The organism is Leclercia sp. EC_58 (assembly GCF_019584355.1).
Taxonomy (GTDB): Bacteria; Pseudomonadota; Gammaproteobacteria; order Enterobacterales; family Enterobacteriaceae; genus Enterobacter.
Map to the genome: position 1 here is coordinate 3,580,309 of NZ_VDAM01000001.1, position 41,196 is coordinate 3,621,504.

Below are 41,196 nucleotides of genomic sequence, written 5' to 3' on the forward strand. Positions count from 1 at the left end.
CTCCGCTACTGAAGGCGTGGTGCGTAACGGCAAAAGCACTGCCGGACATCAGCGCTATCTCTGCTCTCATTGCCGTAAAACATGGCAACTACAGTTCACTTACACCGCCTCTCAGCCCGGTACGCACCAGAAAATCATTGATATGGCCATGAATGGCGTCGGATGTCGCGCCAGTGCACGCATTATGGGCGTTGGCCTCAACACGGTTTTACGTCACTTAAAAAACTCAGGCCGCAGTCGGTAACCTCGCGCATACAACCGGGCAGTGATGTGATTGTCTGCGCTGAAATGGACGAACAGTGGGGCTACGTCGGTGCTAAATCACGTCAGCGCTGGCTGTTTTACGCGTATGACAGGATACGGAGGACGGTTGTGGCGCACGTCTTCGGTGAACGCACTCTGGCCACACTGGAGCGTCTTCTGAGCCTGCTGTCGGCCTTTGAGGTCGTGGTATGGATGACGGATGGCTGGCCGCTGTACGAATCACGCCTGAAGGGAAAGCTGCACGTTATCAGCAAGCGTTACACTCAGCGCATTGAGCGACATAACCTGAATCTGAGACAACATCTGGCAAGGCTGGGACGGAAGTCACTGTCGTTCTCAAAATCGGTGGAGCTGCATGACAAGGTCATCGGGCATTATCTGAACATAAAACACTATCAGTAAGTTGGAGTCATTACCTACGCACCACGCCTTCAGTAGCGGAGCAGGAAGGACATCTGATGGAAATGGAAGCCACGCAAGCACCTTAAAATCACCATCATACACTAAATCAGTAAGTTGGCAGCATTACCGAAATTGCCGATGTCAAAGCGATCAGAGAGCAGCTCAACGTCTCCCAGGCAGAAATGGCAAAAGCGCTGGGCACCAGCGTGGATACCATCAAAAGCTGGGAATCCAGAAGACGTAACCCCACCGGCCTGGCAGCCAAAGTGCTGGCCACGATCCAGGCGAACCCGGCATTCTTTTACGAACTGGCCGCGCATTAACAGGTCGTGTTGGGGATGCCAACAGCGACAGGTAAAATAAAAAGCCCCAGCGACAACGTGCCGGGGCTTTTAGGGTGCCACTAAATTAACCCTTAACATCCTTCAATCTACACAAAGATGGCCTCACGCAGGATTAGGGAGTTTGCCGCTCAGCGGGCCGACTTCGGCCGCAGATTCTCGTCAAACACCAGCCGCTTGCGATCCGGTTCCACCTCGTGCAACGGCTCCACCTGATGCATCGTCTGTTTGCAGCGCTCCACCAGCGTCTGGTACTCGCGGGTGCCCTGCTTTTTCCACGCCATCTCCTGCTCGCTCAACACGCGGATCGCTTTGGCCGGGCTGCCGATAATCAGATGGTCGGCTGGCATTTCCGCTTTCGCTTTCACAAATGCCGCCGCGCCGACGATGCTGTTCTCGCCAATCACAGCGCCATCCATGATCACCGCATTCATCCCCACCAGCGCATTGCGGCGGATCACGCAGCCGTGCAGAATGGCGCCGTGCCCGATATGTCCCTCTTCTTCAACCACCGTGTCCTGCTCGGGGAAGCCGTGCATGATGCAGTTATCCTGAATATTGGCCCCATCTTTCACCACGATACGGCCAAAATCCCCACGCAGGCTGGCGTTGGGGCCCACGTAGACGCCCTTACCGAGGATCACGTCGCCAATCAGGACCGCTGTGGGGTGGACATAACTCTCCTGTGGAACAACCGGTGTCAGACCATCAATTTGATATACAGGCACATAACCTCCGTTACGCGGGCGTCAGGCCGCCGAAGCGCTGCCAGTAGGAGGAGCCGGGCGACGGCAGTTCGCCGACCGAGGTCTCCCCTTTCTCACTGACAAACGCCAGCGCACCCGGCGCGACGCGCTGATAAATGTTAATGCACAGCTGGCGGGCCGTCTGGCCTGCCCAGTGCGACGGGAGTAACTCTTCCGGCAGGAGCGGATCCTTAAGCACCACCCGGCGATAAAAATGGATCAGCAAGAGCTGGATATGGAAACAGCGCGCCGGCGTCAGCTCCTCCGGCGTGGCCTCCCGCAGCAGGGGCAGCAGTGGCCGGAACGAGTCGATAAAGGTTTCATACATCAGGTTCTGCTCGCTGAGCTGCCAGCACTCCTCCACCCGGGCGCGCAGCGCGGCGCGGGAGAGCGCCAGCGGCGAATGCGCCTCAAAGCAGATGACGTTTTCCGCCACGCCCGCTTCATGCAACAGGGTCTGTACGTCTGCCAGCTGTTGCGACGGCGAGGCCATCAGGCTCGGCGCCAGGGTGCCGAAGCCCTGCCAGATCAGCTGCTTTTTCACATCCGCCAGCGTGGTTTTGTCCATCCCTTCAGAGAGCAGCAGCAGCCATTTGCCGTCCCAGGCCGGTAGCTCTGCGCGATAAATTTTGGTTTCGGCCCGGCGGGTTAAACGCAGCCCTTTATCGCTCAGGCGGTAGAAGCTGCGCCTGCCGATGCGAACCACATCCAGCCAGCCCTCTTTATTAAGACGAAACAGCGCGGTACGCACGAAGCGCTCGCCGAATCCCATCCCCTCCAGCAGGGCCGCCAGGCTTCCCAGCCAGACTTCACCGCCGCGATGGGACAGGGCATCACCGTACAGGGAGGAGATCAGCGAGGTGCCGCTGACGGGAACGGAGCTGACAGCGTGCTGGATAAAGGCGTCGAGTTTACTCATGTGATTCATTCTGTTGTGATTATTTTCGCGGATGAATCATAGCATAGCGCTAAAAGCGCGACCCTCCCTAATACGCAGAGGGTCGCGGACAGCCTTAGCTGTTGGCAGCGGCCTTACGCAGATCGAAGACGCGACAGGCTTTGCCTTCGGAACGTGGAATGCTGCCGCAGTTGACGATCGTCACGTCGGTAGAGATCCCCACCATCGACTTAATGCGGTGGCGCAGCTGGTGGCAGACGTTGCAACGCTGCTCGTGGGTCAGGGTTAAGCTGATTTCTCTCAGCTCCACCTTCACCGAAAGTGAATCAAGATGGCCCCGACGGTTCACCTCCAGCTGATAGTGCGGCGACAGGTGCTCAAACTTGACGATCTCCTCTTCCAGCTGGGACGGGAAAACGTTGACGCCGCGGATAATCAGCATATCGTCGCTGCGGCCGCTGATCCTGTCCATGCGGCGCATGGTGCGGGCGGTGCCCGGCAGCAGGCGGGTCAGGTCGCGGGTGCGGTAGCGGATCACCGGCAGCGCCTCTTTGGTGAGGGTAGTGAAGAGCAGTTCCCCCTGCTCGCCATCGGCCAGCGGCGTGCCGTCGTTCGGGTTGACGATCTCCGGGTAGAAGTGATCTTCCCAGATGGTCGGGCCGTCGGCGGTTTCGATGCACTCCATCGCCACCCCCGGCCCCATCACTTCGGAGAGCCCATAGATATCCAGAGCGGTAATGCCGAGGCGTTTTTCAATTTCCCGGCGCATCGCCAGGGTCCAGGGCTCGGCGCCAAAAACGCCCACGCGCAGGGAGCACTGGCTGGCATCGCCGCCCATCTGGCGCTCAAGCTCTTCGATCAGGTTGAGGCAGTAAGAGGGGGTCACCATGATCATGTCCGGCTGAAAATCGCGGATCAGCTGGGCCTGTTTCTCGGTCTGGCCGCCGGACATCGGGATCACCGTGGCGCCTAAACGCTCGGCACCGTAGTGGGCGCCCAGCCCGCCGGTAAACAGGCCATAGCCGTAGGCGACATGAATTTTGTCCCTGGCACTGCCCCCCGCGGCGCGCAGGGAGCGGGCCACAATGTTGGCCCAGTTATCAATGTCGTTTTGCGTGTAGCCGACCACGGTGGGTTTACCGGTGGTACCGGAGGAGGCATGAATACGCACTACCTGCTCCATCGGCACCGCAAAGGTGTCGAACGGATAGTTATCGCGCAGATCCTGCTTGGTGGTACAGGGGAACTTGCGGATATCCGCTAACTCTTTGAAATCGTCAGGATGCACGCCTGCCGCATCAAACTTGCGTTTGTACATCGGCACATTTTCATAGGCGTGCTTTAAGGTCCACTTCATGCGCTCGGTTTGCAGGGCCTGCAGCTCATCAAGGGAGGCGGTTTCGATGGGTTCAAGATGCGTTGCCGTCGAGGTTGCAGTTGACGTTGCGGTTGTCGCTGTATTTGTCATTGTCGTTGTCATCGTAGGGTACTCGCATTTTATAATTGTTCAGACACGCTCAAGGATCATGGCAATGCCCTGACCGACACCAATACACATCGTACAAAGCGCATAGCGCCCTTTACGACGATGCAGCTCATTGCTGGCGGCCAGCGCCAGGCGGGCCCCGCTCATACCCAGCGGATGGCCTAAGGCAATTGCCCCGCCGTTGGGGTTAACGTGCGGCGCATCGTCCGGCAGCCCCAGCTCGCGCAGCACGCCCAGCGCCTGGGAGGCGAAGGCTTCATTCAGTTCGATCACGTCCATGTCGTTGATGCTCAGCCCGGCGCGCTCCAGCACACGACGGGTGGCAGGCACCGGGCCCAGCCCCATCAGACGCGGCTCAACGCCGGCGGTGGCCATCGCCACGATGCGGGTACGCGGGGTCAGGCCCTGGGCTGCCGCCATCTTCTCGCTGGCGACAATCAGCGCCGCAGCACCATCGTTGACGCCGGAAGCGTTGCCTGCGGTGACCACGCCGCCCGCCCGGAAGGGGGCTTTCAGCCCGGCCAGCATTTCGAGGGTGGTGTCCGGGCGCAGATGCTCGTCATGGACCACTTCGGTGACCGCCCCTTTTTTGCCTTTAATAACGACCGGCACGATCTCCTGGGCCAGAATGCCGCTGGCCTGGGCCTGAGCGGTGCGCTGCTGGCTGCGCAGGGCGAAGGCATCCTGATCCTCACGGGAAATCTTTAACAATTCCGCTACATTCTCTGCCGTTTCCGGCATGCTGTCAGAACCAAATTGCTGCGCCATGAGCGGGTTCACAAAACGCCAGCCGATGGTGGTATCGAAAATTTCATTCTGGCGCTGGAAGGCGCTGGTCGCTTTGCCCATCACGAAAGGCGCACGGGACATCGACTCCACACCACCGGCGATCATCAGGTCGCCATCACCAGCGCGGATGGCGCGGGCGGCAAAGCCCAGCGCATCCAGACCGGAACCACAAAGGCGGTTCAGGGTGGTGCCGGATACCGTCTGCGGCAGCCCGGCCAGCAGCAGGGACATGCGCGCCACGTTACGGTTGTCTTCCCCCGCCTGGTTCGCGCAGCCAAAGATCACATCGTCGATGCGCTCCGCATCCAGACCCGGGTTACGCGCCAGCAGTTCACGCAAGGGGATGGCGCCCAGGTCGTCCGCGCGCACACCGGACAGCGCACCGGCATAGCGACCGATTGGGGTTCTGATCCCGTCACAGATAAAGGCGTCACGCATCATGCTTCTCCTGTCACAGTGCCGCCGATGCGGTGGGATTTCCCACGGAACAGGGCAACCGTTTTCTGTTGTTGATTAACGATTTCAATGTCATATACGCCGGTCTGTTTCCCCTGATGACGCACCTGCGCCGTGGCGGTGAGCTTATCGTGGGCAAAGGCCGGACGGACAAAATCGATGGTGCAGCCCGAGGCCACCGCCGCCAGCCCCTGGCTGTTGCAGGCGTAGGCGAAAGCGGTGTCGGCGAGGGTGAATAGCTGTCCGCCATGGCAGCTCTTGTGGCCGTTGAGCATCTGCGGCGTGACGGTCATGGTCAACACGGCGACGCCGTCATCCATCTCAATAATGTCGATGCCATAGGCCTGGGCGCAGGCATCGTTTTCATACATGGCGCGGGCGTTGCGCCAGGCGTTATGACTCATAGCTACTCTCCAGAAGCGCGCGCTGGCGCAGCAGGGATGAAGGACGGTAACGCTCTTCGCCGTAATGGCGTTGCAGGTTTTCCAGCAGGCACAGCAGACGCTGCCAGCCAAGCTGTTCTCCCCAGGCCAGCGGGCCGCGCGGGTAGTTCACCCCGAGGCGCATGGCGGTATCGATATCCTGTTCGCTGGCGACCCCTTTTTGCAGGGCGTCGAGGGCTTCGTTGACGATCATCGCCACCGTGCGCCAGATGAGCAGGCCGGGATAATCCGCCACCTGCAATACGCGCTTGCCCTGCTGCTGGAAGTGGCGCACCGCTTTCAGTGTCGCGGCTGTCGGGTTGCTGGCCGCAGCGGCAATCACCGCCACGTCGCGCTCCTGTCTGTCGAACACCACCACCGGCTGGCCGTAACGGTTCGCCAGCGCCTGGGCGGTCTCGCCCTGGGTTTCAATCAGCAGTACGCCGTCGATTTCAGTGACACCGTCACTTTTTTTCTGCTGATGCGTGACACTGTAACTATCGTCCACCTCTGCCAGCCAGTTAACGGCAGGCTTTTCGTTACGCCAGTTGTAGACCCCCTGCCCGCTCTTCTTGCCAAGGCGTCCGCCCAGCACCAGCTCCTGCTGCACCAGCGACGGCAGGAACCGGCGCTCCTGCCAGAAAGCGTTAAATACCGAGCAGGTCACGGCGAAGTTGACGTCCTGGCCGATCATGTCGGTCAGCTCCAGCGGCCCCATTGGGAACCCGGCCCCCTCACGCAGCGCCGCATCGATGACTTCCGGGGCGGCCACCTGCTCTTCCAGCGCCCGCCAGGCTTCGGCATAGTACGGACGCGCCACGCGGTTAACGATAAAGCCCGGCGTGGACTGGCAGCGCACCGGCTGTTTGCCCCAGCGCGTCGCCAGCTCGCTCAGCTGTTCGACCACTTCCCCGGAAGTCGCCAGGCCGCTTACCACTTCCACCAGCTTCATCACCGGGGCCGGGTTAAAGAAGTGCAGCCCCGCCACGCGCTCAGGATGGTGCAGGTCGGCGGCAATCGCCGTAATGGAAATGGACGAGGTGTTGCTGGTCAACAGCGTGTTAGCCGGGCAGATCTCCGCCAGCTCGGCAAAGAGCGCCTTTTTAACGGCCATTTGCTCAGAGGCGGCTTCAATCACCAGGTCGGCCTTCGCCAGTGCGTGGATGTCGGTAACGGGCACCAGGCGCTGGAGCGTCTGTTCGGCGTCATGGGCGGCGAGCTTGCCGCGCGCCACGCGAGATTCGAGACGGCTGCGAATGGCGTCAATGGCGCGGGAGATGGCGTCGGCATTGATGTCATACACCAGCACCGGGTGGCCGTGGCTCGCCGCCACTTCGGCGATCCCGGCTCCCATGATGCCGCTGCCAATCACCGCCACGGTATGAATTGTCGTCATCTTATTTCCCCGTAAACTGCGGCGCGCGTTTGTTGAGGAAGGCGCTGACCCCTTCCCGGTAGTCGGCGCTGCGCCCGGCCAGGCGCTGATAGTCGCGCTCCAGATCCAGTTGCGCGTCCAGGGTGTTGGTTTCGGCGGCATTGATCGCCTGCTTGATCAGCCCCAGGCCAAAGGTCGGCTGGGAGGCGAGATGCACGGCCAGCTGGCGGGCGGTGTCGGTCAGTTCCGCGTCATCCACGACCTGCCAGATCATGCCCCAGGCGTGTGCCTGCTCAGCGCTGATCTTCTCCCCCAGCAGCGCCAGGCCCATCGCCCGGGCGCGCCCGGTCAGACGCGGCAGCAGCCAGGTGCCGCCGGAATCCGGCACCAGACCGAGCTTGCTGAAGGCCATCACAAAGTTCACCGAACGGGCGGCGATAACGATGTCGCAGCCCAGCGCCAGGGTCGCCCCCGCTCCGGCGGCCACGCCGTTCACCGCGCAGATCACCGGCTTGGGCAGTTTTGCCAGACGGCGTACCAGCGGGTTGTAAAATTTCTCTACCGACATACCGAGATCCGGCGCGGGGCTGTTCGGGTCAACGTTACGGTCGTTGAGATCCTGTCCGGCACAGAAACCGCGTCCGGCACCGGTAATCAGCAGACAACGCACGCTCTCATCGCGCTCGGCCTGGGTCAGACATGCCGCCAGCTGCTGATGCATCTCCTCATTGAAGCTGTTGAGCCGATCCGGGCGGTTCAGGGTAAGGGTCATGACCCCCTGCTCAACGTGACTCAGAATAAAATCCATGGTTAGCGTCCTTTAAATTCAGGGGTGCGTTTTTGCAGGAAGGCGTCGATCCCTTCCCGGCGATCCTCGGTGGCGGCCAGCAGGGTGAAGAGCTGACGCTCCTGGGCCAGCCCGGCGGTGAGGGCCACCTCCTGAGACTGCCGTAACGCCTGCTTCGCCGCCTGCAACGCCAGCGGGGAGTGACGCGCCATCAGTGCCGCCTGTTTGAGAGCATATTCCAGGGTCAGGGCTTCGGGATGTACATCGCTCACCAACCCGGCCGCCAGCGCCTGACGGGCGGTGATGCTTTCCCCGGTCAGCACCATTTTGCTGGCAAGGGATTTGCCGACGCTGCGGATCAGCCTTTGCGTGCCGCCCGCGCCCGGCATAATGCCTAAGGTGATTTCCGGCAGGCCGAAGCGGGCGTTTTCCCCGGCGATCGTCACATCGCACAGCAGTGCCAGCTCGCAGCCAGCGCCCAGCGCATAGCCATTGACGGCGGCGATAAGCGGCTTATTAAAGGCGTTGATGCGCGCCCACAGCTGCGGGCGTATGTCGTTGAGGGTGGCGGCCAGATCTTTTTCCGCCATCTCATTCAGATCGGCTCCGGCGGCAAAGAAGCGTTCGTTGCCGGTAATCACGCACACCGAAATCTCGCTATCTGCGGCAGCGGCTTCCAGGGTGGACGCCAGTTCGCTCAGCAGGCCATTGTTCAGGGCGTTACGGGCCGCCGGGCGATTGAGGGTCAGGAGCAATACCCGACCGTGACGGGTGACAATCAGGTCGCTCATGCCATCCCCTTCGCATCAAAGTCCACCACCACCTCGCTGGTCAGCGGCAGGGCCTGGCAGCTCAGCACGTAGCCTGCCGCCAGTTCATCCGGCTCCAGGCTGTAGTTGGTCACCATATCCACCTTGCCGCGCACCACCTTGCATTTGCAGGTGGCGCAGACCCCGCCTTTACAGGCGTAAGGCAGGTCCGCCCCCTGGCGCAGCGCGGCATCGAGAATGCTTTCGTCTTCAGCGGTGAGGGTGATCTCGCGGTCGCGCCCATCCTGGCGTACCGTCACTTTTTGCCCCCCGGTCTGTACCGTATGGGTGCGTTTGATGGTTGTGCCCGGCGTGTTGAAGCGCTCAAGATGCAGCGCTTTCTCCGGCATCCCCAGCGCCTTAAGCGTCTGTTCGGCCTGGTCCATCATCGCCGCCGGGCCGCAGATAAAGGCTTCATCAAACTGGCTGAAGTCGATGAGGTGTTTGGCCAGCGCCTGCAGTTTTTCGCCGTCGATGCGCCCGTGCAGCAGCTCGCTGTCCAGGGTCTCCTGGCTGAAGATGTTGACCACCTGCAGGCGGGTCGGATAGCTGTCTTTCAGATCGGCCAGCGCCTGGCGAAACATCATGCTCTGGCTGCTGCGGTTGCCGTAGATGAGGGTGAACTGGCTTTTCGGTTCGGTTTTAAGGGTGCTGGAGATGATCGCCAGCATCGGGGTGATGCCGGAACCGGCGGCAATCGCCAGATAGCAGCCTTCACGTTCGGCCAGCGGCTGATAGCCAAAATGCCCCTGCGGCACCATCACTTCCAGCGCCATCCCCTGCTTGATCTCATCCCGGGCATAGCGCGAGAAGCGCCCGCCGTCGATGGCTTTTACCGCCACGCTGATTTCGCCCGGCTGAACGCTGCGGCAGATGGAGTAGCAGCGGCGCAGCTCTTCGCCCGCTAAATGGGCTTTCAGCGTCAGATGCTGGCCCGGACGGAAGCGATACGCCTCCTGCAAAGCCTGGGGAACCGCGAAGGTAATGGTCACCGCATCGCGGGTTTCGGGTTCCACTTTTGCCACCGTTAAGGAATGAAACGTTGTCATGGCGACCTCAGATACATTTGAAATAGTCGAAGGGTTCGCGGCAGCTGTCGCAGCGCCAGAGCGCTTTGCAGGCCGTGGAACCAAATTCACTGATAAGCGTAGTGCGGGTACTGGCGCAGCGCGGACAGGTCACTTCAGCCGGCAGATGCGCATGGCAGCTGTGACCGGTCGGAGGGCTGATGCCGTACTGGCGCAGGCGCTCCCGGGCGTCCGGGGTCATCCAGTCGGTGGTCCATGCCGGGTCGAGCTGGATGGTGATCTGCACCGGGCCATAGCCGTGGGCGGTCAGGGTGTCGCGGATCGCCCCCATCAGATGATCGGTGGCCGGACAGCCGGAATAGGTCGGCGTAAAACCGATGGCCCAGCCCTCATCCTGCGGCGTCACGCTGCGCACCATCCCTAAGTCGGTAATGGTCAGCACCGGGATCTCCGGGTCCGGGATCTGGCTTAACAGAGACCAGATCTGCGGGACGGCGGCGGGGGTGAGTTCGACGGCGTGTTGCATGGCGCTCTCCTGCGTTACCACTGCTGGCCGGGATAGACGCGCTGCAGATACTGCATCTCTGCCAGCATCGGCCCCAGATGTTCGGTGTGCAGCCCTTTACGGCCACCGGTGCGGTAGGCGGACTCGCCCGGCACGCTCAGCGTCGCCTCGTTCAGCCCGGCGAAGACTTCCGCTTCCCACGCGTCGCGCAGGCTGCGCGGATCGACGGCGATACCTTCGGCAGCCAACGTCAGGTCAATTTCGTCCGCCTCGAACAGCTCAGCGGTGAAACGCCACAGGTCATTGACCGCCTGCTGCATTTTTTGCGCAGAGATCTCCGTGCCGTTGCCCAGGCGTTCCAGCCAGCCGCGGCTGAAGCGCAGGTGGTAGCGGGCTTCTTTGATGGATTTGGCGGCGATGGCGGCAAGCTGCCCGTCGCGGCTCTGGGTCAAACGGGTAAAGAGCGCCACGTGCCAGGCGTCGATAAAGTACTGACGGGCGATGGTGTCGGCGAAGTTGCCGTTGGGCTGCTCCACCAGCAGCAGGTTGCTGAACTGGCGCTCGTCGCGCTGGAAGGCCAGCGTGTCTTCGTCGCCCTCGCCTTCCAGCTCGGCGGCGTAGGTTAAGAAGTTGCGCGCCTGGCCCAGCAGGTCAAGACCGATATTGGCCAGCGCGAGGTCAATCTCCAGCTCCGGGGCGTGACCACACCACGCCCCCAGACGCTGGGAGAGCACCAGCCCGTTATCACCCAGGCGCAGAACATATTGCGTTAACGTTTTCATCCCCAACCTCACATGTGCTCAATGCCATCAGGGATGGTGTATAAGGTCGGATGGCGGTAGACCTTGCTCTCCGCCGGGTCGAAAAACTCACCACGCTCTTCCGGCTGAGAGGCGACAATTTCGCTCGCCTTCACCACCCAGATGGAACAGCCTTCATTACGGCGGGTGTAGGCGTCGCGCGCGTTTTCCAGCGCCATACGGTCATCGGCGGCATGCAGGCTGCCCACGTGACGGTGGGATAACCCCTGCTTGCTGCGGACAAAGACTTCGTACAACGGCCAGTATGTTTTGCTCATCTTGATTCCCCTTATGCGACCTTGCGGGCGTGTTGTTTTTCTGCGTGCGCCAGTGCGGCTTCGCGCACCCACGCCCCCTCTTCCCAGGCTCTGTTTTTTGCAGCCAGACGTTCGTGATTGCAGACGCCGCGGCCGTTGATGACGTCGTCAAACTCCTGCCAGTCGATCTCGCCAAAACGGTAGTGGCCGGTTTCGGCATCGAACTGCAGATCCGCATCCGGGACGGTCATTCCCAGCATTTCCACCTGCGGCACGGTGTTGTCGACAAAGCGCTGGCGCAGCTCGTCATTGCCAAAACGTTTGATCTTCCAGGCCAGGCTGCGGGCGCTGTTCGGCGAGTTGTCGTCGTTCGGGCCAAACATCATTAGCGCTGGCCACCAGAAGCGGTTGATGGCGTCCTGCAACATCTGGCGCTGGGCTTCGCTGCCCTGGGCCAGGGCCATGCAGGCCTCAAAGCCCTGACGCTGGTGGAAGCTCTCTTCTTTACAGATTTTCACCATCGCCCGGGCATAAGGGCCGTAGGAGGTCCGGCACAGCGCCACCTGGTTAACGATGGCCGCGCCATCCACCAGCCAGCCGATCACGCCGATATCCGCCCAGCTCAGGGTCGGGTAGTTGAAGATGGAGGAGTATTTCATCTTGCCGTCGAGCATCTTCTGGTAGATGTCTTCCCGGGCGCAGCCCAACGTTTCCGCCGCGCTATAGAGGTAGAGCCCGTGCCCGGCTTCGTCCTGCACTTTCGCCAGCAGGATGGCCTTACGGCGCAGCGTCGGGGCGCGGGTGATCCAGTTCCCTTCCGGCAGCATGCCGACAATTTCGGAGTGCGCATGCTGACCAATCTGGCGGATCAGCGTTTTACGGTACGCGTCAGGCATCCAGTCCTGCGGCTCGATGGCCGTCTCTTGCGCGATGCGCTGCTCAAAGCGTTGTTCTTCCGTCACGTCATCACCCTTTCGATTCGTTTAACTGCTAAATATCATTCAATGATGAATCACTTTGTTTTATAAAAGTTACACAAAGGTTAATGAATAACCCAAGAATCGTTTATTCGTTTTGTGATGAGGTTCGCAAGAGATTTCCACACCCCAGATACGACGCGGCCTGCGTAAGTTAAGAAGATTAAGCGAGATCACAATGTTAATAAAACATTAACAAGTCGCTTGCTTTTTATGATTCACAAACGAACTATTTATAGTGAAATCACGAACCATCTGGAGAGAAAGATGCAGCAGTTAGCCAGCTTCTTGTCCGGTACCTGGCAGTCTGGCCGGGGCCGTGAGCGCACCATTCAACACGCCATCAGCGGTGAATCCCTCTGGTCCGTTACCAGCGAAGGGCTGGATATGGCCGCCGCACGTCGCTACGCCATTGAGAAAGGCGGCGAAGCGCTTCATGCCATGACCTTTATCGAACGCGCCGCCATGCTGAAAGCGGTGGCAAAACATCTGCTGAGCCAGAAAGAGACCTTTTATGCGCTGTCGGCGCAAACCGGGGCGACCCGCGCCGATAGCTGGGTGGATATCGAGGGCGGGATCGGCACGCTGTTCACCTTCGCCAGTCTGGGCAGCCGCGAGCTGCCGGACGATACCCTGTGGCTGGAAGATGAGCTGATCCCGCTCTCAAAAGAAGGCGGTTTTGCCGCGCGTCACGTCCTGACCTCGAAGTCCGGCGTCGCCGTGCACATCAATGCGTTCAACTTCCCCTGCTGGGGAATGCTGGAAAAGCTGGCCCCGACCTGGCTGGCTGGGATGCCTGCTATTATTAAACCGGCCACCGCCACCGCCCAGGTGACTCAGGCGATGGTAAAAGCGATCGTCGACAGCGGCCTGGTGCCGGAGGGCGCCATCAGCCTGATCTGCGGCGGCGCGGGAAATCTGCTCGACCAGCTCGACAGCCAGGACGTGGTGACCTTTACCGGCTCCGCCGACACTGGCCAGAAGCTGCGCGTCCATCCGAACATTGTCGCAAAATCGATTCCCTTCACCATGGAAGCGGACTCCCTGAACTGCTGCGTGCTGGGGGATGACGTCACCCCGGAGCAGCCGGAGTTTGCGCTGTTTATCCGCGAAGTGGTGCGGGAGATGACCGCTAAAGCCGGGCAGAAATGTACAGCGATCCGCCGCATCATCGTTCCGCAGGCGCAGGTGAAGGCCGTCAGCCAGGCGCTGATCGCCCGGCTGGAAAAAGTGGCTGTCGGCGACCCGGCTCAGGAAGGGATCAAAATGGGCTCGCTGGTCAACGCCGAGCAGCGTGCTGACGTGCAGGAGAAAGTGGATGCTTTAGTCACGGCAGGCTGCCAGATTCGTCTGGGCGGGAAAGCCGACCTGAACGCTGCCGGGGCCTTCTTCCCGCCGACGCTGCTGTTTTGCCCGCAGCCGGATGAAACCCCTGCCGTACACGCCACCGAAGCCTTTGGCCCGGTGGCGACCCTGATGCCGTATCAGGATCGCGAGCACGCGATGGCCCTCGCCCGCGCCGGGGAAGGCAGTCTCGCCGGGACGCTGGTCACCGCCGATCTGCGCCTGGCGCGTCAGTTTATCGCTGGCGCCGCCCGCGCCCACGGCCGTATCCAGATCCTCAACGAAGAGTCGGCCAAAGAGTCCACCGGCCACGGCTCCCCGCTGCCGCAGCTGGTGCATGGCGGCCCGGGCCGCGCCGGGGGTGGTGAGGAGCTGGGCGGTCTGCGGGCGGTAAAACACTACCTGCAACGCACCGCCATCCAGGGCAGTCCGAGCATGCTGGCCGCCATCAGCCAACAGTGGGTTCGCGGTGCCCAGGTTCAGGAGGATCGCATTCATCCGTTCCGCAAATACTTCGAGGAGCTGCAGCCTGGCGATAGCTTGCTGACCCCACGCCGCACCCTGACCGAGACCGACATCGTCAACTTTGCCTGCCTGAGCGGGGATCATTTCTACGCCCACATGGACAAGATTGGTGCGGCGGAGTCGATTTTTGGCGAACGCGTGGTGCACGGCTACTTCCTGATCTCCGCGGCGGCGGGTCTGTTCGTCGATGCGGGCGTCGGGCCGGTGATTGCCAACTACGGTATGGAGAACCTGCGCTTTATCGAGCCGGTGAAGCCGGGCGACACCATCCAGGTGCGGCTGACCTGTAAGCGCAAGACGCTGAAGAAACAGCGCACGGCGGAAGAGAAACCGACCGGCGTGGTGGAATGGGCGGTTGAGATTTTCAACCAGCACCAGCAGCCGGTGGCGCTCTACTCGATCCTGACCCTCGTCTCCCGTCAGCGCGGAGATTTTGACGCCTGATCCCCCTCCATCCGGGTAACGTCGCGCACGTTACCCGGCTTCTGGCACATCTGACAAAACATCTGGCAAATGCAGGCAAACGGTACTTAACGCGTTATTGCTATGTTGGCAATGAATAAACCGCGCGCAGAACAGCGGTCCCGAGTGGATAACAACACATACAACAGAGGTTAATCATGGGAAGCTCCTCCATTTTTTCTCCACGTAAAACGGCGCTGGCGTTGGCCGTTGCCTGTCTCTTTTCCGGCCAGGTGCTGGCGCACGGTGGTGCAGCACATATGGTCGAAATGGATAAAACCCTGACCGAGTTTGGCGCTGATGTGAAATGGGACGACTACGCCCAGATGTTCACCATCAGCAAAGACGGGGCCTTCATCAAAGTGAAGCCGGGCGCCACGACCGCTATGGTCAACGGCAAACCGCTGACCCTACAGGCGCCGGTGGTGATGAAAGACAATAAGGCCTGGATCGCCGATACCTTTGTTAACGATGTGTTCCAGTCCGGCCTTGACCAGACCTTCCAGGTGGAGAAAACCCCGCACCCGCTGAACGCCCTCTCCGCGGATGAGATCAAAGAGGCCGTCAAGATTGTGAAAGCCTCGCCGGACTTTAAACCGAATACCCGCTTCACGCAGATCGCGCTGGCCGAGCCGGACAAAGCCAAAGTGTGGGATTTCGTGCTGAACGGCACGGCGGTGGATGCGCCGCGTCAGGCCAATATCACCCTGCTGGACGGCAAATTTATCGTTGAAGCGCTGGTAGATCTGCAGGACAAAAAAATCCTGCACTGGGAGCCGATCAAAGACGCCCACGGCATGGTACTGCTGGATGACTTTATGGCGGTGCAGAAGATCGTCACCGGCAGCCCGGAGTATGCCGAGGCGCTGAAAAAACGCGGCATCAACGACCCGGCAAAGGTGATGACCACCCCGCTGACGGTCGGCTACTTTGACGGTAAGGATGGTCTGAAGCAGGAAGATCGCCTGCTGAAAGTGGTGAGCTACCTGGATACCGGCGATGGCAACTACTGGGCGCACCCGATTGAGAACCTGGTGGCGGTGGTCGACCTGATCGAGAAGAAGATCGTCAAAATTGAAGAAGGCGCTGTCGTGCCGGTGCCGATGCAGTCCCGCCCGTATGATGGCCGCGACCGCGAACCGGTGGTGCACAAACCGCTGGAGATTGTGGAGCCGGAAGGCAAGAACTACACCATTACCGGCAATATGATCCACTGGCAGAACTGGGATTTCCACCTGAGCCTCGACTCCCGCGTCGGGCCGATCATCTCCACCGTCACCTTTAACGACAACGGCAAAAAACGCCAGGTGATGTACGAGGGATCGCTGGGCGGGATGATCGTTCCTTACGGCGACCCGGACGTGGGCTGGTACTTCAAAGCCTATCTGGATTCCGGCGACTACGGCATGGGCACCCTCACCTCGCCGCTGGTGCGCGGTAAAGATGTGCCCTCCAACGCCGTGCTGCTGAATCAGACCATCCCGGACTACACCGGTGCGCCGATGGAGATCCCGCGGGCGATGGCGATTTTTGAACGCTACGCCGGGCCGGAGTATAAGCACCAGGAGATGAATCAGCCGAACGTCAGCACCGAACGCCGCGAGCTGGTGGTGCGCTGGATCAGCACCGTGGGCAACTATGACTACATCTTCGACTGGATCTTCCACGAAAACGGCACCATCGGCATCGATGCCGGGGCGACCGGTATCGAAGCGGTGAAAGGCGTGATGGCGAAAACCATGCATGACCCGAGCGCGAAAGAGGATACGAAGTACGGCACCCTGATTGACCACAACATTGTCGGCACCACCCACCAGCACATCTATAACTTCCGTCTGGATCTGGATGTGGATGGCACCAACAACAGCCTGGTGGCGATGGATCCGGAGGTAAAACCGAACACCGCAGGCGGCCCGCGCACCAGTACCATGCAGGTTAACCAGTACAACATCGACAGCGAGCAGCAGGCGGCACAGAAATTTGACCCGGGCACCATTCGTCTGCTGAGCAACACCAGCAAAGAGAACCGCATGGGCAACCCGATCTCTTACCAGATCATCCCTTATGCGGGCGGTACGCACCCGGTGGCAACCGGCGCGAAATTCGCTCCGGATGAGTGGATCTATCACCGCCTGAGCTTTATGGATAAACAGTTGTGGGTGACCCGCTACCATCCGAACGAGATGTACCCGGAGGGCAAATTCCCGAACCGTTCCTCCCATGACCAGGGGCTGGGCCAGTTCAGCAAGGATAACGAGTCGCTGAATAACCAGGATAACGTGGTGTGGATCACCACCGGTACCACCCACGTGGCCCGCGCCGAAGAGTGGCCGATTATGCCAACCGAGTGGGTGCATGCCCTGCTCAAACCGTGGAACTTCTTCGACGAGACGCCGTCGCTGGGCAAGAAGAAAGAGGGGCAGTGATAAACAGCCGGGCATATTGCCCGGCTTTTTATTGTCTGTGCGGTTTGTTGTCGGGTGGCGGCTGCGCCTTACCCGACCTACGGGACCGTAGGCCCGTGCAAGCGCAGCGCCGCCGGGCATTGTCGGGTGGCGCTGCGCTTACCTGACCTAAACAGCCATTCAATTTAGTTTAAGTAGTTTATTTTCTGAACAGCTTTCCTTGCTTATAGTTAATCATACCCATGCCGTCCGGGTTGCCTTTCTTAAAACGTTTTTTATGGACATCACGCGAAGTTCTCCCTTACGTCGTTGTATGAACATTGAGAGGTTTTTAGGATGAGATTCAACTTGATAGCAAGAAGTCTTGCGCTTGCAGGCGTTTTTATTTCTGCTGGCACCCCTGCATTTGCCGCAGAAGCGCCAAAAGAGACCGCCGCCGCCACTCAGCAAGCCAATAATGCCCTCTTCAGCCAGCTGCCCTTCTCCGACAATGCCGATTTCACCGATGCCCATAGAGGCTTTATCGCCGCGCTTCCCACCGAGGTGATCAGAGGCGAACAGGGCAATGTGGTCTGGGATCCGCAGCAGTACGCCTTTATTAAAGAGGGCGATAAAGCGCCGGATACCGTCAACCCCAGCCTGTGGCGTCAGGCGCAGCTGATTAATATTAGCGGCCTGTTTGAGGTCACGGATGGGGTCTATCAAATCCGTAACCTCGATCTGTCGAACATGACCATTATCGAAGGAGCGACCGGTATCACCGTGGTCGACCCGCTGGTCTCTGCTGAAACGGCAAAAGTCGGGATGGATCTCTACTACAAAAACCGCGGGCAGAAACCGGTGGTGGCGGTGATCTACACCCACAGCCACGTTGACCACTACGGCGGCGTGCGCGGCGTGGTGGATGAGGCTGATGTCAAAGCCGGGAAAGTCAAAATCTACGCCCCGGCCGGCTTTATGGAAGCCGCCGTGGCAGAAAACATTATGGCCGGGAACGTGATGAGCCGCCGCGCCAGCTATATGTACGGCAACCTGCTGAAACCGGATCCTAAAGGTCAGGTGGGCGCCGGGCTTGGCACCACAACCTCCGCCGGGACCGTAACCCTGCTTGCGCCGACCAATATCATCGAAAAAGATGGCCAGAAGGAGACCATCGACGGCCTGACCTATGACTTTATGCTGGCACCAGGCTCGGAAGCGCCGTCAGAAATGCTCTGGTACATCGAAGAGAAAAAACTGATCGAATCCGCCGAGGATGTCACCCACACCCTGCATAACACCTACTCCCTGCGCGGGGCGAAGATCCGCGAGCCGCTGCCGTGGTCAAAATATATCAACGAAGCCATTGTACGTTGGGGTGATAAAGCCGAAGTGCTGATGGCTCAGCACCACTGGCCGACCTGGGGTAATGAAAACGTCAATAAACTGCTGAAGAGCCAGCGTGACCTGTACCGTTACATTAACGACCAGACCCTGCGCATGGCGAACCAGGGCATGACCCGGGACGAAATCGCGGCGAACTTCAAGCTGCCGGATTCGCTGGCGCACACCTGGGCCAACCGGGGCTACTACGGGTCGGTAAGTCACGACGTGAAGGCCACCTACGTGCTCTATCTCGGCTGGTTCGACGGCAACCCGGCGACCCTGGATGAGCTGCCGCCGGAAGAGGCTGCGAAGAAATATGTAGACTACATGGGCGGCGCCGACGCCATTCTACAGAAGGCCAAAACTGACTTCGACCAGGGTAACTATCGCTGGGTGGCGCAGGTGGTGAGCAAGGTGGTGTTTGCCGATCCGAACAACCAGGCGGCCCGTAATCTGGAAGCGGATGCGCTTGAGCAGTTAGGCTATCAGGCGGAGTCGGGCCCATGGCGTAACTTCTATCTTACCGGTGCGCAGGAGCTGCGTAACGGCGTAGTGAAAGGGCCGACCCCGAACACCGCCAGTCCGGATACGGTGCGGGCGATGACCCCGGAAATGTTCTTCGACTATCTGGCGGTGCACATTAACGGTGAAAAAGCCGGGACCGCGAAATCGGTGTTCAACATCGACCTCGGCAGCGACGGCGGCAAGTACAAGCTCGAGCTGGAAAACGGGGTGCTGAACCACACCGCTAATGCCGAAGCGACCGACGCCGACGCCACTATCACCCTGAGCCGCGACACGCTGAATAAAATCATCCTCAAGGAGACCACCCTGAAACAGGCTGAGGAGAGTGGCGCGGTGAAGGTTACCGGTGACGGAGCAAAACTTGATACCATGCTGGGCTATATGGATAAATTTGAGTTCTGGTTCAATATTGTTACACCGTAAACCCACCAACCTGCGGGCGGAGCCTTTCGCCCGCAGGGATATGGTCACCCGCGGGCTGACTCTTAGCATGCCGTGGCTGGCGCTCGTCAACATCGGCTTTGCGCTGATGGTGTTATTGCGTAACGGGCTGTTCGACGGCATTGACGCGCTGTATCAGGTGAACGCCTTCAGCGCCCGGATGATCGATTGGCTGATGCTGGCGGTCATCGTTCTGTTTAGCCTCTCCCTGCTGCTGGTCTGGCAAAAAAAACGCGGCCTGAGCCTGCTGTTGCTGCTGGCAGGCCTGATCTGGGCCTGCTGCGCCGTCTGGTTTATCGCCCACCTGAAACTGCCCTTCGCCTGGCCGCTCTGCACCACCCTGCTCCTGACGGCGCTGGCAGGGCTCTATTTTTTCCCGGTTGGGCTGATGAGCTATGCGCTGCCGCTGTGGGCGGCGATGCCGGTTGCTAGCCTGGTGCTGAACCAGGGCATCAGCCTGCGTTTCGTCGTGGTGTGGCTTATTTTCACAGTGGTGCTGATTTACGGGCGGTTTATTTTAGTACGTTGGTTTGATGAGGCCTGGCTGCGCCATCAACAGAACCAGGCGCTGATTGCCCGGCTGGATGCCCTTGCGCACAAGGATCCGCTCACCGACACCGCTAATCGCCGGGCGATGGAGACAGTGCTGGAAAACGCGGTCAAACAGGGGAACGATTTTGCGCTGATTATGCTCGATGTCGATGAGTTCAAACGCTACAACGATCGTTACGGACACCAGGCCGGGGATGAGTGTCTGGCGGCGGTGGCGCAGGCGCTGAAACAGGTGGTGCGCAGCCCGGACGATGTGGTCTCACGCTACGGTGGCGAGGAGTTTCTGCTGATCCTGTTTGATGCGACGGAAAAAGTGGCGGAACAGGTGGCGGCGCGCATTCAGGAGCGCCTGCGCGCTGCGGCTATTCCGCATGCTGCCTCAACGGTCAGCGACAGCGTCACGGTGAGCATGGGGATCGCCTGGATGACCGTCGGTCAAACGGCCAGCGAGGTGATTGCCCAGGCCGACGCCGCGCTCTACCGGGCAAAAAATGCAGGACGAAATCGCTGGTCCTGCTAAGGGTGCGGTTTTGTTGGCACGGTGCGGTCTGATGTCGGGTGGCGGCTGCGCCTTACCCGACCTACGGTACGGTGCGGCAAACCGACCAGACCGTAGGCCCGTGCAAGCGCAGCGCCGCCGGGCGTCAGTAGCGCACGCACACCGATTTGGTTTCGCACCAGCCATCCAGCCAGTCCGGACCGAAATCACGGCCTGTGCCGGACTGCTTCATCCCGCCAAACGGCAGGTTGGCGTCGATCAGGGTATGGCTGTTCACCCACACGGTGCCCGCCTGCAGGCGGTCGGTGTACTCCAGCGCTTTACTGATGTTTTGCGTCCAGACGCTGGCGGTCAGGCCATATTCGGTATCGTTCGCCAGGCGCAGCGCCTCTTCGCCGTCAGCGACGCGCACCAGGTTGACCACCGGACCAAACACCTCTTCGTGGGTCAGACGCAGGCTGGCGTCCGGGTTCACCACCAGCGTCGGTGACACGTAGTAACCCTGATCGTTCGGGCCGCGGTTGCCGGTGATTAGCTCCGCCTGGCGCGACTGCGCTTCATCGAGGAAGGTCTGCACTTTGTCGCAGTGGGCGCGGGAAACCAGCGGGTTGATGTGCGCCTCCTGGGACATCCCCGGCCCGACGCTCAGGGATTTCACCGCCTGCTCAAAACCACTCACCACGGTATCAAACAGCGGCGCTTCAATGTAAATACGCGAGCTGGCGGCGCACACCTGGCCCTGGTTCAGGAAGCTGCCGGTCATCAGGCCTTCGATCACCCATGCCGGATCGGCATCTTTCAGAACAATTGCCGGGTTTTTACCGCCCAGCTCCAGCGTCACCCCCATCAGGCGATCGGCGGCGGCGCGCGCAATCTGTTTCCCGGTGGCGGTCGAGCCGGTAAAGCTCACCTTGGCGATATGCGGATGGTTGGTCAACGCGGCGCCACACACCGCCCCGCTGCCGGTCACCACGTTAAAGACGCCGTCCGGGATCCCGGCCTCGGTTGCCAGTTCCGCCACGCGCAGCAGGGTCAGGGGCGTGGTTTCCGACGGTTTGATCACGATAGAGCATCCTGCCGCCAGGGCGGGCATCACTTTCCACATGCCAATCAGCAGCGGGAAGTTCCACGGCACGATCCCGGCCACCACGCCAATCGGCTCTTTGCGCGTCCACGCCTGATAGCGCGCTCCCTGCGGCATCGGAATGGAGAGGTCCAGCGTCTTACCGGCGATTTTAGTGGTCAGCCCCGCGGTGTAGCGCATCCAGTTCAGAGTGCAGCCCACTTCAAAGGCGCGGGAGATGTTAATGGATTTACCCTGCTCCAGGGTTTCGAGCTGGGCCAGCTCCTCGGTATGCTGCTCCACCAGATCGGCGAAGCGCAGCAGAATACGTTCGCGCTCAGCCGGCAGTTTGCCGGACCAGCTGCGGGCGACAAAGGCACGCCAGCCGGACATCACCGCGCGGTCGACATCCTGCGCGCTGGCATCGGCGGTCGAGGCAATCACCTGCCCGGTTGCCGGGTTAAAGATATCCAGACGCTTTTCGCTGTCGGAGGCGGACGGTTGTCCCTCGATCCAGAGGCCATGTTGGCGATCCAGAAATTGCTGCACGCTGTGCAGTACTGCGACCTGTGTATCAGACATAGCGATTCCTTATTATTCGCAGGGTGTCATCGCAGTCTAAGATGGGTTTGCGCAGTGCGCTTTTATCTCTGTGACATTCGCTTTGTCGGCTGTGACAGGCTCCGCAAAACGCGACAATAACGCCGTTTCGCTCTGTTCCACCGCGAGGTTCTTGCCTATATTTCGCCCCATGTCACGGGTAATTAGAAACATAAATGCAACAATGTTTAAACATTCACGACGTAGCAGGTCAGACGATGGCGAGTGCAAAGGAAACGGACAATTATCAGCAGTGGCTGGCGCAGATTAATCAGGCTTGCGGAAGTTTTGCGGCCCGGCCCATGAGCGGCGAGTTTTACGGCGAGCTGGACTCCACCTGGACCGGCAACCTGAAGCTCAGCACCGTCACCGCTGGCGGCGTGAACCTGTTTCGTACCCGCCAGGAGATTAAGACCAGTAACGATGCCTGGTTCTACACTGTCTTTCAGCTGGAAGGTGAAGCGGGACTGGAGCAGGACGACCGGCAAATTATGCTCAACGCGGGGGATATCACCCTGATCGACGCCTCCCGCCCCTGCTCGATCTACTGGCCGGAAAAATCCCGGCAGATCTCCTTGTTGCTCCCGCGCCAGATCCTTGAGCAACACTTTCGTTTTCAGGAGGTAAGCTGCGCACAAAAACTCTCCCACAGTCTGCCTACCGTCCAGCTTAGCTATCGTCTGCTGCAGGAGAGCATGAACAATCCGCGATTGAGTGAAACCGAGAGCGAAGCCGCGCTGGAGGCAATGGTCTGTCTGCTGCGACCGGTATTGCAGCAGCGTGAAAGCGTTCAGCCGCGCAAGGCGCGCCAGTTCAACCACGTTCTGACGCTCATCGACGATAATATTCAGGCGGAACATTTGCGCCCGGAGTGGATTGCGGCGGAGTGCGGGATGTCGGTGCGAAGCCTGTACCGGATGTTTGCCGAGAAAGGGCTGGTGGTGGCGCAGTACATCAAGAACCGTCGGCTGGATCTCTGCGCGCAGATGCTACGTGGCGCCCGTGACGACGAAAAGCTGGCGGGCATTGGCTACAGCTGGGGCTTTACCGACCATAGCCACTTCTCCACCGCGTTTAAGCAGCGCTTTGGGATCTCCCCTGGCGAATACCGCAAACGCCACCGCTAATCACTTCTGTAACCATTTGCCATTAACGCCCTGGACATACTCTCCGGGGCGGGCGCGGGCAACCAGTTTGCTCCCGGCCATTTTCGCCACCTCATCGACCGGAAGGTTATTGCTGTCGGCAAGTCGCTGATAACTCTCGGTGCGGGCCTTGTTGATCTGCTCCACCAGCGCCAGGGTTTCGCGATCCTGGCTGCGCGGGGCGATATACCCGCTCAGCGTTTCCCCCACGCGCCCCTCGGTGCGGGCTTCGTTGAGGGTCAGGGCGAACGCGGGCGCACAGAGCCCCAGCGTCAGCAGAATGAGCGTGAAGTATTTTCTCATGGCGGCCTCAGAAGAGATCGCTGCGCGATTTAAGCAGCGATTCCACATCTTTATCCACTTTGATGTGGATTTCATGTTCAATTTTGACGTTCATGTTGATGGTGATGGGCTCCTTCGACGCCGCCACTTCTATCCTCGGCGTGCAGCCTGTCAGCGTCAGTATCACAATCGCGGTGAAGCCACCGGCCAGCTTTTTCATGGTTGTTCCTTACATTCCTTGCCTGTCGGACAGCGGTTATCCGGTAGTGCCGCGTGCTCCTCCAGCCACGTCTGCAGATTGTCGCCAAAACGCAGGCTGCGCCAGAGGGTAAACACGTTCTCCTGATGGGTATAGTTGAGGTTGACGGCCTGTGTCTGGCCCTCCACGCGGCTGGCGCCACGCAAGGTCGACGCCAGGGTTAATTCACCCAGGTTATCTAAATTGAGTTTCGTCCACGACTGCGAAATTTCCATATAGCGAAGCCAGTTAATCGCGCCGCCTGCCGCCCCGTTCTCTTTCACCAGCGCATCGGCAGTCTCTTTATCGAGACGCAACGTCATCGGACCCGCGTTGGTCAGCCAGCCATCTTTGATGATCCACTTGTCGTTGTCCAGCCACAAGGGCAGCGCCCCGCTGAACGGCCCGGACAGGGCAAACTGTTTGGGATTTATCGCACTGATAAGCTCGCTGGCGGAGAGATTCTGCACCCGCAGCAGGGCCGCATCGTGCTGGGGCATGCGCAGCTGCTGCAGGGTCACTTTGCCGCCCAACAGATCCACACTGACGTCGCTCAGCAGCAGCGGATTGGCTTCGCTCCAGGGGTAATCGCCCTGGAGATCGGCGGTAATGTTGCGCGCCGTGACCTGGTTTTTCACCTCGCCAATGCGCAACGTCACCGGACCGCGGGTCCCCAGCGACCAGGTGCCCTGGCTGAAGCGGAACGGCAGGACAAAGTCGACCCCGTTGATTTTGTTGTCCGGCATCCAGACGCTGCCGCTCTTCAGCACCCCGTGGCCCCCGGCCTCAAAGCCCTGATCCGCCGCTGCGGAATAAGCCACCTGGGCATAAAGCTCCCCCTCCCTGAGGGTCATTTTCCAGTCCGGTGGGATCAGCGGCTGAAAGACGGTGAGGGATTGCTTCGGCCACCAGGCCTGGCCGCGCAGACGCTCCCCGTCCCAGCGCCCGTTCAGCTGCACCGGGCCGATGGCTTTGGCGTTGAGCGTACCCTTATACTGGAAAAATGTCGGATCGCGACCTTCCACACTGAATTTGATCGTTGAGGGGGGTAACGCGCTACCACCGGTAAAAGTGGTCTCTTCGGCATCGAAGGAGAGCGCGCCGCTGAAGTGCGGATCGGCAGAGTCGCGCTGCCAGCGGATTGGGCGCTCAAGCACCATGCGCGGTGCGCTGGCATGCAGGGTGCCATATTTCAGCTGATCGAAGCCGGTGGAAAGCTCGCTCAGCTCAATCACGCTGTCGCGCCACTCTCCCCTGCCCGCCACGTCCCAGCGGGCCTGCATCGGGGTAAAGTTGCCCTCGCCCCAGTAGCGCCATTGCCACAATCCGTTGTCCGGCAGGAAATTGCTCGCCCGGCCATCCAGGTGCAGGGTGAAATCCCCCATCTCCTGTTCATGGGCGCGTAAGATGGCCTGCAGGCGACCGTCGATGCCGTTAAGGGTGAGCGCTACGCCAGCCAGCGGCCAGCGCACCTCGTCGATATTCAGGGAATCGATGATCCGCCCCCGGGAGCGCAGCAGCGCCCCCGGCGCAAATGCCAGCCGGGGATCGGCAAGGCTGCCGGTCAGCGTGGCGGGCAGCTTCGCATACAGCGTCAGGTCGTTCTGTTTGGCAATGCCGGTGAGCTGCATCGGCATGGCGCTGTTGTCCATGCTCAGCTTGCCGGGGCCAAAGGTGAGCACCGCGTTGCCCTTCCCGGCATCGCCCTGGGTCAGCACGTTCATTCGCCCGCTGACGATAGCCTTCTCTGTGCCCTGTTGCCAGTTATCGATCTTAAGCCCCAGCCGTCCGCTCAGGGGAATACCAGCCTGAACCCAGCGCCAGCGTCCGTCGCTGATGGTGAACTGTTGCGGGGTGATCTGCCAGGGGAGATCCAGCAGCGGCTCGCCGCTCTCCCGGGCAATCATCACCAGTTGGCCCTGATTGTCCTGCCACTCAAGCTCGGCATCCACAAGGGTTGAGATCTGTGGCACGGTAAAGGTTGCCACCGTGTGCCCCTGCACCGGCAGGCCATCCGGCACCAGCGGCAGGGTAAATTCCCCGACCAGTTCTACCGGCTGGGGATTATCAGGAAGGTGAAGCGTGACATCGGTTACGGTCAGCGAGCGCCCGCGTAGTTTTCCCCGCAGGCTAAACTTATCCCCGTGGTAGACAATTTCCTGCAGGGTCGGTGTCAACGAGGCGGTTAATTTCCCCTCCCACACCTGCCAGGGGGAGAGCGTCAGGCGGTCGATGTTAAGCCAGGTATTGGGTAGCAGGGCTTGCCATTCGGCCAGGGTGCGCGGCGCGGCGGGCGTGGGTTCGCTGGCGGGGATTTTGCTCAGGCAGGCGCTGTTGAGATCCAGCGCGCCGATGTTGATTTTCCAGCGGCTTGGGTGGCTGAGGGTGGCGTCTTTGACGCGGGCGATTTCGCACTCCTCCACCAGATAGCGCAGATCGGGGATGACCAGGGCGCTGCGGGTCAGGCGCGGGCTTTCTTCAAAGGCGATGCGGGTCCCGGCAGGGAGCCAGATCCCGGCAAGCGTAGGCACCCACTGCGCCAGCGTCAGTAGTAGCGTCAGCGGCAAAAGGACGATCAGAAGCAGTAGCGCGATCGCGGCTTTGTATGTACCCCTCATGGGCAGTTAATATCCTGATTTAGCGAAAAAATTAGCCGACAGTATCGAATATTGTGGCATGTTTAGCCGATCAGTTGAAGCGAACGCCACTTTTAAGGATAGTTGCTACATAATTATCCATAGAACTTATTGAATTCAATAAAATTTTATAAATTGTAAGATTATTTTAATCATGCTACCGTAATTGAAAACACACTGGAGAAAGTCTTATGAAACTCGCGGTATACAGTACAAAGCAATACGACAAAAAGTATCTGCAGCACGTTAACGAGGAGTATGGCTTCGAACTTGAATTTTTCGACTTTCTGCTTAACGAAAAAACAGCCAAAACCGCCCACGGGTGTGACGCGGTCTGTATTTTCGTTAACGACGATGGCAGTCGTCCGGTGCTGGAAGAGCTGAAAAAACAGGGTGTGAAGTACATCGCCCTGCGCTGCGCGGGCTTCAATAACGTGGATCTGGATGCGGCAAAAGAACTGGGTCTGCAGGTGGTGCGCGTTCCGGCCTACTCCCCGGAAGCGGTAGCTGAACACGCCATCGGCATGATGATGTCCTTAAACCGTCGTATTCACCGTGCTTATCAACGCACCCGTGATGCGAACTTCTCCCTGGAAGGGCTGACCGGTTTTACCATGTACGGCAAAACCGCCGGGGTGATCGGCAACGGTAAAATTGGCGTAGCGGCCCTGCGGATCCTGAAAGGATTTGGTATGCGCCTGCTGGCGTTTGACCCGTACCCAAGCGCCGCCGCGCTGGATCTGGGGGTGGAGTATGTCGACCTGTCAACTTTGTACGCAGAGTCCGACGTGATCTCCCTGCACTGCCCGTTAACCGCTGACAACTACCATCTGCTGAACCAGAGCGCCTTCGACCAGATGAAAGATGGCGTGATGATTATCAACACCAGTCGCGGTGGGCTGATTGACTCTCAGGCCGCCATCGAAGCCCTGAAAACGCAAAAAATCGGCGCGCTGGGGATGGACGTCTATGAGAACGAACGCGATCTCTTCTTTGAAGACAAATCCAACGATGTGATTCAGGATGACGTCTTCCGCCGCCTTTCCGCCTGCCACAACGTGCTATTCACCGGCCACCAGGCGTTCCTGACCGCCGAGGCGCTGATCAGTATTTCGGAGACGACGCTGGGTAACCTGAGTCAGCTGGAGAAAGGCGAAGCCTGCCCGAACGCGTTGTTCTGAGGAAAGAGCCTTTAACTTAAAGCAGCTCATATCCTTAAGGGAATAATTAGCCTACAGCGGGCTGAAAATCGCCGAAGCGTTTCCGGAAGGCCGGGGCGAGGCGCATGGACGCGCCGAGAGGGCATAGCCTGCATGGATGCAGGCTGGTGCCCGACCCGAAAGCCTGAAGGAATAAGCTGAGGACAAAATTGCCGGGAGCAATTTTGGACAGCGCTTGCGCTGGCCCCGGAGGGGTGAGCCCCAGGGATGGGGCGAACAATCCGCGAAGCGGCGATTTTCTTGCCTGGAGCCGGGATTGTTAAGGGGGCGGCGATAGCCCCCTTAACACGTTCACGGGTGACGTGGTTTACAGAGAAGCAGCGAATGCAAGGTGAACGGAACCACCTCCACCGCAACATGTTATTCCGTGCATTGCCCGGCGGCGCTTCGCTTGCACGGGCCTACAACACCCTAAACCCCACATTTCAGATTAACCCGCAAGACAATCCCATCCCCCGCAATACACTATCCATTAGCTATTTACGAAGTGAATATATTGAGAAGAAACATGAAAACGCTCGTTGCAGTAACACTCCTCAGCATGGCGCTGACAGGCTGTGTTAACCCAGGGAAAGCCTCTGTCCAGGAAGAACAACTCCAGCAGCACCGCTTTGTGCTGCAAAGCATCAACGGCACCGCCGTCGCCCCGGTCACCACGCCGCCGGAAATCACCTTTGGCGAAAAAATGGCGGTCTCAGGGGTGATGTGCAACCGCTTCAGCGGCCAGGGCAAGCTCTCCGATGGCGAGCTGAAGGTCAACGATCTCGCCATGACGCGTAAGCTCTGCACCGAACCCCAGCTCAATGAACTGGATCACGCCATCGGAACGATGCTGCGCAGCGGCACAGAGGTGGATCTGACGGAAGATGTATTAACTCTGGCGACGGCCGAGACGACGTTGGTCTTCAAACGCGCAGAATAATCAGTAACTGCCGCACGATCCTACGGCAAGCGACTGTTCACTGCAGCGTTTGCCGTTGGGCAGCGCACACATGCCGATGGCGGAGCCATCGAGCTGACGCGCAACGGACAGCGAACCGCCAATCATGGCGCAATTCGCCTGGCCGGAACTGGACATCGCCGCCTTCATCCCCGGCGCGACGTGCGCGGCGGTTGCCTGCTGTACAGGTTCATTGCTGCAGGCCGACAGTAACAAAGCGGCACACCCAACCCAAAATGCTGCGCGCATAATCTCTCCCCTCGTTGAATTGCAAAACCTATGCATAATAGGCACCCCGTCCGCGTCCGTCGAGAGCGAAACCACGATTTTCCGTGTTGTAAAACGTTTTGTTCGCTATTTTTACGCAAAAGTTTGATCGAGCCATTGGTAGCGTCAATAAGCAGGACACAAAAGCGAAAATCGTTTCAGCGCCCCTTTGCTAAACTCACAAGATAATTACAGGACCCGCCGATGCGTTACGGGTCCCTCTTTCTTTGCGCAATGTAAGGGTGTCATATGCAAACAATTGACGGCAATGGCGCAGTCGCGTCCGTCGCGTTTCGCACCAGTGAAGTGATCGCCATCTACCCCATTACACCCAGCTCGACCATGGCGGAACAGGCTGATGCCTGGGCCGGTAACGGGCTGAAAAACGTCTGGGGTGATACCCCTCGCGTGGTTGAGATGCAGTCGGAGGCCGGGGCGATTGCCACCGTTCACGGCGCACTGCAGACCGGCGCGCTCTCCACCTCGTTTACGTCGTCGCAGGGTCTGCTGCTGATGATCCCGACGCTCTACAAACTGGCGGGACAACTCACGCCGTTCGTGCTGCACGTCGCGGCGCGCACTATCGCCACCCATGCCCTGTCGATTTTTGGCGATCACTCCGACGTCATGGCCGTTCGCCAGACCGGTTGCGCCCTGCTCTGCTCCGGCAGCGTGCAAGAGGCGCAGGATCTGGCGCTGATTTCACACATGGCGACGCTGAAAAGCCGCGTGCCGTTTATCCACTTCTTCGACGGCTTCCGCACCTCCCACGAGATAAATAAGATTGTCTCGCTCTCGGATGAGACGATCCGCACCCTCCTTCCGCAGGCGGAGATCGATGCCCACCGCGCCCGGGCGCTGAACCCGGAGCACCCGGTGATCCGCGGCACCTCCGCTAACCCGGATACTTACTTCCAGTCCCGCGAGGCGACCAACCCGTGGTATGACGCGGTGTATGACCATGTGGACCAGGCGATGGCCGACTTTGCCGCCGCCACCGGGCGTGAGTACAAGCCGTTTGAGTATTACGGCCATCCGCAGGCAGAACGCGTCATCGTTATCATGGGTTCTGCCATCGGCACCTGTGAAGAGGTGGTGGATGAACTGCTGCGCCGGGGCGAAAAGGTGGGCGTGCTGAAGGTGCGTCTCTACCGTCCGTTCTCGGCTAAACATCTGCTGGCGGTGCTGCCGGAAAGCGCGCGATCTGTGGCGGTGCTGGACCGCACCAAAGAGCCCGGCGCGCAGGCCGAACCGCTCTATCTGGACGTGATGACCGCCCTGGCGGAAGCCTTTAATGGCGGCGAGCGCGAGACGTTGCCGCGGGTGATTGGCGGACGCTACGGGCTGTCGTCGAAAGAGTTTGGCCCGGATTGCGTGCTGGCCATCTTTAACGAGCTGAGCGCCGCGAAGCCGAAGCCGCGCTTTACCGTTGGTATCTATGACGATGTGACCAATCTGTCGCTGTCGTTACCGGAAAATACCCTGCCGTCTACCGCGAAGCTGGAAGCCCTCTTTTACGGGCTGGGTAGCGATGGCAGCGTCTCGGCGACCAAGAACAACATCAAGATCATCGGTAACTCCACGCCGTGGTATGCCCAGGGCTATTTCGTCTATGACTCGAAAAAAGCGGGGGGGCTGACGGTATCCCACCTGCGCGTCAGCGAACAGCCGATCCGTTCGGCATATCTGGTGTCGCAGGCCGATTTCGTCGGCTGCCACCAGCTACAGTTTATCGACAAATATCAGATGGCCGAGCGCCTCAAACCGGGCGGGATTTTCCTGCTCAATACCCCTTACAGCGCCGATGAGGCCTGGGCGCGCCTGCCGCAGGAAGTGCAGGCGGTGCTGAACCAGAAAAAAGCGAAGTTCTGGATCGTTAATGCGGCGAAAATCGCCCGTGAATGCGGCCTGGCGGCGCGTATCAACACCGTGATGCAGATGGCCTTTTTCCATCTGACCCACATCCTGCCCGGCGACAGCGCCCTGATGGAGCTGCAGGGGGCCATCGCCAAAAGCTACAGCAGTAAAGGTCAGGAGCTGGTGGAGCGCAACTGGCAGGCGCTGGCGCTGGCGCGGGAGTCGCTGGCGGAAGTGCCATTGCAGCCGGTCAACGCCCACAGCCCGAACCGTCCGCCGGTGGTGTCGGACGCCGCACCAGACTTTGTGAAAACCGTTACCGCCGCGATGCTGGCCGGTCTGGGCGATGCCCTCCCCGTCTCCGCCCTGCCGCCGGACGGCACCTGGCCGATGGGTACCACCCGCTGGGAAAAACGCAATATCGCTGAAGCGATCCCAATCTGGAAAGAGGAGCTGTGCACCCAGTGTAACCACTGTGTGGCGGCCTGCCCGCACTCAGCCATCCGCGCCAAAGTGGTCTCCCCTGAAGCCATGGAAGCTGCCCCGGCCAGCCTGCACTCGCTGGATGTAAAATCCCGCGACATGCGCGGTCAGAAATATGTTCTGCAGGTGGCCCCGGAAGACTGCACCGGCTGTAACCTCTGCGTGGAGGTTTGCCCGGCGAAAGACAGGCAGAACCCGGAGATCAAGGCCATCAACATGATGTCGCGCCTTGAGCATGTGGAAGAGGAGAAAGTGAATTACGACTACTTCCTCGACCTGCCGGAAATCGATCGCAACAGCCTTGAGCGCATCGATATTCGTACCTCACAGCTGATCACCCCGCTCTTCGAGTACTCCGGCGCCTGTTCCGGCTGCGGCGAGACGCCGTACATCAAGCTGCTGACCCAGCTGTATGGCGACCGGATGCTGATCGCCAACGCCACCGGTTGTTCGTCGATCTATGGCGGCAACCTGCCGTCAACGCCGTACACCACCGATGCCAACGGGCGCGGTCCGGCGTGGGCGAACTCGCTGTTCGAAGATAATGCCGAGTTTGGCCTCGGGTTCCGCCTGACGGTGGATCAACACCGCGTGCGGGTGATGCGTCTGCTGGAACAGTTCGCCGATGCGATCCCGGCGGAGCTGAACAGCGCCCTGCACAGTGAGGCAACACCTGATGTACGTCGTAAGCAGGTGGCCGAGCTGCGTCAGGCTGTGGCGGGCGTGGAAGGTGCAGAAGAGCTGTTAACCGATGCCGATGCGCTGGTCGAGAAATCGATCTGGCTGATTGGCGGTGACGGCTGGGCCTATGACATTGGCTTTGGCGGCCTCGATCACGTTCTCAGCCTGACCGAGAACGTGAACATACTGGTGCTGGATACCCAGTGTTACTCCAATACCGGCGGCCAGGCGTCGAAGGCGACGCCTCTGGGGGCGGTGACCAAGTTTGGCGAGCATGGCAAACGCAAGGCGCGTAAAGACCTCGGCGTTAGCATGATGATGTACGGTCATGTTTATGTGGCGCAGATCTCGCTGGGGGCGCAGCTGAACCAGACGGTGAAAGCGATCCAGGAGGCGGAAGCCTACCCTGGGCCGTCGCTGATTATTGCCTACAGCCCTTGCGAAGAGCACGGATACGATCTGGCGCTGAGCCACGATCAGATGCGCCAGTTGACCGCGACCGGCTTCTGGCCGCTCTACCGCTTTGATCCGCGTCGTGCCGACGAGGGCAAACTGCCACTGGCGCTGGACTCCCGCCCACCGTCAGACGCGCTGGCAGAGACGCTGATGCAGGAACAGCGGTTCCGTCGCCTCAACGCTCAGCAGCCCGAGGTGGCTGAGCAGTTGTGGAAAGATGCCGCCGCCGATCTGCAAAAACGCTATGACTTCCTGGCGCAGCTTGCCGGGAAAGCCGAAAAGTCGGCCAGCGAATAACCCGAAGCCCGGCCTGTCCGGGCTTTTCTTTACCTATAAAAAAAGCCCGCCAGAAAGTGTCTGGCGGGCGGCTCCTGTTCAGCAATAAATAACAGTTTATATATTTAAAAGTTATTTATGCTATAAACGGAAAAATAACTACAGGCATATAACGCCGCCGAGTGTACTGATTTTAGGGAAGAAAGAGTAATTTTAGTTTTATATGGGTTAATTAAATACATTCACCAGATTCATCATCATTTCTCTGGCAGTAATTCCTTTAGATTTTACTTACCTGGTAACAATTATGTTTTATCGCTAAAAGAGAGAGTGATTTAGCATGAGACATCTTTCCAGCGCAGGAAGTTCAGCGGAAAGTTAAAAACATTCAAATAAAAATACAGCGTAAGGATTAGTCACAATGCAAAGAAAAGTACTGGCTCTGATAATCCCAGCTCTTTTAATGGCTGGCGCAGCAAATGCAGCAGAGATTTATAATAATGACGGCAATAAATTAGATCTGTACGGTAAAGTGGACGGCCTGCATTATTTCTCTGACGACAGCAGTGCGGACGGCGACCAGACCTATGTCCGTCTGGGCTTTAAAGGCGAAACGCAGATTAACGATATGCTCACCGGCTACGGCCAGTGGGAATATAATATCCAGGCCAATAATACCGAAGGCTCTGAAAATCAGTCCTGGACCCGTCTGGCGTTTGCCGGTCTGAAATTCGGTGATTACGGTTCATTTGACTATGGCCGTAACTACGGCGTGCTGTACGACGTGGAAGGCTGGACCGATATGCTGCCAGAGTTCGGCGGCGACTCCTACTCCAAAGCCGACAACTTCATGACTGGCCGTGCGAACGGCGTGGCGACCTACCGTAATAACGATTTCTTCGGCATGGTTGAAGGTCTGGATTTCGCCCTGCAGTACCAGGGCAACAACGAAGATGCAGGTAACGGTAACGAAGGCACCAACAACGGTCGTGACGTGCGTCATGAGAACGGTGACGGCTTCGGTATCTCTACCTCTTACGACTTCGGCATGGGATTCAGCGCAGCAGCGGCCTACGCCTCTTCTGACCGTACCAACGACCAGGTTAGCAATACCACTGCGCACGGCGACAAAGCGGATGCCTGGACTACCGGCCTGAAATATGACGCCAACAACATCTACCTGGCGGCAATGTATTCTGAAACTCGCAACATGACGCCTTATGGTGACGGTAAAAAAGCAAACACTGTAGCCGACAAAACCCAGAACTTTGAAGTTACCGCTCAGTACCAGTTCGATTCTGGCCTGCGTCCGGTAGTCTCTTACCTGCAATCTAAAGGTAAAGATCTTGATAACGGTCAGGGCGATCAGGATCTGGTTAAATATGCTGAAGTGGGTGCGACTTACTACTTCAACAAAAATATGTCTACCTACGTTGATTATAAAATTAACCTGTTGGACGAAGACGATCAGTTCTACAAAGACAATGGCATCGGCACCGATGACATCGTAGCATTAGGTCTGGTTTATCAGTTCTGATGAAATTAGCCCGCGTTACGACGCGGGCTAACTATTTATATTGGCAAAACTCCCAGCCTCTTTATTATTCCTGTCTGGTGTTCCAATATTCTGATTTGCTATTGGGTCATTACCTGCTTTGTTGCACTGCTCAGACAAGTGAGACAAGAATAGTTGCATATGCCCTTCTGAACCTGGCAGCGATTACTTTTCTGCTGTACCCGTTTCGCGATAGCTCAGCACGCCAGCAACGCCTCCTCCGCCATCGTTAGGGTGAACGCGCCCTTCCATTACCAACACTTCAGGGAAATCAAACGGCGAGACGCCTTCAATGCAGGCTACGTTGACGCCATACTGATTTGGATTTGAGCGCCGCTGGTGGAAGGTGTAAATCCCACAGACCGAACAGAAATAGTGCGCCGCCGTCTGGGTGTTGAACCGGTACTCGGTCAGCAGCGACTCGCCCTGAATAATAGTGATCCCAGATAATGGCGCGGAGACCGCAATCGCCCCACGCATCCGGCAGTATGAGCAGTTGCAGCGCCGGATGGTGTTGAACCCGTCAGAGAGCTCGACGGTGAACCGGACCGCGCCGCAGTGACACTGAGCAGAAACTCTATTCGCCATTACAGGCTCCTTGCGTTAACCATGCCTCACAGGCGGCGTGACGGCACGCCGCATACTGGCTAAGTGTACGCCAGGCTCCCCGTCAGCGCCGGATATATTCCTCCGCGCTTTTTTTCAGATACGCCTCCTGAAAAATCTGTTCTGAATAGGTGAGCTTCATGACGGATGATAAATAGGGGGCGTCGAGTTCGATTAAATCTTCATCATTCTGGTATTTAGCGTATTTATCACCGGCGAAGGAGATCTGTTTTTTCACCACCACATACTTATGCGCCAGCATACTCTCGATTTCATCAAAACGGCTCTTATCCAGCTCAAGCATAATCGCGGTAATTTTGCCGCCCTTATTGAAGATCACCGCGTTGTTTTTCACTCCCTCCAGACCCAGCTCCCGGTTCGGAATAGAGAATATGTCGCCGTCGCTCCACTTACTGCGCCCTTCATGCAGGGACGAGGGATAGGCTTTAATGAATTGCTGTAGCGTGGTTTTGCCTAACGTCAGCCCCATTGCGGTGGTGTTCGCCCGGGCGAATGAAGACACTGCGATCAAAATGAATATACCCACGATCAGTTGCCACTGTTTGCCCATCGTTATCACCTCATCGTATTAGTCTGTTTTTACTCACCATCGTCTCTGTTACCTGCCACTTCTCAATCGTACAGGGTCAATTATTAATGGCCTATGCGTCTTTATGGTGAGTGAGCGGTACAGATACAGTACGAGTTACTGAGCTACACAGAGACAACGTCGGGGAGGTATGTGCCGGGGAGAAGCGATAAAAAAGCCACCAGTTAATACTGGTGGCGCGGGTACAACTCACGGTCAGCTATTTTTTGACGGGTTGAGGTTTTTTATCACCTGATTCCGGCGCCTCGCGCGGGTCATCTTTTTCAACATACTGCATGAGTACCTCCCGTTGTTGTGGATGGACTACTACTATAGCGTTGATTATCAAAATAGAGCCAAGCGGCAAACGGCAAAAATCCAACCGTGTGGAACAGCGTGATTACGCGCTGTAAAACGTGCTGACATTCATCGCCGTAATCCGTACCATACACGCCATACTTTTTCATGTTGACCTGCTGCCCCCCTTCTTAATGGGTGAGCCGCCTGAGCTGCTTTAGCCACAAACGAATTGAGCCACTATTAAATGTCGCAAAATCAAGATATTACCAAGAAAGAACAGTATAACCTCAACAAACTTCAGAAGCGTCTTCGCCGCAATGTGGGTGAAGCCATTGCCGATTACAACATGATTGAAGAAGGCGACCGCATCATGGTCTGCCTGTCTGGCGGCAAAGATAGCTACACCTTGCTCGAAATTTTGCGCAATCTTCAGCAAAGCGCGCCGGTCAATTTCTCGTTAGTGGCCGTCAACCTGGATCAGAAGCAGCCGGGCTTCCCGGAGCATATCCTGCCGGAGTATCTGGAGAAGCTGGGCGTCGAGTACAAGATTGTCGAAGAGAATACCTACGGCATCGTTAAAGAGAAGATCCCGGAAGGGAAAACCACCTGCTCGCTCTGCTCCCGCCTGCGCCGCGGCATTCTTTACCGTACCGCGACCGAGCTGGGTGCAACCAAGATTGCCCTGGGCCACCACCGCGATGACATTTTACAGACGCTGTTCCTGAACATGTTCTACGGCGGCAAAATGAAGGGTATGCCACCGAAGCTGATGAGCGACGACGGGAAGCACATTGTGATCCGCCCGCTCGCCTACTGCCGCGAAAAAGATATCGAACGTTTTGCCGAGGCCAAAGCCTTCCCGATCATTCCATGCAACCTGTGCGGCTCACAGCCAAACCTGCAGCGTCAGGTGATTGCCGACATGCTGCGTGACTGGGATAAGCGCTATCCAGGCCGGATCGAAACCATGTTCAGCGCGATGCAGAACGTGGTGCCTTCGCACCTCTGTGATATCAACCTGTTTGATTTCAAAGGAATTCAGCACGGTTCTGAAGTGGTAAACGGCGGCGATCTGGCGTTTGACCGCGAAGAGATCCCGATGAAACCGGCGGGTTGGCAGCCAGAAGAGGATGATACCCAGCTCGATGAGATGCGCCTGAACGTTATCGAAGTGAAATGATTTTTAAGCGTCTCAGCATGCATGCTGAGACGCTTCCCGCCCGCTTATTTCAGCAGACGAACCCGGCAGCTTTTGCCTTTGATCTTGCCGTTTTGTAACTGTTTCCACGCTTTCTGCGCGACAGACTGACGCACCGCCACATATACATGCGCCGGATGCACTGCGATTTTACCAATGTCTGCACCGTCCAGGCCGATATCACCAGTCAGCGCTCCCAGTACATCGCCGGGACGCATTTTGGCTTTTTTACCGCCGTCGATACAGAGCGTTGCCATCTCTGCCGCCAGTGGCGTAATGGTGACGTTTGTCGGGGCATCAACCCAGTTCAGTTTGATTTGCAGCATCTCTGCCAGAATATTGGCGCGCTGTGCCTCTTCTGGCGCGCAGAAGCTGATCGCCAGGCCGCTGTTACCGGCTCGCGCGGTACGGCCAATACGGTGAACATGCACCTCCGGATCCCAGGCCAGCTCAAAGTTCACCACCAGCTCCAGGGATTTAATGTCCAGGCCGCGGGCGGCGACGTCGGTGGCAACCAGCACGCGGGCGCTGCCGTTGGCAAAACGTACCAGGGTCTGGTCGCGGTCGCGCTGCTCAAGATCGCCATGCAGCGCCAGGGCGCTCTGTCCGGCCTCGGCCAGCGCATCGCATACCGCCTGGCAATCCTTTTTGGTGTTACAGAACACCACGCAGGAGGCAGGCTGGTGAATGCTGAGCAGTTTTTGCAGCAGCGGGATTTTGCCCCGCTGGGTGGTATCGAAGAACTGCTGTTCAATGGCGGGCAGCGCGTCCACAGAATCAATTTCAATGGTGAGCGGATTTTGCTGCACGCGTCCGCTGATGGCGGCAATCGCCTCCGGCCAGGTGGCGGAGAAGAGCAACGTCTGGCGCGTTGGCGGCGCAAAGCGAGTCACTTCATCAATGGCATCGCTAAAGCCCATGTCGAGCATCCGGTCGGCTTCATCCAGCACCAGGGTTTGCAGTGCATCAAGCGAGACGGTGCCTTTCTGCAGATGGTCGAGCAGACGGCCCGGCGTAGCGACGATGATATGCGGGGCATGCTGCAAAGAGTCACGCTGGGCGCCGAACGGCTGCCCGCCGCAGAGGGTCAAAATTTTGGTGTTCGGCAGAAAACGCGCCAGGCGACGTAACTCTCCTGCGACCTGATCCGCCAGCTCGCGCGTCGGGCAAAGTACCAGCGACTGCGTCTGAAACAGCGTGGCATCAATCTGCTGTAACAGCCCAAGACCGAAGGCAGCCGTTTTACCACTGCCGGTTTTGGCCTGCACACGGACGTCGCGTCCTTCCAGGATCGCTGGCAGCGCGGCAGCTTGTACAGGGGTCATGGTCAGATAACCCAACTCGTTCAGGTTATCGAGTTGGGCGGCAGGCAGTACGTTCAGCGTTGAAAAAGCAGTCACAGTTATTCTCGCGGTAAAAGACTCACAGTCAGCAGGCGCGTATCCTCGCAGATCTCCGCCTCTGATGCGACATTTTAATCGGCACTTCATCCGGTGGTGGATCCGGCATCGGCTGTGGGCGTGGAATCGGATCGGGAACCGGCACCGGATCAGTAGGCACCGGGTCCGATTGCCGCAGGGGTTGCAGCAGCAGTGATAAAAGCATGGCCATATAACCCTCCAGAAGAACGGGAATCTCTCTTTTAGGGTAGACGCTGCTGAGTTGCAGGCAAAAAAAAGCCGACTTATTTAAGTCGGCGTCGTACGAATCAATTTTGCTATGCAGTAATTCAAAAAAGGAAGTAAGACAATATGGAGCGCAACGCCCATCGCTTGACGTTGCATTCACCTGCGGGAGAGATATTGCACCTTATGGGTAAATCGTTTTTTGACTTCGCTCAATTAAAATGGCGTTTTAAGAAATTCATGGCGACGAAAAAATGTAAATTTACAACCATTTACTGCGATGCAACCACCATGCAACACCACCAATCAAAACGACTAACATGATGCAAAACAGTGAGAAGCCGAAGCGGAAATCGCCGCCGGGGATCCCTCCCAGGTTGACGCCAAACAGACCTGTCAGGAAGGTGCTGGGCAAAAAGACCATCGCCATCAGCGACATGGTGTAGGTTCTGCGGGAGAGCGACTCCTGCATCACCTGGGAAATTTCATCGGTCATGACCCCCGTTCGTGCGATGCAGGCATCAATTTCATCCAGCCCGCGTCCCAGGCGCTCGGCGATATCCTGCATCCTGCGGCGATGATCGTCACTCATCCAGGGGAACCGTTCGCTCGCCAGCCGGGCATAGACATCCCGCTGAGGTGCCATATAGCGGCGCATCACAATCAGCTGCTTTCTTAATAACGCCAGAAAACCGCGGGGTGGGATTTGCTGGTCGATGAGATTATCTTCCAGATCGATAATCTTATCGTGCAACTCTTCGATAAACTCGCTGGCGTGATCGGTCAGCGCGTCGCAGACGTCCACCAGCCAGCCCCCACAATCTTGCGGGCCGCTGCCCTCTTTTAAATCGCCGACGACATCATCCAGCGCCAGGACTTTGCGCTGCCGGGTCGAGACAATAAGCCGCTCGTCCATATAGAGGCGCATCGCCACCAGCTGGTCCGGGCGTTCATCGGTGCTGCCGTTAATGCAGCGCAGCGTAATCAGCGTCCCCTCGCCCATGCGGGTGACGCGAGGGCGCAGGCTCTCACCGGCCAGGGCGTCACGCACGTTATTGGGTAATAAGGGCGTCGAGGCCAGCCAGTGGGCGCTCTCCGGGTGGGTATAGTTCAGGTGCAGCCAACAGGGATGCTGCTGATCGATAGTATCGTCGTCGGTGAGGGGCCGTGCCCCGCCTTTACCATCCAGTAACCACGCAAATACTGCGTCAGGAACGTTAACTTCCGATCCTTTTATGCCTTCCACAGCGCCTCCGCCAGTAGCTGTTCTTTGCTGTCAGTCTAGCCACCCTGCCAGCTTAAGCAACATTTTCTCCCGGCATCGCGCTGAATTTATTCATAAAAGAGATTAATCCGGTACCGTTTGCTCCCATGATAAAGCCTGGCGAGCCAGGCTTAATTATCAGGCACGTGCGGGTAAGGTTACACCGTCGTACAGAGGCGCAGTGGATGCCGGCTCCAGACGGAAGTTACGGGTACGGGTTTGCAGTTCAACGACCTGATTTTTCAGTACCGCTGATGAACCTGACAGCTCTTCAACCATCACCACGTTACTCTGGGTCACCTGCTCCAGGTCACTCAACGCCTGGGTGATCTGGGCGATCCCCCTCTCCTGTTCGTCGGTAGAGGTGGAGATCTCATCCATCAGCTTACTGACCTGCCCGGAACCGCTGACGATGTCGTGCATATTCTTTTCAGCCTCTGCGACGACCATCGCCCCCTGACTGACATTGCTGCTGGTGACATCGATGAGTGACTTGATATTTTTCGCTGCTTCGGCGCTGCGATGGGCCAGGCTACGAACCTCACCCGCCACGACGGAGAAGCCTTTACCATGATCGCCCGCGCGGGCGGCTTCAACCGCAGCATTCAGCGCCAGAATATTGGTCTGGAAGGCGATGCCATCAATCAGCGAGATGATCTCCGTCATCTGCTGGGTACACTCAGTAATGGAGCGCATGTTGTTGGCAACCTGCCCCATCAGCTCGCCGCCTTTTGTTGCCTGAAGCGTGGCGGCACTGGCCTTCTCATTGGCCAGACGGGTGTTATCCGCTGTATTTTTGGTGGTGACGGCCATCTGTTCCATGCTGGCGGAGGTTTGAATCAGGGACGCCGACTGTAGCTCGGTTTTAGAAGCCAGCGCCGTGCTGCGGGCGGCGAGCTGTTCCGACAGGGTCATAGCGGTATGAGAAGAAGAGCGGATCTCGCGCACCAGCGTAGCGAGATTGCTGGACAACGTATTGATTCCCGGGATCAACCGGCCTGCACAATTATTACCAAATTCAGGGATGCTCACTCCCAGATTGCCCGAAATAACCTCTTCGATACTCCTCTTGACGGTATTGATTGGCGCGACCAGATATTGCGTCATGTAAACCCACAGAAATACCCACGCGACGAGAAATAGAGAGTTTAGCAATATTAACAACGATGTTTGCGGTGCTAAAAATATAACCAAGCCATCAATGACAAGAAACACAACCAGCAGATAACTCAGAATAAAAGTCCTCACACTTATATTTCTAAGCATAATAGATCCTACAACGGTATTTTCAGAAGGTAACCACTATATAGCATTCAGTTTTTATTTTTTCACTCTGATTTCGGGTAATGACTCCAACTTACTGATAGTGTTTTATGTTCAGATAATGCCCGATGACCTTGTCATGCAGCTCCACCGATTTTGAGAACGACAGTGACTTCCGTCCCAGCCTTGCCA

At 58.4% G+C, this 41,196-nt stretch carries 39 protein-coding genes; 12 read left to right on the plus strand and 27 right to left on the minus strand.

What is annotated here, in order from left to right; all coding sequences use genetic code 11:
- Positions 1–666 (plus strand): IS1-like element IS1X2 family transposase gene (locus FHC51_RS17535; RefSeq protein WP_252402700.1). Its coding sequence is split into 2 segments (ribosomal slippage), with 667 coding nucleotides annotated over them: positions 1–218 and positions 218–666; the frame shifts between segments, so codons are not numbered across the junction. This gene is flagged as partial in the annotation.
- A gap of 10 nt (positions 667–676) precedes the next feature.
- Here FHC51_RS17535 and FHC51_RS23290 read toward each other — a convergent pair.
- Positions 677–739, minus strand: coding sequence for an IS1 family transposase (locus FHC51_RS23290; RefSeq protein WP_220436722.1), 63 nt, complete (start codon positions 737–739; stop codon positions 677–679).
- A 49-nt stretch (positions 740–788) separates the two neighbouring features.
- Between FHC51_RS23290 and nadS the strand changes: the two genes are divergently transcribed.
- Positions 789–989: a NadS family protein gene (nadS, locus tag FHC51_RS17545; RefSeq protein WP_220436723.1), complete on the plus strand. Its 201-nt coding sequence runs from the start codon at positions 789–791 to the stop codon at positions 987–989.
- 149 nt (positions 990–1,138) lie between these two features.
- Here nadS and paaY read toward each other — a convergent pair whose 3' ends face one another.
- The 13 genes from paaY to paaA form a co-directional block, all read right to left on the minus strand.
- Complete coding sequence (gene paaY / locus FHC51_RS17550) at positions 1,139–1,735, minus strand: phenylacetic acid degradation protein PaaY (RefSeq protein ID WP_103822156.1); 597 nt, start codon at positions 1,733–1,735, stop codon at positions 1,139–1,141.
- Between the two features lie 10 nt (positions 1,736–1,745).
- Complete coding sequence (paaX, locus tag FHC51_RS17555) at positions 1,746–2,681, minus strand: phenylacetic acid degradation operon negative regulatory protein PaaX (RefSeq protein ID WP_103179802.1); 936 nt, start codon at positions 2,679–2,681, stop codon at positions 1,746–1,748.
- A gap of 85 nt (positions 2,682–2,766) precedes the next feature.
- Positions 2,767–4,119, minus strand: coding sequence for a phenylacetate--CoA ligase PaaK (paaK, locus tag FHC51_RS17560; protein WP_220436218.1), 1,353 nt, complete (start codon positions 4,117–4,119; stop codon positions 2,767–2,769).
- A gap of 39 nt (positions 4,120–4,158) precedes the next feature.
- Entirely contained in the window at positions 4,159–5,364 is a 1,206-nt protein-coding gene (gene pcaF / locus FHC51_RS17565; RefSeq protein WP_103822158.1) for a 3-oxoadipyl-CoA thiolase, read from the minus strand.
- Positions 5,364–5,786 (minus strand): hydroxyphenylacetyl-CoA thioesterase PaaI, encoded by a 423-nt coding sequence (gene paaI, locus FHC51_RS17570; RefSeq protein WP_114314799.1) that lies wholly within the window; start codon positions 5,784–5,786, stop codon positions 5,364–5,366. Before paaI ends, pcaF begins: the two co-directional genes overlap by 1 nt.
- On the minus strand, positions 5,776–7,200 hold the full coding sequence (gene paaH / locus FHC51_RS17575) for a 3-hydroxyacyl-CoA dehydrogenase PaaH (protein WP_220436219.1): 1,425 nt from the start codon (positions 7,198–7,200) through the stop codon (positions 5,776–5,778). The genes paaI and paaH overlap by 11 nt, the downstream gene beginning before the upstream one ends.
- 1 nt (position 7,201) lies before the next feature.
- A complete protein-coding gene (paaG, locus tag FHC51_RS17580; protein WP_220436220.1) occupies positions 7,202–7,987 on the minus strand; it encodes a 2-(1,2-epoxy-1,2-dihydrophenyl)acetyl-CoA isomerase PaaG in 786 nt (261 codons plus the stop codon).
- A 2-nt stretch (positions 7,988–7,989) separates the two neighbouring features.
- Positions 7,990–8,757, minus strand: a complete 768-nt coding sequence (gene paaF, locus FHC51_RS17585; RefSeq protein WP_220436221.1) for a 2,3-dehydroadipyl-CoA hydratase PaaF — start codon at positions 8,755–8,757, stop codon at positions 7,990–7,992.
- Entirely contained in the window at positions 8,754–9,824 is a 1,071-nt protein-coding gene (paaE, locus tag FHC51_RS17590) for a 1,2-phenylacetyl-CoA epoxidase subunit PaaE (protein WP_220436222.1), read from the minus strand. Before paaE ends, paaF begins: the two co-directional genes overlap by 4 nt.
- 7 nt (positions 9,825–9,831) lie before the next feature.
- Complete coding sequence (paaD, locus tag FHC51_RS17595; RefSeq protein WP_220436223.1) at positions 9,832–10,329, minus strand: 1,2-phenylacetyl-CoA epoxidase subunit PaaD; 498 nt, start codon at positions 10,327–10,329, stop codon at positions 9,832–9,834.
- Between the two features lie 14 nt (positions 10,330–10,343).
- Positions 10,344–11,090, minus strand: a complete 747-nt coding sequence (gene paaC, locus FHC51_RS17600) for a 1,2-phenylacetyl-CoA epoxidase subunit PaaC (protein WP_220436224.1) — start codon at positions 11,088–11,090, stop codon at positions 10,344–10,346.
- A gap of 8 nt (positions 11,091–11,098) precedes the next feature.
- On the minus strand, positions 11,099–11,386 hold the full coding sequence (gene paaB, locus FHC51_RS17605) for a 1,2-phenylacetyl-CoA epoxidase subunit PaaB (protein ID WP_220436225.1): 288 nt from the start codon (positions 11,384–11,386) through the stop codon (positions 11,099–11,101).
- An 11-nt stretch (positions 11,387–11,397) separates the two neighbouring features.
- Entirely contained in the window at positions 11,398–12,327 is a 930-nt protein-coding gene (paaA, locus tag FHC51_RS17610; protein WP_220436226.1) for a 1,2-phenylacetyl-CoA epoxidase subunit PaaA, read from the minus strand.
- Between the two features lie 282 nt (positions 12,328–12,609).
- Between paaA and paaZ the strand changes: the two genes are divergently transcribed.
- The 4 genes from paaZ to FHC51_RS17630 all read left to right on the plus strand — a co-directional run bounded on the left by paaZ (position 12,610) and on the right by FHC51_RS17630 (position 20,481).
- Positions 12,610–14,655 carry a phenylacetic acid degradation bifunctional protein PaaZ gene (paaZ, locus tag FHC51_RS17615; protein ID WP_220436227.1) on the plus strand — a complete coding sequence of 682 codons (2,046 nt, stop codon included), beginning with the start codon at positions 12,610–12,612 and terminating at the stop codon, positions 14,653–14,655.
- Between the two features lie 176 nt (positions 14,656–14,831).
- Positions 14,832–17,099 carry a primary-amine oxidase gene (tynA, locus tag FHC51_RS17620; protein WP_220436228.1) on the plus strand — a complete coding sequence of 756 codons (2,268 nt, stop codon included), beginning with the start codon at positions 14,832–14,834 and terminating at the stop codon, positions 17,097–17,099.
- Between the two features lie 315 nt (positions 17,100–17,414).
- Complete coding sequence (locus FHC51_RS17625) at positions 17,415–19,391, plus strand: alkyl/aryl-sulfatase (protein WP_220436229.1); 1,977 nt, start codon at positions 17,415–17,417, stop codon at positions 19,389–19,391.
- 40 nt (positions 19,392–19,431) lie between these two features.
- Positions 19,432–20,481, plus strand: coding sequence for a GGDEF domain-containing protein (locus FHC51_RS17630; RefSeq protein WP_220436724.1), 1,050 nt, complete (start codon positions 19,432–19,434; stop codon positions 20,479–20,481).
- Positions 20,482–20,605: 124 nt separating this feature from the next.
- Here FHC51_RS17630 and FHC51_RS17635 read toward each other — a convergent pair whose 3' ends face one another.
- Complete coding sequence (locus tag FHC51_RS17635) at positions 20,606–22,105, minus strand: aldehyde dehydrogenase family protein (protein WP_220436230.1); 1,500 nt, start codon at positions 22,103–22,105, stop codon at positions 20,606–20,608.
- Positions 22,106–22,341: 236 nt separating this feature from the next.
- On the opposite strand from FHC51_RS17635, the gene feaR reads away from it, so the two are divergent.
- Complete coding sequence (feaR, locus tag FHC51_RS17640; protein ID WP_220436231.1) at positions 22,342–23,250, plus strand: transcriptional regulator FeaR; 909 nt, start codon at positions 22,342–22,344, stop codon at positions 23,248–23,250.
- On the opposite strand, the gene FHC51_RS17645 is transcribed toward feaR, so the two are convergent.
- From FHC51_RS17645 to FHC51_RS17655, 3 genes are read right to left on the minus strand one after another with little or no spacing between them, the layout of a single operon-like run.
- Positions 23,251–23,571, minus strand: a complete 321-nt coding sequence (locus FHC51_RS17645; RefSeq protein WP_220436232.1) for a YdbL family protein — start codon at positions 23,569–23,571, stop codon at positions 23,251–23,253. It lies immediately after the preceding gene.
- A 7-nt stretch (positions 23,572–23,578) separates the two neighbouring features.
- Positions 23,579–23,770 carry a YnbE family lipoprotein gene (locus tag FHC51_RS17650; RefSeq protein WP_039028506.1) on the minus strand — a complete coding sequence of 64 codons (192 nt, stop codon included), beginning with the start codon at positions 23,768–23,770 and terminating at the stop codon, positions 23,579–23,581.
- A complete protein-coding gene (locus FHC51_RS17655) occupies positions 23,767–26,406 on the minus strand; it encodes a YdbH family protein (RefSeq protein ID WP_220436233.1) in 2,640 nt (879 codons plus the stop codon). Before FHC51_RS17655 ends, FHC51_RS17650 begins: the two co-directional genes overlap by 4 nt.
- Positions 26,407–26,615: 209 nt before the next feature.
- Here FHC51_RS17655 and FHC51_RS17660 point away from each other — a divergent pair, with 209 nt between their 5' ends.
- Both FHC51_RS17660 and hslJ read left to right on the plus strand, forming a co-directional pair.
- Positions 26,616–27,605 carry a 2-hydroxyacid dehydrogenase gene (locus FHC51_RS17660; protein WP_220436234.1) on the plus strand — a complete coding sequence of 330 codons (990 nt, stop codon included), beginning with the start codon at positions 26,616–26,618 and terminating at the stop codon, positions 27,603–27,605.
- Between the two features lie 547 nt (positions 27,606–28,152).
- Entirely contained in the window at positions 28,153–28,566 is a 414-nt protein-coding gene (hslJ, locus tag FHC51_RS17665; RefSeq protein WP_156238990.1) for a heat shock protein HslJ, read from the plus strand.
- Here hslJ and FHC51_RS17670 read toward each other — a convergent pair whose 3' ends face one another.
- Positions 28,567–28,833, minus strand: coding sequence for a DUF333 domain-containing protein (locus tag FHC51_RS17670; protein WP_103179824.1), 267 nt, complete (start codon positions 28,831–28,833; stop codon positions 28,567–28,569). It abuts the gene before it with no gap.
- A gap of 267 nt (positions 28,834–29,100) precedes the next feature.
- Here FHC51_RS17670 and nifJ point away from each other — a divergent pair, with 267 nt between their 5' ends.
- Together nifJ and ompC are read left to right on the plus strand one after the other, a co-directional pair.
- On the plus strand, positions 29,101–32,625 hold the full coding sequence (gene nifJ / locus FHC51_RS17675) for a pyruvate:ferredoxin (flavodoxin) oxidoreductase (RefSeq protein ID WP_220436235.1): 3,525 nt from the start codon (positions 29,101–29,103) through the stop codon (positions 32,623–32,625).
- A gap of 400 nt (positions 32,626–33,025) precedes the next feature.
- The gene (gene ompC / locus FHC51_RS17680; RefSeq protein ID WP_220436236.1) at positions 33,026–34,141 is read left to right on the plus strand and encodes a porin OmpC; all 1,116 of its coding nucleotides are present in this window, start codon (positions 33,026–33,028) and stop codon (positions 34,139–34,141) included.
- A gap of 183 nt (positions 34,142–34,324) precedes the next feature.
- Here ompC and FHC51_RS17685 read toward each other — a convergent pair whose 3' ends face one another.
- The 3 genes from FHC51_RS17685 to FHC51_RS23020 form a co-directional block, all read right to left on the minus strand.
- Complete coding sequence (locus tag FHC51_RS17685; protein WP_103822177.1) at positions 34,325–34,747, minus strand: GFA family protein; 423 nt, start codon at positions 34,745–34,747, stop codon at positions 34,325–34,327.
- Positions 34,748–34,829: 82 nt separating this feature from the next.
- Entirely contained in the window at positions 34,830–35,336 is a 507-nt protein-coding gene (locus tag FHC51_RS17690; protein ID WP_103822178.1) for a hypothetical protein, read from the minus strand.
- A gap of 238 nt (positions 35,337–35,574) precedes the next feature.
- Positions 35,575–35,652, minus strand: coding sequence for a hypothetical protein (locus FHC51_RS23020; protein WP_225759512.1), 78 nt, complete (start codon positions 35,650–35,652; stop codon positions 35,575–35,577).
- Between the two features lie 246 nt (positions 35,653–35,898).
- Here FHC51_RS23020 and ttcA point away from each other — a divergent pair, with 246 nt between their 5' ends.
- Entirely contained in the window at positions 35,899–36,834 is a 936-nt protein-coding gene (ttcA, locus tag FHC51_RS17695; RefSeq protein WP_103822179.1) for a tRNA 2-thiocytidine(32) synthetase TtcA, read from the plus strand.
- 44 nt (positions 36,835–36,878) lie between these two features.
- Here the strand turns inward: ttcA and dbpA are convergent, their stop codons facing one another.
- The 5 genes from dbpA to FHC51_RS17715 all read right to left on the minus strand — a co-directional run.
- On the minus strand, positions 36,879–38,252 hold the full coding sequence (dbpA, locus tag FHC51_RS17700; RefSeq protein WP_220436237.1) for an ATP-dependent RNA helicase DbpA: 1,374 nt from the start codon (positions 38,250–38,252) through the stop codon (positions 36,879–36,881).
- Between the two features lie 28 nt (positions 38,253–38,280).
- Positions 38,281–38,457 carry a hypothetical protein gene (locus tag FHC51_RS23115; protein WP_269776161.1) on the minus strand — a complete coding sequence of 59 codons (177 nt, stop codon included), beginning with the start codon at positions 38,455–38,457 and terminating at the stop codon, positions 38,281–38,283.
- A gap of 282 nt (positions 38,458–38,739) precedes the next feature.
- Positions 38,740–39,723, minus strand: a complete 984-nt coding sequence (gene zntB / locus FHC51_RS17705; protein ID WP_103822182.1) for a zinc transporter ZntB — start codon at positions 39,721–39,723, stop codon at positions 38,740–38,742.
- Between the two features lie 156 nt (positions 39,724–39,879).
- A complete protein-coding gene (locus FHC51_RS17710) occupies positions 39,880–41,007 on the minus strand; it encodes a methyl-accepting chemotaxis protein (RefSeq protein WP_220436238.1) in 1,128 nt (375 codons plus the stop codon).
- A gap of 91 nt (positions 41,008–41,098) precedes the next feature.
- A partial coding sequence (locus FHC51_RS17715) for an IS1 family transposase (RefSeq protein ID WP_000851394.1) occupies positions 41,099–41,196 on the minus strand: 98 nt, incomplete at its 5' end.

Bases quoted from the DNA above. Each gene is read 5' to 3' on its own strand.
- paaH (WP_220436219.1), bottom strand. From the start codon at position 7,200: ATGACGACAATTCATACCGTGGCGGTGATTGGCAGCGGCATCATGGGA.
- paaC (WP_220436224.1), bottom strand. From the start codon at position 11,090: ATGAAAACGTTAACGCAATATGTTCTGCGCCTGGGTGATAACGGGCTG.
- nifJ (WP_220436235.1), top strand. From the start codon at position 29,101: ATGCAAACAATTGACGGCAATGGCGCAGTCGCGTCCGTCGCGTTTCGC.
- hslJ (WP_156238990.1), top strand. From the start codon at position 28,153: ATGAAAACGCTCGTTGCAGTAACACTCCTCAGCATGGCGCTGACAGGC.
- paaG (WP_220436220.1), bottom strand. From the start codon at position 7,987: ATGGATTTTATTCTGAGTCACGTTGAGCAGGGGGTCATGACCCTTACC.
- paaZ (WP_220436227.1), top strand. From the start codon at position 12,610: ATGCAGCAGTTAGCCAGCTTCTTGTCCGGTACCTGGCAGTCTGGCCGG.
- paaE (WP_220436222.1), bottom strand. From the start codon at position 9,824: ATGACAACGTTTCATTCCTTAACGGTGGCAAAAGTGGAACCCGAAACC.
- FHC51_RS17625 (WP_220436229.1), top strand. From the start codon at position 17,415: ATGAGATTCAACTTGATAGCAAGAAGTCTTGCGCTTGCAGGCGTTTTT.
- ompC (WP_220436236.1), top strand. From the start codon at position 33,026: ATGCAAAGAAAAGTACTGGCTCTGATAATCCCAGCTCTTTTAATGGCT.
- FHC51_RS23020 (WP_225759512.1), bottom strand. From the start codon at position 35,652: ATGCAGTATGTTGAAAAAGATGACCCGCGCGAGGCGCCGGAATCAGGT.
- FHC51_RS17685 (WP_103822177.1), bottom strand. From the start codon at position 34,747: ATGGCGAATAGAGTTTCTGCTCAGTGTCACTGCGGCGCGGTCCGGTTC.
- feaR (WP_220436231.1), top strand. From the start codon at position 22,342: ATGGCGAGTGCAAAGGAAACGGACAATTATCAGCAGTGGCTGGCGCAG.
- FHC51_RS17690 (WP_103822178.1), bottom strand. From the start codon at position 35,336: ATGGGCAAACAGTGGCAACTGATCGTGGGTATATTCATTTTGATCGCA.
- paaK (WP_220436218.1), bottom strand. From the start codon at position 4,119: ATGACAAATACAGCGACAACCGCAACGTCAACTGCAACCTCGACGGCA.
- FHC51_RS17630 (WP_220436724.1), top strand. From the start codon at position 19,432: ATGGTCACCCGCGGGCTGACTCTTAGCATGCCGTGGCTGGCGCTCGTC.
- FHC51_RS23115 (WP_269776161.1), bottom strand. From the start codon at position 38,457: ATGCTTTTATCACTGCTGCTGCAACCCCTGCGGCAATCGGACCCGGTG.
- paaF (WP_220436221.1), bottom strand. From the start codon at position 8,757: ATGAGCGACCTGATTGTCACCCGTCACGGTCGGGTATTGCTCCTGACC.
- tynA (WP_220436228.1), top strand. From the start codon at position 14,832: ATGGGAAGCTCCTCCATTTTTTCTCCACGTAAAACGGCGCTGGCGTTG.
- pcaF (WP_103822158.1), bottom strand. From the start codon at position 5,364: ATGCGTGACGCCTTTATCTGTGACGGGATCAGAACCCCAATCGGTCGC.
- FHC51_RS17645 (WP_220436232.1), bottom strand. From the start codon at position 23,571: ATGAGAAAATACTTCACGCTCATTCTGCTGACGCTGGGGCTCTGTGCG.
- FHC51_RS17655 (WP_220436233.1), bottom strand. From the start codon at position 26,406: ATGAGGGGTACATACAAAGCCGCGATCGCGCTACTGCTTCTGATCGTC.
- FHC51_RS17660 (WP_220436234.1), top strand. From the start codon at position 26,616: ATGAAACTCGCGGTATACAGTACAAAGCAATACGACAAAAAGTATCTG.
- FHC51_RS17670 (WP_103179824.1), bottom strand. From the start codon at position 28,833: ATGCGCGCAGCATTTTGGGTTGGGTGTGCCGCTTTGTTACTGTCGGCC.
- FHC51_RS17650 (WP_039028506.1), bottom strand. From the start codon at position 23,770: ATGAAAAAGCTGGCCGGTGGCTTCACCGCGATTGTGATACTGACGCTG.
- paaX (WP_103179802.1), bottom strand. From the start codon at position 2,681: ATGAATCACATGAGTAAACTCGACGCCTTTATCCAGCACGCTGTCAGC.
- ttcA (WP_103822179.1), top strand. From the start codon at position 35,899: ATGTCGCAAAATCAAGATATTACCAAGAAAGAACAGTATAACCTCAAC.
- FHC51_RS17635 (WP_220436230.1), bottom strand. From the start codon at position 22,105: ATGTCTGATACACAGGTCGCAGTACTGCACAGCGTGCAGCAATTTCTG.
- paaI (WP_114314799.1), bottom strand. From the start codon at position 5,786: ATGAGTCATAACGCCTGGCGCAACGCCCGCGCCATGTATGAAAACGAT.
- paaB (WP_220436225.1), bottom strand. From the start codon at position 11,386: ATGAGCAAAACATACTGGCCGTTGTACGAAGTCTTTGTCCGCAGCAAG.
- FHC51_RS17710 (WP_220436238.1), bottom strand. From the start codon at position 41,007: ATGCTTAGAAATATAAGTGTGAGGACTTTTATTCTGAGTTATCTGCTG.
- paaD (WP_220436223.1), bottom strand. From the start codon at position 10,329: ATGCAACACGCCGTCGAACTCACCCCCGCCGCCGTCCCGCAGATCTGG.